55 protein-coding genes (1 of these 55 running past the window's edge) are annotated in these 57,671 nt (G+C 43.2%); 39 read left to right on the plus strand and 16 right to left on the minus strand.

The features are described from left to right. Window positions 1-246 (plus strand): Na+/H+ antiporter NhaC family protein (locus tag QO189_RS05005; RefSeq protein ID WP_371531795.1); only part of this gene is annotated, 246 nt, incomplete at its 5' end. A gap of 335 nt (window positions 247-581) precedes the next feature. Here QO189_RS05005 and QO189_RS05010 read toward each other — a convergent pair. Then, window positions 582-1,013 (minus strand): hypothetical protein, encoded by a 432-nt coding sequence (locus tag QO189_RS05010; protein WP_371531796.1) that lies wholly within the window; start codon window positions 1,011-1,013, stop codon window positions 582-584. Between the two features lie 15 nt (window positions 1,014-1,028). Beyond that, a complete protein-coding gene (locus QO189_RS05015) occupies window positions 1,029-1,823 on the minus strand; it encodes a hypothetical protein (RefSeq protein WP_371531797.1) in 795 nt (264 codons plus the stop codon). A gap of 428 nt (window positions 1,824-2,251) precedes the next feature. Between QO189_RS05015 and QO189_RS05020 the strand changes: the two genes are divergently transcribed. The 4 genes from QO189_RS05020 (at window position 2,252) to QO189_RS05035 (ending at window position 4,475) form a co-directional block, all read left to right on the plus strand. Next, window positions 2,252-2,611, plus strand: coding sequence for a hypothetical protein (locus QO189_RS05020; protein ID WP_201597971.1), 360 nt, complete (start codon window positions 2,252-2,254; stop codon window positions 2,609-2,611). 157 nt (window positions 2,612-2,768) lie between these two features. After that, window positions 2,769-3,524: a BLUF domain-containing protein gene (locus QO189_RS05025; protein WP_371531798.1), complete on the plus strand. Its 756-nt coding sequence runs from the start codon at window positions 2,769-2,771 to the stop codon at window positions 3,522-3,524. A 4-nt stretch (window positions 3,525-3,528) separates the two neighbouring features. Next, complete coding sequence (locus QO189_RS05030) at window positions 3,529-4,062, plus strand: ATP/GTP-binding protein (RefSeq protein WP_371531799.1); 534 nt, start codon at window positions 3,529-3,531, stop codon at window positions 4,060-4,062. 8 nt (window positions 4,063-4,070) lie between these two features. Then, window positions 4,071-4,475, plus strand: coding sequence for a hypothetical protein (locus tag QO189_RS05035; protein ID WP_371531801.1), 405 nt, complete (start codon window positions 4,071-4,073; stop codon window positions 4,473-4,475). An 86-nt stretch (window positions 4,476-4,561) separates the two neighbouring features. On the opposite strand, the gene QO189_RS05040 is transcribed toward QO189_RS05035, so the two are convergent. Continuing rightward, the gene (locus tag QO189_RS05040) at window positions 4,562-5,467 is read right to left on the minus strand and encodes a LysR family transcriptional regulator (protein WP_371531802.1); all 906 of its coding nucleotides are present in this window, start codon (window positions 5,465-5,467) and stop codon (window positions 4,562-4,564) included. Window positions 5,468-5,626: 159 nt separating this feature from the next. On the opposite strand from QO189_RS05040, the gene QO189_RS05045 reads away from it, so the two are divergent. The 3 genes from QO189_RS05045 to QO189_RS05055 all read left to right on the plus strand — a co-directional run bounded on the left by QO189_RS05045 (window position 5,627) and on the right by QO189_RS05055 (window position 8,144). Continuing rightward, a complete protein-coding gene (locus tag QO189_RS05045) occupies window positions 5,627-6,340 on the plus strand; it encodes a pirin family protein (protein WP_371531803.1) in 714 nt (237 codons plus the stop codon). A gap of 30 nt (window positions 6,341-6,370) precedes the next feature. Continuing rightward, complete coding sequence (locus tag QO189_RS05050) at window positions 6,371-7,324, plus strand: pirin family protein (RefSeq protein ID WP_371531804.1); 954 nt, start codon at window positions 6,371-6,373, stop codon at window positions 7,322-7,324. Between the two features lie 208 nt (window positions 7,325-7,532). Beyond that, a complete protein-coding gene (locus QO189_RS05055; protein ID WP_371531805.1) occupies window positions 7,533-8,144 on the plus strand; it encodes a nitroreductase family protein in 612 nt (203 codons plus the stop codon). A gap of 162 nt (window positions 8,145-8,306) precedes the next feature. Here the strand turns inward: QO189_RS05055 and QO189_RS05060 are convergent, their stop codons facing one another. The 3 genes from QO189_RS05060 to nadR form a co-directional block, all read right to left on the minus strand. Then, window positions 8,307-8,741: a DUF962 domain-containing protein gene (locus tag QO189_RS05060; protein ID WP_371531806.1), complete on the minus strand. Its 435-nt coding sequence runs from the start codon at window positions 8,739-8,741 to the stop codon at window positions 8,307-8,309. A gap of 209 nt (window positions 8,742-8,950) precedes the next feature. Beyond that, window positions 8,951-9,685 carry a nicotinamide riboside transporter PnuC gene (pnuC, locus tag QO189_RS05065; RefSeq protein WP_371531807.1) on the minus strand — a complete coding sequence of 245 codons (735 nt, stop codon included), beginning with the start codon at window positions 9,683-9,685 and terminating at the stop codon, window positions 8,951-8,953. Window positions 9,686-9,786: 101 nt separating this feature from the next. Next, window positions 9,787-10,845 (minus strand): multifunctional transcriptional regulator/nicotinamide-nucleotide adenylyltransferase/ribosylnicotinamide kinase NadR, encoded by a 1,059-nt coding sequence (gene nadR / locus QO189_RS05070; RefSeq protein ID WP_371531808.1) that lies wholly within the window; start codon window positions 10,843-10,845, stop codon window positions 9,787-9,789. A gap of 582 nt (window positions 10,846-11,427) precedes the next feature. Between nadR and QO189_RS05075 the strand changes: the two genes are divergently transcribed. From QO189_RS05075 to QO189_RS05090, 4 genes are all read left to right on the plus strand, one after another. Next, window positions 11,428-11,640, plus strand: a complete 213-nt coding sequence (locus tag QO189_RS05075) for a PspC domain-containing protein (RefSeq protein WP_201597988.1) — start codon at window positions 11,428-11,430, stop codon at window positions 11,638-11,640. A 451-nt stretch (window positions 11,641-12,091) separates the two neighbouring features. Beyond that, a complete protein-coding gene (gene glyQ, locus QO189_RS05080) occupies window positions 12,092-13,078 on the plus strand; it encodes a glycine--tRNA ligase subunit alpha (protein WP_371532046.1) in 987 nt (328 codons plus the stop codon). Between the two features lie 9 nt (window positions 13,079-13,087). Next, the gene (glyS, locus tag QO189_RS05085) at window positions 13,088-15,181 is read left to right on the plus strand and encodes a glycine--tRNA ligase subunit beta (RefSeq protein ID WP_371531809.1); all 2,094 of its coding nucleotides are present in this window, start codon (window positions 13,088-13,090) and stop codon (window positions 15,179-15,181) included. Between the two features lie 247 nt (window positions 15,182-15,428). After that, window positions 15,429-15,725 (plus strand): hypothetical protein, encoded by a 297-nt coding sequence (locus tag QO189_RS05090; protein WP_227675646.1) that lies wholly within the window; start codon window positions 15,429-15,431, stop codon window positions 15,723-15,725. Window positions 15,726-15,872: 147 nt separating this feature from the next. On the opposite strand, the gene QO189_RS05095 is transcribed toward QO189_RS05090, so the two are convergent. Then, window positions 15,873-16,319: a cell division protein ZapA gene (locus QO189_RS05095; RefSeq protein WP_371531810.1), complete on the minus strand. Its 447-nt coding sequence runs from the start codon at window positions 16,317-16,319 to the stop codon at window positions 15,873-15,875. 107 nt (window positions 16,320-16,426) lie between these two features. After that, window positions 16,427-16,867 (minus strand): hypothetical protein, encoded by a 441-nt coding sequence (locus tag QO189_RS05100; RefSeq protein WP_371531811.1) that lies wholly within the window; start codon window positions 16,865-16,867, stop codon window positions 16,427-16,429. A gap of 210 nt (window positions 16,868-17,077) precedes the next feature. On the opposite strand from QO189_RS05100, the gene QO189_RS05105 reads away from it, so the two are divergent. From QO189_RS05105 to QO189_RS05130, 6 genes are all read left to right on the plus strand, one after another. After that, window positions 17,078-17,731: a UPF0149 family protein gene (locus tag QO189_RS05105; protein WP_371531812.1), complete on the plus strand. Its 654-nt coding sequence runs from the start codon at window positions 17,078-17,080 to the stop codon at window positions 17,729-17,731. A 77-nt stretch (window positions 17,732-17,808) separates the two neighbouring features. After that, complete coding sequence (gene argE / locus QO189_RS05110) at window positions 17,809-19,080, plus strand: acetylornithine deacetylase (protein ID WP_371531813.1); 1,272 nt, start codon at window positions 17,809-17,811, stop codon at window positions 19,078-19,080. Between the two features lie 136 nt (window positions 19,081-19,216). Next, a complete protein-coding gene (locus tag QO189_RS05115) occupies window positions 19,217-19,945 on the plus strand; it encodes a LysE family translocator (protein ID WP_371531814.1) in 729 nt (242 codons plus the stop codon). A gap of 768 nt (window positions 19,946-20,713) precedes the next feature. Next, entirely contained in the window at window positions 20,714-21,928 is a 1,215-nt protein-coding gene (locus QO189_RS05120; RefSeq protein WP_371531815.1) for an RtcB family protein, read from the plus strand. Window positions 21,929-22,000: 72 nt separating this feature from the next. Then, window positions 22,001-22,552: a DUF6756 family protein gene (locus QO189_RS05125; protein ID WP_371531816.1), complete on the plus strand. Its 552-nt coding sequence runs from the start codon at window positions 22,001-22,003 to the stop codon at window positions 22,550-22,552. A 4-nt stretch (window positions 22,553-22,556) separates the two neighbouring features. After that, the gene (locus QO189_RS05130; protein ID WP_167669384.1) at window positions 22,557-22,793 is read left to right on the plus strand and encodes a hypothetical protein; all 237 of its coding nucleotides are present in this window, start codon (window positions 22,557-22,559) and stop codon (window positions 22,791-22,793) included. Window positions 22,794-22,894: 101 nt separating this feature from the next. Here QO189_RS05130 and miaB read toward each other — a convergent pair whose 3' ends face one another. Further along, window positions 22,895-24,388, minus strand: coding sequence for a tRNA (N6-isopentenyl adenosine(37)-C2)-methylthiotransferase MiaB (gene miaB / locus QO189_RS05135; RefSeq protein WP_371531817.1), 1,494 nt, complete (start codon window positions 24,386-24,388; stop codon window positions 22,895-22,897). Window positions 24,389-24,735: 347 nt separating this feature from the next. On the opposite strand from miaB, the gene QO189_RS05140 reads away from it, so the two are divergent. The 4 genes from QO189_RS05140 to QO189_RS05155 all read left to right on the plus strand — a co-directional run bounded on the left by QO189_RS05140 (window position 24,736) and on the right by QO189_RS05155 (window position 29,916). After that, on the plus strand, window positions 24,736-26,868 hold the full coding sequence (locus QO189_RS05140) for a transglycosylase SLT domain-containing protein (protein ID WP_371531818.1): 2,133 nt from the start codon (window positions 24,736-24,738) through the stop codon (window positions 26,866-26,868). Between the two features lie 479 nt (window positions 26,869-27,347). Then, the gene (locus tag QO189_RS05145; RefSeq protein ID WP_371531819.1) at window positions 27,348-27,989 is read left to right on the plus strand and encodes a hypothetical protein; all 642 of its coding nucleotides are present in this window, start codon (window positions 27,348-27,350) and stop codon (window positions 27,987-27,989) included. A 408-nt stretch (window positions 27,990-28,397) separates the two neighbouring features. Then, window positions 28,398-29,387, plus strand: a complete 990-nt coding sequence (locus QO189_RS05150) for a malate dehydrogenase (protein ID WP_371531820.1) — start codon at window positions 28,398-28,400, stop codon at window positions 29,385-29,387. 289 nt (window positions 29,388-29,676) lie between these two features. Beyond that, complete coding sequence (locus QO189_RS05155) at window positions 29,677-29,916, plus strand: DUF2789 family protein (protein WP_238037890.1); 240 nt, start codon at window positions 29,677-29,679, stop codon at window positions 29,914-29,916. 84 nt (window positions 29,917-30,000) lie between these two features. On the opposite strand, the gene ribF is transcribed toward QO189_RS05155, so the two are convergent. Then, complete coding sequence (gene ribF, locus QO189_RS05160) at window positions 30,001-31,068, minus strand: riboflavin biosynthesis protein RibF (RefSeq protein ID WP_371531821.1); 1,068 nt, start codon at window positions 31,066-31,068, stop codon at window positions 30,001-30,003. A 246-nt stretch (window positions 31,069-31,314) separates the two neighbouring features. Here ribF and QO189_RS05165 point away from each other — a divergent pair, with 246 nt between their 5' ends. Beyond that, a complete protein-coding gene (locus QO189_RS05165; RefSeq protein ID WP_371531822.1) occupies window positions 31,315-31,926 on the plus strand; it encodes an N-acetyltransferase family protein in 612 nt (203 codons plus the stop codon). Window positions 31,927-31,937: 11 nt separating this feature from the next. Here QO189_RS05165 and QO189_RS05170 read toward each other — a convergent pair whose 3' ends face one another. The 3 genes from QO189_RS05170 to ampD form a co-directional block, all read right to left on the minus strand. Then, window positions 31,938-32,552, minus strand: coding sequence for a hypothetical protein (locus QO189_RS05170; RefSeq protein ID WP_371531823.1), 615 nt, complete (start codon window positions 32,550-32,552; stop codon window positions 31,938-31,940). 129 nt (window positions 32,553-32,681) lie between these two features. Next, window positions 32,682-34,232, minus strand: a complete 1,551-nt coding sequence (murJ, locus tag QO189_RS05175) for a murein biosynthesis integral membrane protein MurJ (RefSeq protein WP_238037899.1) — start codon at window positions 34,230-34,232, stop codon at window positions 32,682-32,684. Between the two features lie 145 nt (window positions 34,233-34,377). Further along, window positions 34,378-34,992, minus strand: a complete 615-nt coding sequence (gene ampD / locus QO189_RS05180) for a 1,6-anhydro-N-acetylmuramyl-L-alanine amidase AmpD (protein ID WP_371531824.1) — start codon at window positions 34,990-34,992, stop codon at window positions 34,378-34,380. 212 nt (window positions 34,993-35,204) lie between these two features. Here ampD and QO189_RS05185 point away from each other — a divergent pair, with 212 nt between their 5' ends. The 12 genes from QO189_RS05185 (at window position 35,205) to lpxC (ending at window position 50,607) form a co-directional block, all read left to right on the plus strand. Beyond that, on the plus strand, window positions 35,205-37,322 hold the full coding sequence (locus QO189_RS05185) for a DUF4105 domain-containing protein (protein ID WP_371531825.1): 2,118 nt from the start codon (window positions 35,205-35,207) through the stop codon (window positions 37,320-37,322). 60 nt (window positions 37,323-37,382) lie between these two features. After that, on the plus strand, window positions 37,383-38,222 hold the full coding sequence (locus QO189_RS05190; protein WP_371531826.1) for an SDR family oxidoreductase: 840 nt from the start codon (window positions 37,383-37,385) through the stop codon (window positions 38,220-38,222). Window positions 38,223-38,324: 102 nt separating this feature from the next. Beyond that, the gene (locus QO189_RS05195; protein WP_371531827.1) at window positions 38,325-39,323 is read left to right on the plus strand and encodes a hypothetical protein; all 999 of its coding nucleotides are present in this window, start codon (window positions 38,325-38,327) and stop codon (window positions 39,321-39,323) included. 61 nt (window positions 39,324-39,384) lie between these two features. Then, window positions 39,385-40,089: an orotate phosphoribosyltransferase gene (gene pyrE, locus QO189_RS05200; RefSeq protein ID WP_371531828.1), complete on the plus strand. Its 705-nt coding sequence runs from the start codon at window positions 39,385-39,387 to the stop codon at window positions 40,087-40,089. A 64-nt stretch (window positions 40,090-40,153) separates the two neighbouring features. Next, entirely contained in the window at window positions 40,154-41,125 is a 972-nt protein-coding gene (gene gshB, locus QO189_RS05205) for a glutathione synthase (RefSeq protein WP_371531829.1), read from the plus strand. A 277-nt stretch (window positions 41,126-41,402) separates the two neighbouring features. Then, window positions 41,403-42,488, plus strand: a complete 1,086-nt coding sequence (murG, locus tag QO189_RS05210) for an undecaprenyldiphospho-muramoylpentapeptide beta-N-acetylglucosaminyltransferase (protein WP_371531830.1) — start codon at window positions 41,403-41,405, stop codon at window positions 42,486-42,488. Between the two features lie 86 nt (window positions 42,489-42,574). Beyond that, window positions 42,575-44,014, plus strand: a complete 1,440-nt coding sequence (gene murC / locus QO189_RS05215) for a UDP-N-acetylmuramate--L-alanine ligase (protein ID WP_371531831.1) — start codon at window positions 42,575-42,577, stop codon at window positions 44,012-44,014. A gap of 23 nt (window positions 44,015-44,037) precedes the next feature. After that, window positions 44,038-45,138, plus strand: a complete 1,101-nt coding sequence (locus QO189_RS05220) for a D-alanine--D-alanine ligase (RefSeq protein ID WP_371531832.1) — start codon at window positions 44,038-44,040, stop codon at window positions 45,136-45,138. A 513-nt stretch (window positions 45,139-45,651) separates the two neighbouring features. Then, a complete protein-coding gene (locus tag QO189_RS05225) occupies window positions 45,652-46,446 on the plus strand; it encodes a cell division protein FtsQ/DivIB (RefSeq protein ID WP_371531833.1) in 795 nt (264 codons plus the stop codon). A 112-nt stretch (window positions 46,447-46,558) separates the two neighbouring features. After that, the gene (ftsA, locus tag QO189_RS05230) at window positions 46,559-47,896 is read left to right on the plus strand and encodes a cell division protein FtsA (RefSeq protein WP_371531834.1); all 1,338 of its coding nucleotides are present in this window, start codon (window positions 46,559-46,561) and stop codon (window positions 47,894-47,896) included. 270 nt (window positions 47,897-48,166) lie between these two features. After that, window positions 48,167-49,372, plus strand: a complete 1,206-nt coding sequence (gene ftsZ, locus QO189_RS05235; RefSeq protein ID WP_058024577.1) for a cell division protein FtsZ — start codon at window positions 48,167-48,169, stop codon at window positions 49,370-49,372. 317 nt (window positions 49,373-49,689) lie between these two features. Then, complete coding sequence (gene lpxC, locus QO189_RS05240) at window positions 49,690-50,607, plus strand: UDP-3-O-acyl-N-acetylglucosamine deacetylase (protein WP_201598041.1); 918 nt, start codon at window positions 49,690-49,692, stop codon at window positions 50,605-50,607. A gap of 298 nt (window positions 50,608-50,905) precedes the next feature. On the opposite strand, the gene QO189_RS05245 is transcribed toward lpxC, so the two are convergent. After that, on the minus strand, window positions 50,906-51,421 hold the full coding sequence (locus QO189_RS05245) for a hypothetical protein (RefSeq protein WP_371531835.1): 516 nt from the start codon (window positions 51,419-51,421) through the stop codon (window positions 50,906-50,908). Between the two features lie 245 nt (window positions 51,422-51,666). Here QO189_RS05245 and QO189_RS05250 point away from each other — a divergent pair, with 245 nt between their 5' ends. Beyond that, window positions 51,667-52,395, plus strand: coding sequence for a CHAP domain-containing protein (locus QO189_RS05250; protein ID WP_201598047.1), 729 nt, complete (start codon window positions 51,667-51,669; stop codon window positions 52,393-52,395). A gap of 135 nt (window positions 52,396-52,530) precedes the next feature. Here QO189_RS05250 and QO189_RS05255 read toward each other — a convergent pair whose 3' ends face one another. Further along, window positions 52,531-53,256: a hypothetical protein gene (locus QO189_RS05255; protein WP_371531836.1), complete on the minus strand. Its 726-nt coding sequence runs from the start codon at window positions 53,254-53,256 to the stop codon at window positions 52,531-52,533. Window positions 53,257-53,463: 207 nt separating this feature from the next. Continuing rightward, complete coding sequence (locus tag QO189_RS05260) at window positions 53,464-53,775, minus strand: YhbY family RNA-binding protein (RefSeq protein WP_058024582.1); 312 nt, start codon at window positions 53,773-53,775, stop codon at window positions 53,464-53,466. 334 nt (window positions 53,776-54,109) lie between these two features. Here QO189_RS05260 and QO189_RS05265 point away from each other — a divergent pair, with 334 nt between their 5' ends. The 3 genes from QO189_RS05265 to folP form a co-directional block, all read left to right on the plus strand. Beyond that, a complete protein-coding gene (locus QO189_RS05265) occupies window positions 54,110-54,742 on the plus strand; it encodes an RlmE family RNA methyltransferase (protein WP_371531837.1) in 633 nt (210 codons plus the stop codon). Window positions 54,743-55,142: 400 nt separating this feature from the next. After that, entirely contained in the window at window positions 55,143-57,038 is a 1,896-nt protein-coding gene (gene ftsH / locus QO189_RS05270; RefSeq protein ID WP_201598060.1) for an ATP-dependent zinc metalloprotease FtsH, read from the plus strand. A 164-nt stretch (window positions 57,039-57,202) separates the two neighbouring features. Beyond that, window positions 57,203-57,671, plus strand: partial view of a dihydropteroate synthase gene (gene folP / locus QO189_RS05275; RefSeq protein ID WP_371531838.1) — the 5' portion only. It continues 452 nt past the right edge of the window; only the first 469 of its 921 coding nucleotides appear in the window; its start codon is at window positions 57,203-57,205; its stop codon lies beyond the right edge, outside the window.

Here is a 57,671-nt window from a genome sequence, read left to right on the forward strand (position 1 = left end):
GCCTTTCGGTCGACGTTTGAGCGCTTGCACCTGCATCCGAAGAATTTGTCTCGTACGATTGAGGATGCAGGAACGGTAATTAATCCGCTGGTGCCTTGGAGTGTGTGCGGGGTGTTTATCAGTCAGGCGTTAGGGGTGCCGGTATTAGAGTATTTGCCCTATGCGTTCTTTTGTTATTTGTCATTGCTATTAACACTGCTGTTTGGCTTTACGGGGGTGACGATTAGTAAGAGGGTGAGTAGGTAGGGATTTTAATAAGGATATTTTATAAATAATGCTATTTTTATAATAGTTAACTTATTTCTTATCTTAAGATCCGAAGCATTATATGAGTGCAGTTATTCGTGGTGAGACACGTATTGCTTTATTTGAGAGTGTAGATATCTAAGCGTGATAGTAAAGTAGGCGTATATAAGCCGCAAAAAGCATCATCCAATGAGTAGTCGGATGATGCTTTTATGATTTTAGTCATGATACTTTTTGATAATAACTTTTAAATTAATAAAAATTTTTAGACATATGGCGCTTTGATAGATTCAGTCGTTCAATTAATTGAATATCCCCAAGTGATATCGTTTATATCATTCAAAACAAATACGAGCGGCGTCATTACAGAATGTTTGCTTACCATTTTTAAAGCCTGCTAATGCTTGAGCGTTGGTTCTAATCGTCTCTACCGCATCTTTTGCTTCTAGTATCACGAACGTCGCTGGTGCTCCTAATGCTATCTCTGTCTGCTTTGAGAGTAGCTGAGCTGCATTCTTGGTAATCATGTTGAACACATCTGCTATCTGCTTATCTTTTGCCAACTGTGCGATATTGGCGTACATATTCGCCATTCTGACCAATGAGGCATCGCTATAAGGTGTGAAAGCATTCAAAATATTATTACTAGAGAGGGTCGTATTGATACCCATCTCTAAAAGCTCATTAGCATTCACCATGCCTCTAGGAATTAGCAAATCATAATCCCGTCCATTCAAAAACATATCGGTAGCAGGTAAAACAGTCAAAGTAATATCAGCGAGTTACAATAACGCTGCCATCTCTGTGCGCTTGTCTTTGTCCATTGCAGACAGTTTGGTCACATGGCCGATAGATACACGGCCTTGGTAATGGCGCTTGATGGTTTCTTCAACCAGTTTTGGAATGCTGGAGTTTTTTGGATCCAAATCAAAATCGAGATGAAAATCAACATCGACGTTAAATTGTTCTGCCAAATCAAACACCATCTCGATATGTTTGTTAGGGTTATCATCTTTATAAGGACAACCGCCAACTAAATCAGCGCCTTGCGACAATGCGAGTTTTAATAGCTCATAGGTATGTGGCGCATTGGTTAATCCTGATTGGGCAAAAGCACAAATCTCTATATCGATGGCAAATGCGTACTTATCCCGCGCTTTTTTTATGGCATTAAACGCCCGCATTTCCGTCTTTAAATCGGTTTTAACAAAACTACGTAGACCAACCGTGCCTTTTTTGATGGCCATTTCAATAACTTTTGATGCGCGCTCAAAGACATCTGCTTCCGTAAAATCTGCCTTTGCCTTGCTGGTTTCTTCAACGGCTTCGTCTAAATCGCCTTGTGCTATCGTGCAACGATTTAGGATGCAGGCTTTGTCAAGATGAATGTGGCTCTCAAAAAATCCTGAGCAGACAAAATTGCCTTTAGCATCAAAAATAGCGGTTGGCTCATTGTCATTATTTTTAAATGCCTCCGAGATGTTGTCAATGCTCTCAATATGAGAGCCATTTATACTGATATTGACCAAGTTGTCTCGGTTGGCCAATCGGGCATTTTTTATGAGTAAATCCGACATTATGTTTCTCTTGTTGTTTGATGAAGTCAGGGGAAAGATCTATTAAATTAAAAATCAAAAATGCTATTTTGCGCTTTAAAGTAGAATGATTATTGATTGGTAAGGTTTTTCCTACTCAGCGGTCGTTATTTGTTCTTGAGTGGTTAGGTACAGATGTACTCTGAGTTGCGATATAGAATATAATGGCTGTCACTACGGGATGCTGGCTTTGTTTACGAGCACGCTATAGTTCCTGTACCTAAAAATACACTTAAATATCTGTATTGAATTATCATTACTTTCTTCAATATAAACTAAATAATTTAAGTTTAGCTAATGATTAGGTAAGTAGTGAATAAGTATAATGCAGTTTATTACGATTGAATTGCACAAGCGTTTTCAAGAGAAATTATCTCATCTACACACAAACAAATGGATAGGAAAAAAGTATGTCAAATATTAATGAGTCTTTGAAAGAATTAATGGATCTTGATGGTGCGATGGGTGCCTGTATCGTTGATTACATGTCAGGTATGGTATTAGGTATGATTGGCGGTGGTGTTGACCTAGAGTTGGCTGCTGCTGGTAACTCGCAAGTCGTAAAAGCAAAAGTAGCAACGATGAAATCGCTCGACATCAAAGGTGAAATCGAAGATATGTTGATCACACTAGAGTCTCAGCTGCACATCATTCGTCCGACAGCCAGTCATGAAGATTTATTCATCTACCTAGTACTTGATAAATCAAAAGCGAACCTTGCATTGGCACGCCGTAAAGTACAATCAATTGAAAGCAAATTAGAAATATAATTTGGCTAACATCAATCAAGCCGTCGTCGGTTTGTTGAGTCCTGCTTATTGCTGATAGCGTGTTGAACATTATCAGCAATAGAGCCAAATTCGTTATATGCGTACGGTGTATAACGAATTATTATTTTATACATGGTTATAAAGAATTCATTGAGTTTTGGATGTTCTATCAAATGGTGGCAAAATGAAATGTGTTGCATATGTCAGCAGAGCGCCTATCAAAGATCGCAGTGTTCGTATGCCTGCTGGATTATCAGATATTGTCAGAGTCTCTAGCAAGCATAATCCAGAGTTACAAATCACTGGTATCATATCTTATCGCGAAGGGCAGTACCTTCAGGTGCTTGAAGGCCCTTATGCTGCAGTAGATAAGTTGATGGCCAAGATAGCATCTGATCCTAGACATGAAGATATTTGGGTTTTTCTCGAAAAAAATGTGACAGAGCGTAGCTTTAATAATTGGGGCGTCAGCGTATTTGACTTTGTAGATAAAGGCACTTTTTTTGATACTTTTATTGAAAATAATAGTGCGGTTTTAAATAGTTTCGATGAATTACAAACCAAGCGTATTCAGCCTTTCTTTGACACAAAAAAATCTAATAACGCGTCAAAAAAGGACTATGAAGGCAAAAGTCTTAAGTTATTGGCTTGGCCTGACTTAAATCATGAAAGTAACCCTCAAATGATTATGGATTTGTGTGTTAAATTGACTAAAAAACCTTATCCATTTGATGCGTTAGTGGATAGTGGTGAGTTTGGCTCACTTGATCAAGTCACAAAAATGATAGTGGGATTTGAGCAATCAGGTATACTAAATGTGACAGATGCACAGCCATTAGATGAGCAAAAGGTTAGTGAAAGAAAGCCTAACAAATTTTACGGTGCGATCAAAAAATTCTTAGGAATGAGGTAAAAAATTGAATTATCAAAAGCTAGCTATCATTGGTGAAGTGGGCGCCGGAAAAACTCGAATGGTTAAGACGTTGAGTGAGATAAGTCCTTTCGAGACAGAAGCAAAATCTAGTATCGATATTGGTAAAGAGTACACCACCGTCGGTATTGACTATGGAAGAATTACCCTGTCTGATGATATGGCATTAGGTATTTATGGGGTTCCAGGTCAAGAGCGTTTTTCGTTTTTGTGGGAATTCGTCAATCACTCCTTGTGGGGTTTGCTGATCTTGATCAAGCATGGCGAGACGCCTGATTATGCTAACTTAGATAAACTGCTACATTTTTTTGCACCAGCAGAAAAGCAGACGACTTGTATTATTGGTATTACACATTGCGAAGATGCTGATAAGCAAAGCTTGGCAGCGCTCGGACAAGAAGTCAGAGTCATGCTGATGGAGCACGATATAGTTGCTCCAGTAATCAATACAGATCCTAGAAATAAAGAGTCCGCCGTGTCTCTATTATCATTATTTAATACCCTGAACAATCAAGGTTGATGTTAGATATGACTACACAAAACGAAAAATCACCAGCGAAAATAGAACTCTTAAAGCACATGAAAGCCTTGTGTGAAGCTAATAGAGAAATCATATTGGTCAGCCTATGCACCACAGATGGTTTTCCTATCAGCTGCTTCTCGATCAAAGAGTTGAGTAATCAATCCGACAAGTTTGCGGCGATGAGCAGTACGCTATCAGCGCTCAGCGACTCATCAGCTACCCAGATGAAACAAGGAAAGTGCGATATCACGATCGTTGAAGCCACATCTGGCAACATGCTATTTGTCAAAACGGATTATATCGGCAAGCCATGTGTATTGACCGTTGTAGCACAAGACAAGATGGCATTAGCAGAAGCAAGATATAAGACTAAGAAGCTGATTGGTGAAATCTCAGCGATTACTGAGTAGAGTCAAATTATTGATAGTAGAGCGCTTCGTAGAGTAACTGCGACGCTATACTTTGTAAAAGACTAACCTTGCCCAAACAACTCCTATCAAAAATCATCCCAATAGGGATGATCACCAAAGCGCTCGGCAATGAAGTCAATCAAATAGCGACAACGCTGCGATAAAAATCGATTTTTTGGATAGACGGCATACGCGTTTAGTATTGGCAATTGATACTGCTGCAAAATCGGTACAAGCTCGCCACGCGCCAGTTTTTTATAAGCGATGAAAGTTGGAATGACGGTAATGCCATGTCCTTTTACTGCCAAATCCGTTAAAAACTCACCATTGGTGGCTTTAATTTTGGCGTTCATGGCGTGATAATGCTTTTTTCCTTGGGCGTCAATCAGCTCTATGCTGTTTGTTTGACCAAGGCTATATTGCAAAAACTCATGCCCCTCCAAATCTTCTAATGTATCAGGTGTGCCCATTCTTTTTAGATAGTTGGGACTGGCGCAAATGACGCAACGAATTCGTGCCAGCGGCTTTGCTTGATAACTAGAATCTCGTAGCTCTCTGATTCGAATAGCCAGCTCATATCCTTCTTCAATCAAATCAACATGCCGATCAGAAAAATCCAACTCAAACTTTAGGTTTGGGTGCTGATTGGCGTATTCATCAATCACATCAGTCAGATGCATAAGACCAAACGACAATGGCGCTGTCATCTTTAGCGTACCCCCAATGCGCGTTGGCGTGTCACTGGTAGTCTCGTTCAAGGCATCAACCGCGTTTAAGATACTGTTGACCTGCTGATAATACTGCTCACCTGCTTGTGTCAAGTGAGAGTGGCGCGTCGTACGGCTGATCAGCTGAGTGCCTAGGCGCGTCTCCAAGTCTTTTAGGCGGCGGCTGACGGCTGACTTTGCAATATTTAATTGCTCGGCAGCTTTAGTGATACTGCCTGCCTCGACAATACGTACAAACATCGCCATGTCTTCTAGTTGTCCCATTATCGATGCCTCATGATTGTTCTAATAAAAAGAATAGTTATTTGCATTTATGTCAGTTTATCTATGTATAGTCAACAATTATAATAGATACATTGTTCAATCACGTGAATTAATAACAAATATATAGATGATAAACGTGTTGATAATTAAGGATAAATAATGAAAACGATCTATCATGCAGCAGAATCCCGCGGTAATGCCAACCATGGCTGGCTCAAAAGCCGTCATACCTTTAGCTTTGCCAATTACTATAATCCTGAGCGTATGGGCTTTGGGGTGTTACGTGTCATCAATGATGATTTTGTCATTGGTGGTCAAGGGTTTGGCAACCACTCGCACCGTGATATGGAAATTATCAGCATTCCTTTAGCTGGCAAACTTGCGCATGGCGATAGCATCGGTAATGAAGGCATGATTGAGACGGGTGAGATCCAAGTTATGTCAGCGGGCACAGGCATCACTCATAGTGAAATGAATGGTAGTCGTGAAGAAGCCGTAAGGTTTTTACAAATCTGGATCATGCCAAATAAAATGAACGTTGCCCCTCGCTATCAGCAAGTGCATATGGGGACAATCATGACAGCCAACCAGTTTAATCAAGTGTTATCGCCAAATGTGGATGATGCAGGAGTTTGGATTCATCAAGATGCTTGGTTTAGCATGGGAGAGTTTGATGAAGGTGTGACGCAGACCTATCAGCTAAACAATCCTAATAACGGTGTTTATATTTTTGTTATCAGTGGCAAAGTCGTTGTAAATGGTAACATTTTGGCTACTCGAGATGGTCTTGGGGTTTGGGATACTAAGCACTTCACTATGGAAGCGAAAGAGGCTGCAAAAGTATTGCTGATGGAAGTACCGCTATCTTTGTAAATAAATAGGACATATACCAAGAGGTGTCACATGACAATTAGAACTCTAGAGTCACGATTGACTGATGTTGGCGGTGTGCCTATTGCTCGATTACTACCTAACAAAGGCAAACAGCCCATTGGTGCATGGTGTTTTTTGGATCATGCAGGGCCAGCTGAGTTTGCTCAAGATGATTCAGGGGTTCAAGTTGGGCGCCATCCGCATACCAATCTACAGACATTTAGTTGGATGATTGATGGTGAGATTTTACACAAAGACAGCTTGGGTAGCGCGCAAGTCATTGCCAAAAACCAAGTCAACCTCATGACAGCAGGGACTGGGCTGACACAAGGTATCAGCCATACAGAGCAAAGCGTCTTTTTGGACAGTACTGACTCAGACAATACTGATTCAAGCGCTGCTGCACGTAGTATCAATATGATACAGCTGTGGATCGCTTTACCCACTGACCAGCAGATTGAACGCAGTTTTCACCATTATCCGGAGCTGCCAACATGGACTGAGGGCAACGTCGAGCTGATTCTGACCACGGGAAGTTATAAATCAGCGTCTGGTGAGCACCATCAAGCGCCAACGTTGCAGTACTCAAAGATGGTTGGGATTGATGTGCATTTTTTAGAAGACGGAGACGTCACGCTGAATTTGGAGGCGAGCTTTGAGTACGGTATTTTAGTGGTTGTTGGTACGCTAGAGTCTGAAGGTCAGATGTATAAAAAAGACCAATTATTGCGTTTTCATCGTATTGACGTGACTAACGATACAACGATAACGCTGGTCGCCAAGAAGGGTACACGTTTGATGTTCATTGGTGGTGAGCCTCTAAGCAACCAAGTACTACTGTGGTGGAATTTTGTCGCTGACAATAAAGAAGAGCTCAAGCAATCGGTCATTGATTGGAACAATGGTCATGAGCGTTTTGGCGAGGTTGATTCTGATATGCAGCGTCTGATGGCACCAGAACTACCAAAAGGCTTCAAAGGCTAATTATCAACACGCAAAAATTATGAACATATTTTTCAAAGACAACCCCTATCGTTAAGTTTTTTTTACAAAAATTACATGGGGTTTCAGGTAAATTGTTCCAATAATAGCCCACATAAATAAACTATTTTATAACGACTTGTTGATCACAAGATCGACAATGTCTATCAACCCAGAGCAAATCATACATACAGTAATATGGAGAAGTACTATGTCAGAACTAAAAGACTTACAGCAATTAGCAGAAAAACGCCGTACTATTTATGCACTAAGCGACCATTTACCAGTGTCTAACGATGAAGTGGTAAAAGTAGTTGAGCATGCTGTCTTGCATACCCCATCATCATTTAACTCACAGTCAACGCGTGTCGTTGTGTTATTCGGTGACGATCATCACAAACTATGGGATATGACTGAAGACGCACTACGTGCAATCGTTGGTGATGAAGAAGCATTTAAGTCTACCAAAGACAAAATTGCTGGTTTTAGAGCGGGTGCTGGTACGGTATTGTTCTTTGAAGACAAAGCAGTGGTGAGAGGCATGCAAGAAGCGGCGCCTTTATATGCAGACAACTTCCCAATCTGGGCAACTCAGACCAACGCGATGCATCAGTACGTCATTTGGACGGCGCTAGCAAGCATTGATGTCGGTGCAAACTTGCAGCACTATAATCCAGTAATCGATCAGAAAGTCGCGAGCACTTGGAACATCGATGCAGACTGGGAACTAAAAGCGCAAATGGTATTTGGTAAGATTGAGCAGCCAGCAGGCGACAAAGAATTCAAGCCACTTGATGAGCGTATGAAAGTGTTTGGTGCTTAAGATAAGCAGCCTATTACTTTATTTTAGGAAGTATCCTAAATAAAATATATGCCACATAAAAAACGCCACTCAATCATTGGGTGGCGTTTTTTATGAATAATAAAAATTAAAGACAGCACAGCTATACTGTATATTTGCAGAACTGATGCGACAATTTAATGATTATTTGCGTTGCATTAAACTGTTGGCGACCCATGCTGGACCGATTAATAAAAACTGTAAATCTTCAAAAAACGAGGGTTTTTTTCCTTCGATTTTATGACCAATAAACTGACCAATCCAAGCAACGACAAACACTGCCGCCCATGCTTTAAACCCCCATGGCATTGCTGCCATGACCGACAGACAAATCAGAATAAATAGTCCCATTGCCAAAAATAGCGGCGTAGATAAGCGTACGTAAAACAGTAATACCAACGCGCTCAGTACGAGAGTAAACCACACAGACAGCGACATTCCCATACCCAGCAGGCTAACAAAAATCGTTGGGACACATAGCCAATGGATCTTTTTGTTGATTAAATTTTGGTGACTGACCGCGTACTCGCTGAGCCACTGCTCGAGCGTGCGTTTGGACATTTTGGGTTGACGAGACATACTAACCTCCTTGTTAGTAAATGAAATAAGACACTGACTTGCGCTATCAATTTAAATATCAACACGCGCAATTAGTACCAGTTGTAGCACTAATTGCGCGTGTCTACCATTTTATCTGATAGACGGCACAGTCAATTTCGCTCGTATTGCTAATGCGACATTAGTAAGACTTATCTCAGTATCTCAAACGCTTTTTTCTACAGATGTTTCTATGAACCTTGCTCGCTGCGGTGCCACTCATAGAGACCGACAAATGCGTTTACTTGATAAACCATGGTTTGAATCGCAAAAATATAGTTACCAGACATGAGATTGACGATCAGCCACACGAAGTTGACGATGATCCATAACCACCAGTTAAAGGAATAACGTAGAATCATGGCGGCTTGCGCGGTAATAGACAGCACAAAGGCAATGACATTGATCCAAAAGAAAGAGATGAATCCCAAAAACAGACTATTATCATCTTCTACGACTGCATAACCGTAGCTCGCCAGTAAATCATTGACGGTTGGGAAAAGGGCAAGACCAATGATGATAAATGCGGCAGTGATTAACCAAACGGCTTTGCTCGCTGATTTTGGTATCATGTCGCCATCAGGGTCGGTGTGTTTTGACCAGTAAAAGATGCCATACACATGAGTGAAAAAGTTAAATAGGGGTGCGAGCATCAGACCCACTGCGCCAGATGTTGCTTGTACAATGACTTCCCCTGCGGTTGCGCCCATACCAAAGCCATTGCCCATGACGTTTTTGCGAAATGACAGCGAGACCACACAAACCAAGCCAATAAATGAGACAGCCAAGTAAAACCAATCAAGCGTAGTGTGGTCTGTGGTGAGCCAAAAACCTGCGGATAGAGCAATGACTCCACAAATAAACCAAATGATAATCCATTGCATCGACCATTTTCCGGTGATGTTGTCCAGTAGCTGAATACGCATAAATTTTTCCTCTAAAATTGACACTGATTTCAATATGAGGCTAACGGCACTGCGTTAGCTGAATAAATTATTATTATAGATAGGGTACTTATTGGTATAGCTTATGGTTTTTTACCATAGATATGCTGATCGATAAATAACAACGCTTGCTGATAGCGAGCATCGTAATCCGGCTGGTCAATCATGTGCGGCGCGATATCGTGACGCGCAAAAATGTCTAGTAGGCGCTGCTCGAACCGTCCACGTGCTTCAGGCGTACCTAAAGAGCGCATGCCGTCATCAACCCATGGCGTATTGTTATCGAGCATGATGGTGTGGTCTAACCGAAACTCATCAACGCAAGCAGTGACAAAAGGATGGGTGCGACCTTCGTATTCTTCACAAAACGCTTGCGTGGTCACAAAATCCGTATCAACGATCGTGATCGGTGCAGTCGCATTGGCTTTAGCCTCGCGTATCGCTTGCGCATGATCCAGACAAATAGGGCCGTAATCGCTGTACTGTAGCCCAACCTCGCTACCGCCCAAATCTGTGCCCACATATATACGCCCCATCTCCAGCGCAAAGCTCGCGCCATAATAATTAGCCAGTTTATGCACCAGTGTGGTTTTGCCAGAGCTTTCGCCGCCGACGATCGCGACAGTCTTGGTATAGTTGGCGCGGGCCTCTGGATGAAGTGCTGGCCAGTGGGTGACTGGGTCGCGAGCAATGGCGTACGAGTCAAACTCAGGCTGTAGTGCTGTCGTGACCACTTGTAGGATAAGTTGCTCTTGTACATCACTCTGCGTTAGCGGGTGGTTCTCCGCCATAAACAATGCTGTCTCTGCAGGGAGTGCAAGTGCCTCTATCAACCGCTGCAACTTAGCATTGCTAGTCGCCACATCGATCCTGACATCCTCACTGCTATTATAAAGATGCTCGTGAAGCGGTAACTCGATCTCATCGGTGGTATGAATATGAATAAATGGCAAATTCGCACAGGCCATCTGTAGCCAACGCGCTTTGTCTTGCAAGGTGATCGTAAAATCTGGATGCGGTGATGGATGCGCCATAATGACGATATGCAGGGTCTTTGCTTGTCCTGCTGCTTCTAATATGCTGCGCATTTGCCCCAAATGTAAGGGCTCAAAGTGTCCAATCATCAATCCGTTGTCGTACATAGCCATCCTTATTTTATTTTAGGCTTATATTTGTTTCAGATTTAAGGGCAAACCCTCTAAAACCTGAGTTACTTATCAGCATGGTATAAAGGTTTTGGAGGATTTACAGGTAGGTTATTGTAAATCTGACTTCTATTTGACTCTTACGCAGATTATTAACTTTTTCATCATCGGTTTTTATGTGAATCTAAAAATAAAAAGCGAGTGATGATTTTTTGACAATTGAAGGTTTGAGTGGTCATTATTACTATCAAATCTTTAGAAAAATGCCACTTATCTCTTTGATTCATTTAAAAAATAATGAACTGTGTAACTAGCTAAAGCAAGGTTTTAGCAACAAAGTGGATTCTGAAACATTTTGAAATAACTATTTAAAATCAGGGGCTTGCGTGGTGGTATGACAGGTTAGGGCAAGCTTACGTATCATAAACTCACAAAGTACGTCTATACCTTCAACAGATAAATTTTCAAGAATTGATATACTTATTTGTAAGTTGGCGAGGCAAGGTAACCTTGAGACTAAAAAAGTAAGACAAGAAGAAAAAATACATTATAAAAATAGACAATAGAGAGGTATTTAGTTTGGCTAAGTTAGCAAAATTACATCGCTCACAAAATAATCGCATGATAGCGGGTGTGATGGGCGGTATTGCAGAATATGTCGGTTGGTCACCTACGTGGGTCAGATTACTATTTGTAATTGTCTCGTCGCTAAGTGCTGCTGTACCGGGTATTTTGATCTATATCGTGTTATGGATAATCATGCCAAAAGCCAATAGCGATTCCTATCAATAACCAAGCTTAATATTCAGACATTAAGACCCGTTAAAAGAAGTAAGTGTGTACCACAAGCAGTTGTCCAAAAAGTAGTCCCAAAAAATAAAAAGCCTGAATAATCAGGATGCCCAAGATACAATTTTCCTCCTGCCCGAATGCTCACGCATTTGGGTATTTTTTTGTTTTTAGGATTAGTCGCTGGTCATATGTTTTTTACGATGATTTGGTCGTAAATCAGGGATATAGCCGCGTGTTTTTATCGACAATGCAAATTTAGTTAACGTAAATATGGATAAAATAGTCAATTTTTAGTAAGGTGAGCAGGCAAATAGCGTCGTTGCCAAATAGGTGACGAATGCTATCAGAGATTTATTTAATCATACCCATTTCACAGTGACTTACTATGAAAACCCAAACTATGACATCCGAAGCGACAACCCCGATGACAAAAGACAAAGACTCTCAACCGATGACTTTTCAGGACTTAATCCTAACCCTACAGAATTATTGGGCTGACAAGGGCTGCGTGGTATTGCAACCTTACGATATGGAAGTCGGCGCGGGCACGTTTCATACCGCCACTTTTTTGCGCTCATTAGGGCCTGAGCGTTGGAACGCCGCCTACGTGCAGCCATCACGCCGTCCAACCGATGGCCGCTACGGTGACAACCCCAACCGCTTGCAGCATTATTATCAGTTCCAAGTGGTGCTAAAGCCCAATCCACCCAATATTCAAGAGCTGTATTTGGACTCACTACGCGCGATTGGTATCGATCCATTGGTGCATGATGTGCGCTTTGTCGAAGACAACTGGGAGTCACCAACGCTGGGCGCGTGGGGACTTGGCTGGGAGATTTGGCTCAACGGTATGGAAGTGACGCAGTTTACCTACTTCCAGCAAGTCGGCGGTATCGAGTGCTTCCCAGTAACAGGCGAGATTACTTACGGCCTTGAGCGTCTGGCAATGTATGTGCAAGGCGTTGATAGCGTCTATGACTTGGTCTGGGCAGATGGCGAGTTCGGCCGCGTCACTTATGGCGATGTGTTCCATCAAAACGAAGTTGAGCAGTCGACCTATAACTTTGAGCACGCCGATGTGCCAATGATGGGTGAGATGTTCGATTTTTATGAGCAGCAAGCGGATAAGCTGGTTGAAGCAGGATTGCCATTGCCAGCCTATGAGATGGTCTTAAAAGCCTCTCATGCGTTTAACTTACTCGATGCTCGCGGTGCCATTTCAGTCACGGAGCGTCAGCGTTTTATTTTGCGTGTACGCACACTGGCACGTAAGGTTGCCTTTGGCTATGTTGAAGCACGTGCCAAATTGGGCTTCCCATTGGCTGATGAGGCACATCGCGCCGAGGCACTGGAGAAGTATTTGCCCAAAGAAGATACAGCAACAGACAGCTTAGCAAAAGAAACCACTGACAACAATCAACCGACGAACAAGCAATAGGAGCATCCCATGAGTACTATTCTATTTGAACTGGGGTGTGAAGAGCTACCTCCAAAGAGCCTAAAACCATTACGCGATGCGCTGCAAGCCAGTGTCACTGAGCAGTTGTCTGCAGCTGAGATTACCTTTAATAGCATCAAAGCCTTCGCCGCGCCGCGTCGCTTGGCGATTCAAATTGAAGGCATTAGCGATAAGCAACCTGACCGCACTGAGCAAAAACGCGGGCCCGCTATCAAAGCGGCATTTGATAGCGATGGCAATCCAACGCGTGCTGCGATGGGCTTTGCTAAAGGCTTAGGCATTGAAGCGAGCGATCTTACGACCATTAACACCGATAAAGGTGACTATGTCGGCTATGAGCAAACGATCAGTGGTCAAGCGACTACCGAGCTACTGCCAGCTATTTTTCAAACGGCGCTAGATAGCCTACCAATTGCCAAACGTATGCGTTCAGGTGCCAGTCGTAATGAGTTTGTCCGTCCAGTCCAGTGGGTAGTATTGATGCAGGATGACGCTGTCATTGACGCAACTATTCAAGGGCATCAAACAGGCTCCCAAACTCGTGGCCACCGTTTCCACAGTCCTGACTATCATAATATCAATCATGCCAATGACTATGAGCAGCTACTAGATGGTCTAAAAGTCGTGGCAGATTTTGATAAGCGTCAAATGCTGATCAAAAACCAAGTTAAAGCATTGGCAGATGAAGTCAATTCTGATGCCATCGTACCGCAAGAGTTGTTGGACGAAGTCACCGCATTGGTTGATTTCCCCATTGCGCTACGAGCAAGCTTTGAGGCGCGCTTTTTACAAGTGCCGCAAGAAGCGCTTATCTCGACCATGCAAGCGGATCAAAAGTATTTTTGCTTAACTGATAAAGCGGGTAAGTTGCAACCTTACTTTATCTTTATTACCAATATTGAGTCTAAAGACCCCAATCAGATTATCGAAGGCAACGAGAAAGTCGTGCGTCCGCGTTTGGCTGATGCCGAGTTTTTCTTTTTACAAGATCAAAAACAGCCTCTGTTTGCGCTCACAGAGAGCTTAAAAACTCGTGTATTCCAAGACAAACTGGGTACGATTTGGGAGAAGTCTGAGCGTATTGCTAAGCTTGCTGCGTTTATCGCCACATTGATGCGGCAGCAGGGTCACGATATCAATGTCGATGACACCGTACGTGCGGGTATTTTATCCAAAGCAGATTTGGCAAGCTCGCTCGTTGGTGAATATCCTGAATTGCAAGGTATCGCGGGCACGTATTATGCGCGTCTAAATGATGAGCCTGAGGCAGTTGCGGCAAGCTTAGAAGAGCAATACCTGCCGAAATTCAGTGGTGATGTATTACCGCAAACACCGATTGGCATCTGCTTAGCCTTAGCTGATCGTTTGGATACATTGGTTGGTATTTTTGCCATTGACCAAGCACCGACGGGGTCAAAAGATCCGTTTAGCTTACGTCGTTCTGCCATTGGGATTTTGCGTATTTTGATTGAGAAGCAGTTACCGATTAATCTTGTCGCATTGGTTGAGCAAGCGATTAAAGGCTATAGCGATGCTGAAGGTAGCAAGATTGCCAAAATGGGCGATACCTTTACCCAAGTCATGGCGTTCCTAAACTCGCGCTATCGTGCGATGTATACCGAGCAAGGCGTCAGTGTTGATACGATTCAGGCCGTGCAAGCGATTAACCCGCATATGCCGCTTGATTTTGATCAGCGTATTCGCGCGGTGCAAGCATTTAGCGAGCTGTCACAAGCGTCGATGTTGGCTGATTCAAACAAACGTGTTGCCAATATATTGGCCAAATCAGAAGTGAGCGTTGCTGATACAGTTGATGAGACGCTACTGTCTGAACCTGCTGAGCAAAATTTATATGCAAATGTGAAACAAGCACAGACAAGGGTACAGCCATTGCTGGAGCAAGCGGACTATACGCAAGTATTGCAAACGCTGGCGAGCTTAGATGAGCCGTTGACACAGTTCTTTGATAACGTGATGGTTAATAGCGACGATGATGCGTTAAAAAATAACCGCTTGGCATTGCTCAAGCAGGTTCGCGCCTTATTCTTGACTGTGGCAGATATCAGCGAGTTACAGCTATAACTGCTAGCCTTTAATCTTAGGTTTTGATACAAAAACTGGCTCACTGTGGCCAGTTTTTTGTTGCTATAGCACTTGGTTATTCGTCAGTGCCATGAATGACAATCAAGCATCATCGACAATTAACTGTAAAGGCATTGTGCCATGACCATTATTGACGGTAAAATTTAGGCATTCGAGCGTATTGGATCATGGGTTGTCATCACTTTTGTTATTCATTACGTTTATTTGTCATTGAAGGAGCGCTGCCGTGTTTGCCGTTATTATTGTGATTCTTATTATCTGGGCTTCCATGTGGGCTTTTTACAAGTTTATGTACCCACGTCCACCCAAAAGCATGATGCCAAAAGAGGGTGATGTCACCACACCGCGTCAGTGCAATTTTTGTGGTAACAGTTTGGCGGAGTATCGCGGTGTCCTTGAAACTAAGCCTAGCTTAGCGACAACCAGTGATGGTAATACTGAATCAGCCCAAGAATTATTCTTTTGCAATTATGAGCATCAGGCAGACTTTCACGCAGGCAAGACTTACAAACCTTATGCGTAAGCAGATAGATAAAAACGATTGACCATAAAAAAGCGCTTAGCTTTAGTAAGCTAAGCGCTAATAGATTTGATGCTTTTTCATCATATAGCACACTATTAGATCATGCATGTTTTGAACGATCTGTCTGCTGATACAACGCCGCGACTATTACAAAATAGAGTGGGCGTCTTTCATGATCTTATTTAACAATGCCTGTGATTGCTTATCTTTTTGTACACGGTCTTCATCACTTCTTTGATTGGCATGAATTTTTTCGTATAAATTCAAGCAGCACAGTACCAGTATGCTTTCTTGACTGAGGCTTGGTGCATCTCGCTTTAGATCAAGCGCATAGTTATTGATATAAGAGACCGCCGATAGTAGCTCTTCTTGCTCATGTACTGGGCAAAAAATTGGATAAGTCACACCAGCAATCGCGATATCTACTTTTTTGATTTGTGGTTCTGGTGCTTTAGGTGTCTTGGTATTCGATTGTGCCATGGCGCTTGATATATTTGATCCTGCGGCTGTCGTTTTTTGCGCTGCTGATGGTGCATTTGGCGCTTGAGTGTTTTTTGGTTGGTTGTCTATCGATTTGCTTTGGTCATCGGTCATGATACATCCTACAATGTCTGGTCAGTGAAATGAGTAATATCAGGTTTTACAAATAGCGTTGGGCGGTTTAATAAGTAGCATATTTTGCTATCTATTATAGGAACGCGTTAGTCTTCTGCTTGATCGATAAGGGTCAGTCGTTGCAAGACAACTTGCGTGCGCTCAGCGGCTAATTGGTTTTTCTTTTGCAGTTCACTGTTTTGTTGTTTGATATCGCTATATTGCTGCTTCAATTCATTATTGTGCTTTTGCAGCTCGCTATTTTGTTGTTGTAATTGGCTGATTTTTTTTTGCAATTTGTCTTGTTCTTCACCGATCATATGATGCGCTTCTGCAAGACTCTGATAGCGCTTGTCGAGATCGTTTAGTTGCTTTTTGGCACCGTCACGTTCGCTATGACTGTTATCGAGCTTGGTTTTTAGGTCGGCAAATTCTTTAGAGTCGGTGACAGGATGTTGTTTGAGGCTGCTAAGTTCAGCACTGACAAGCTGATACTGTTTTTTGATGTCGAGTACCATTTTTTCTAATATTCTAAGTTGATCATACATAGTCAGTTTTTATCCTTAACAAGTAAGCGTGAATGAATTTTGTTCGCTGCATTTAATAATGCCATAGGTGACCGCATAATATCTATATCAACAAAGTAATTACAAGCACAAGGCTTTGTATTTTTACTTTTATTTATCGATGATTTGTTCCTGACATTTTATCGCGATTTTTTATTTTATAAGTAACACTTAATCACTAGGACATCTGTTATGAATGATAATATCTCTGGCTGGAATACTTGGCTGACTGCGTTTGACGACTGGACTGACGTGTCTATCAGTGAAGTGCATGGCCTGATGACAGGGCTCATGACGGCCTGTAATGCGCCTGATGAAGCAACATGGGCAAAGGTGTTTGAAGAGCTGAGCTTTGCGCCACTACCAGAGGCTGCATTGACCTTGCTGACAGAGGAAGCAGAAGACACCGTGTTTCAGTTAAAAGATAAAGATGATGCCTACGCCTATATGCCGCTCATCCCTGATGATGAACATGATTTATACGAGCGTGTGATGGCATTGAAACAGTGGTCAAACGGCTTTATGACAGGTTTTGGTATTACTGATTGCGGTTTGACCAGTGAAGAGAATGAGATGTTATCTGATTTGGCTAAGATTGGTGCGATTCGTTTAGAGGAAGATGAAGATTTTGAAGGTGGTGAAGAATCCTATCTTTATATCTATGAATTTGCTCGTATGGTGCCAGTGAGCTTTGCGACGCGTAAACGCAAGCCTGTGAAAGACATTGCGCTGATTGCTGGACTCTCTATCAATGCCAAAACCACCAAAGAGCTGCAAGCCGAAGGCAAACGACCAAAACCTATGCCGCCAGTGCTTGACGTGATGAATCAGAATAATCCATCATAAGACAAGTCTGATAACTCATGGTTTTTAAGAAATGGCTTTTAAGAAATAACTCTTAAAAATCATAATAGGGATATTTTATGATCCAAGATACTAATGATACAGCTAATGGTAATAACGTTAGCAATAACAACGATAGCCAGTTCAATAATACTGAGCATCCAACACAAAGCCTTGACTGGCTAACGCGTCTGATCGCCTTTGACACGGTCAGTCGACATTCAAATCTAGCACTGATTGAAGACGTGCAAGCGTACTGTGAGCAGTTGGGTCTGACGGTGGATTTGACCTTTAACGAGGCAAAAACCAAGGCCAACTTGTTTGCGACCGTACCCGCTGGCGAAGATGCTGACCAAGTCAACAACGGTTTGGTACTCTCGGGTCATACGGATGTAGTGCCAGTCGATGGCCAAGACTGGACGTCAGAGCCGTTCACCGCGACGATACGTAGTGACAAGCTATACGGACGCGGCGCTTGTGATATGAAAGGTTTTATCGCGTGTGCGTTAACGATGTTGCCACAAGCTGTACAGCTATCCAATAACGGTCAACTGCGTCGTCCCTTGCATTTGGCACTGTCGTTCGATGAAGAGGTGGGCTGCTTGGGTGCGCCATTGATTTTGGCAGACCTCAAAGCGCGCGGTATCACCCCTGATTACTGTATCGTCGGTGAACCGACCAACATGGCGATGGTGGTCGCGCACAAAGGTATCGCAGTATATCGTTGCCGTGTCCATGGCAAATCAGCACATTCTTCATTGATTGCTCAAGGGGTCAATGCGATCAGCTACGCTAGCAGATTGATTGGCTATGTTGATACGCTTGCCGAAGAGCTGAGCGCCCGTGATGACGCTTTAGAAGACGGGGATGCATTATTTACAGTGCCTTATTCAACATTGTCAGTAGGTACGATACACGGCGGCACAGCCACCAATATCGTCCCCAATCTGTGCGAGTTCACCTTTGACTATCGTAACCTGCCGCACATGACGCAAGACGATATACTCGAACCCATTCAAGCAAAAGTCGCTGAATTAAATGCTCAAATGCAAGCGCGTGCGCCTGAGACGGGCATCGAGCTGATGCAAGAAGAAAGCGTCCCAGCAATGACGGACGACGATAGCGCTGAGCTACAGTCATTGATAGCGGCGCTGACAGGGGACGATGAGCGTCATAAAGTCGCTTATGCGACGGAAGGTGGTCAGTTTACCAATGCAGGTATCCCAACGATCATCTGCGGTCCTGGTAGTATTGAGCAGGCGCACAAAGCGGATGAATATGTTGAGTTGATCGAAATCGAACGTTGTGACGGCTTTTTGCAAAAACTATTAGACAGTTGTACCGTCAAGTAGTCTATAAAACTGCCAAACATATGTATATAATATAAGTAAGTATAAAAAATACCGTCTCAATGGCGGTATTTCTTTTTTTGGCGATATGGCTGTCTGTATAAGAATCATTTATATATAACAAAGTAGGGGTTAGCTGATGTCTTGGCATCTGTTTGCAGTGTTTTTCGCAAGTACGTTTTTGATTTCCGCGACCCCAGGTCCCAACATGCTGTTGGCATTCCAGTATGGTATGAACTATGGCGTGAAGCGGACATTATGGACGCTGGCAGGTTTGAGCCTTGGGCTATTTGTGTTGCTGCTATCGACTTTACTTGGGCTGGATGTGATCAGCCGTCAATCGCCTTGGCTACTCACAATTATCAAAGCGGTGGGCGCGGCATACTTGGTGTATTTGGGGATTAGTTCATGGCGCGATGCGGGCGATGGTAGCTTGATGAGCGATGCTAAAGAGTTAAGTGCGGAGGTTGAAGCCGACTACGATGTTTTTGATGGTAAAGCCGATAAACCACAGCCACGCTCGCTGTCGAGTGCAGCGGTCAAGGCAAGTCCTAGTAATCTTATTCTGTTTCGTACGGGTGTTTGGGTGTCCTTATCCAATCCAAAAGCGATCTTGTTCTTCGCGGCCTTTTTTCCTAAGTTTATTAATTTTAGTGCGCCGCTATGGCCGCAATATATCTTATTGACCATTGGGCTATTCATGAGCGAAACCATTTGGCAGATCGTATATACCTTGGGTGGTAAAAAGCTGGCAAGCTGGCTTGATGTCGGTAATCGCTTAGCGTGGCTCAATCGTGGTTGCGGCATTATCTTTATCATAATCGCAGCGGCTTTGTTTGCTGAAGTAATTAATAGTTTTATGGTATAAAAAGCTATTAGTTATTATCTGAAATAATTACTCTATTAAATTAGTAGTCTCGGGAATTGCGTTTTTTAAGTTATTTAAAAATTAATAGTTGACAATATTTTTTAAATCGTTATTATTATCTCACTGATTTATAGTCTTGCTATAAATTTTAATAGATCTGCTACTGTCGCCCTGACATTAGCCACAACCTATGGAGGAATCATCGTGTCCTATATAACTGTTAAGACGTTTTTAAAGATTGAATGTATGAAAAGTATGACAACAATGAAGACTTCGAAAAGGTTTGGCTAAATTTATGTATAGCTATTGAGTGATATTCTATCTATTCATATCAATGAATAGCCTTCTATATGTACTCGCTCCATCCTTCTTCTATATCTACTTTGTTAAAATATCGATGCGATAGTGCTAAGTAGTTTCGTGCTTGCCGTTATCTGTTTATCCAACATTCTGCTGTATCTTTATTACCAAAAAATTATTCACGCTAACACTTAGCGATTGTCTACCTGTGCGCATAATTTTTACGCCCTTATTTTTGGTATGAAAGATTCTTCTTTAAAATGTCCATAATAAAGCAGCCATGAATTTTTATTGATTTTTAATTAATAAAAATACGGTTTTTTATTGCCTATTATTTCTTAATTGACGGTTTTATTTCTTGTTAAACATTATGTTTAATCGAGACAGATAAGTAATGTCTAAAAAATATAAATAGGCGAATTAAAAAAGCATATGGCTTTAAAAATAAAAAATTGGAAAAAATAAATAATGAGCATTCAATTAGTATTAAATAAAAATAGTAAACATGGCGTACCTGTCAAGATTTACACCTCTGATATCGAGCAAGGCGCGATGCAGCAATTACGTAACTTGGCTCAGCTAGAGTTTGTACACTCGCACATTGCGGTTATGCCTGATGTACACGTTGGCAAAGGCGCAACCGTTGGCAGCGTGATTCCGACCAAGTCTGCCATCATTCCTGCGGCGGTCGGTGTGGATATCGGCTGTGGTATGAACGCCGTGCGCTTATCCCTAACCGCAAGTGATCTGCCTGATAGCTTAAGGTCATTACGCTTGGTAGTCGAACAGCAAGTGCCTGTGGGTTTTAACATGCACAAGCAAATTCAAGCGAAAAACTCCACACTTGATCCATTAGGCAAACGCCTAAAGCCAATTACCGACAAGCATCCGGGCTTGCTTAAAATGCTTAAAGGTTTTGAGCGTACGTGGGCCAAGCAGCTGGGTACACTTGGCGGTGGCAATCATTTCATCGAGCTGTGCTTGGATGAAAATCAAGATGTCTGGGTGATGCTGCATTCTGGTAGTCGCGGTATTGGTAATTGTATCGGGCGCTATTTTATCAATCTGGCCAAAAAAGAGCGTCAATCACGCTTTGGTCATGTGCCTGATCGTGATTTGTCTTACTTTGTCGAAGGGTCTGACAGCTTTACTGATTATGTTGAGGCAGTCGGCTGGGCGCAGGATTACGCACTAGAGAATCGCCGCGAGATGATGCGATTGGTGATTAAGGCGCTGCAATCGCCGCAAGCAGGATTGCCACGATTTGCCCTGACCAAAGAAGCCATCAATTGCCATCACAACTATATCAATGAAGAGGTGCATTTTGGCGAGCAGGTCTATGTGACGCGTAAAGGCGCGATCAGTGCTTATGCAGGCGAGCTTGGCATTATCCCCGGTTCCATGGGTGCAAAATCCTTTATCGTCCGTGGTCTGGGCGCAGCGGAGTCGTTTTGTTCTTGCTCACACGGCGCAGGGCGGCAAATGAGCCGCGGCAAAGCGATGCGCGCGTTCACCATTGATGAGCTAAAAGCGCAAACCGATGGTGTCGAATGTCGCAAAGACAAAGGCGTCATCGATGAAATCCCCGGCGCGTATAAAGACATTGATGAAGTGATGGCCAATCAAAAAGACTTGGTTGAAGTGGTGCATACGCTGAAGCAAGTCATGTGTATTAAGGGCTAGCTTTTTCATGAAACTTGATCTTGTTTTAACTGTCAGCATCTTATAGCGCAAGATCAAATTGAGGAGACAATTATGAGAGATTATCCTTATATCAACAAAAATGGTAAAAAAAGACCCCAATCAAAAGAATGGGCTGATATACGAGCAGAGATTATGCGCTTGAAAACTGAGCTGAATCTAACGGATAAATCTTTTCGAGTTCTAACCCCTTACGATGATTACAAAGGCATAGAAGAGCAGATTTATCAAACCTTTTGCAAAATTGAAAATGGTAAAAGCCGTCCAGTTTGGTTATGGCAAAATCTGATACAAGAAACGTATTCAATAGAAATCAAAGACTCTCTTGAGAATTACTTGTTACGCTTAATTCAGCCCAATGAAAGCATTTGGTTTGGTGTCACAGGAACATTCAAGGAGCGTTCAAAAAACTGGTTTTACGAGGGTGAAATTGAGGCAATAATAAAAATACTCGATGAAATCTGCTTCTTTGACGAGTGCTATTTTGTTTCTAAAAATTATGATTGGCTCATCTGTAGCAATCACCATGACATCTTGATGGCCACAGGTAAAGATATGCCACAAAAATTAAAGGCTATAGAAAATGTAGCAAAGAATAAAGGATAAGATAATGAGCTTAAAACAAACGTTAAAAAAGGCTAAACAAATTGAGAGACAGCTAGACAAGCAGACTGAATCAGGTGCACAGCACTCGCTAGGCGCAGTGAAACCGCGTAATTATTTGGCGCTTGATCCACTGTTAAGAAAGGGTGGTATTCATGAAAAAGAAGATATCGATATCGTCCGCAAGAAACGTCGCCGTGAGACTAAGCAACAATTACGGAAGACAGATTGGTTATCAGAATAGTGATGATTAACATTCACCCACAAAAAAGCCGTTCTCTATTATAGTGAACGGCTTTTTTATTCTTACTCAAACTTATAATTTAACCATTGTTACCTTAACTACTATGCCAATACTTCGATTAGCTCGCCTTTTACCATGTGCGGGCTGACAAAGTCAGTAATGCGCACGCTGACGAGTTTACCAAGTAACTCATCCATTTTATCTTCGTCATAAGGGAACATGACCGTACGCGTATTATCCGCTGTACCGATTAGGCAATCAGGGTGACGATTGGCAATTTGTTCAACCAAGACGCGAGTCGTGGTGCCGACCATCTCATGGGTTTTGGCAAGCGTTGAGTCGATAATAACTTTTTGGAACTCAGCCAAACGCGCTTTTTTAGTCGTAAAGCTGACATCATCTGGCAGCTCTGCCGCTGGCGTGCCCGGACGCTTGGAGTAAATAAAGCTGTACGAGTGATCGAAGTTCAACTCTTTCGCTAAGTTCAACGTATCTTGGAAGTCTTGTTCCGTCTCACCTGGGAAGCCAATGATAAAGTCGCTCGACAAGTGAATATCTGGACGAATGGCTTTAAGCTTATTGATCTGATTGATATAAACATCAATGGTATGGTTGCGCTTCATCGCTGCCAAGATAGCATTTGAGCCACTTTGTACTGGTAGATGCAAGTGTGATACTAGCTCTGGTAATTGTGCATACGCATCAATGATGTCATCAGTGAACTCTAGCGGATGGCTAGTCGTATAGCGAATACGCTCGACACCATCGACATGCGATACATAGTGCAATAGCTCAGCGAAACGGCAAATGCTGCCATCATCCTTTTCACCGCGATAGCCGTTGACGTTTTGACCCAAGAGATTGATTTCACGGATACCTTGAGCGGCAAGGCTGTCAATCTCAGCCAATACGTCATCAAGTGGGCGTGATAGTTCTTCACCGCGGGTATAAGGCACCACACAGAATGAGCAATACTTGGAGCAACCTTCCATAATAGAGACAAAAGCTTTATAACCTTCTACTCTTGGCTCTGGCAAAAAGTCAAACTTTTCGATACTAGGGAATGACACATCAATCGTACCAATACGGTTTTTAGGTGCGATTTCGCGTTGCTCATTTGATTGATCATAAAGCTCTGGCAGACGATGCAAGGTTTGCGGACCAAATACCATATCGACATAAGGCGCGCGTTTTTGAATGTTATCGCCTTCTTGTGAAGCCACACAGCCACCGACGCCAATGACGAGGTCAGGGCGTTTTTCTTTTAGTTTGCGCCAACGGCCCAATTCTGAAAAGACTTTTTCTTGCGCTTTTTCGCGGATAGAGCAGGTGTTCATCAGTAGTACGTCGGCCTCATCGATATCATGAGTCACTTCCATACCATGGGAGTCGCCTAGCACGTCTAGCATTTTGCCAGAGTCATAGACATTCATCTGACAGCCTTGAGTGGTGACGAAGACCTTTTTTGTCGCTGCTTTTTCGACGGGTGCTTGGGCTGAACTTGCTTCTTTGAGTGCAGTGACAGCACGTGCGGTGACAGTCGTCTCAGCAACAGCATCGTCATCGATGCGGGGATTGAATACAGTAACACTCATAAGGATAAGTCCATGATTGACCAAAAATATAGCGGAGTAGCCGATTAACAGGTGGCGTATTTTATCACAACCCTGTGCCAATGTGAAAAATTAGCACGAGCGATGGGGTATCAATATGATAAATAATTCATAGCAGTATCAATTATTTACTGTCGTTCATATTACTATTCATAAAAACTGCGGCTCGTTATCACTTCTATGTTACACCGTGCTGTCCTATTTATTAACAAAAGGTAAAGGAGATAGTTGAAAGCACAATGAGTATAGTATGATGATTGCTATACCCTTGGCGGTACTTAGCGAACCGTTATTCACATATTTGTAGATATATCATAAAGAGAGTCAGTATGACAAAGTTGCGTGTTGCGCATAGCATCAAGGATGAAGAGTCTATCAGTCAAAAACACGCGTCAAAGCGAATCACAGTAGGTACGCTACGGCTGAGCGCGTTGAGTGTGGCAACAGCGGTCAGTGCACTTGGTGTGTCACAAGTCGCTTGTGCCGAGTTGACGTGGGGCGATGAGGAAAGCTACCAACAAGAAAGTAACTATCAACAAGATTATCAGCAAGACAGTAGTATTGACTCATTTATGGCAGCCGCTATCGCCGCAGATCGCGGTGATGTGAGCGCACTCTATAACTATGAGCAAGTCATGAGTGGCGGCTTGTTTGCGATGTATCCGACTTATTGGCGCATGAATCTAGATCTTAATTCACAGAGTTCAGCAGCGGTCTCGCAGTTTGTGCGTCAGTATCCAGATACGGTTATGGCTGAGAAATTAGTGGCTGACTTTGCGGAGACCAAGGCAGGATCGAATGATTATGCATCAGTACGTCAAGTCGCGAATTTAATTACCAATGCGGATGCCAGTGAGCGCTGTGCCGTTGCGCTTGGGTTTAATAATGGCGGTGATACTATGCGTGCTATGGCAGCCAAATCTGATGTTTGGCTAACCACCAAAAAGCAGCCAGCATTGTGCGATCAGCTAGCGATGGAGATGAACAACAACGCGCTAATTAGTAACCAAGATCGTGCGGCTCGTCTGAAACGTATGCTGCGTAAAGGCAAGACTGGCGATATTATGGCATTGTCCTCACGCCTTGGTACGCCAATTGCTTATTCTGCGCTCAGTGAAATTCAGCTAAATCCCTCGTCGTTTTTTAGCCGCTTCGACCGCGAGCCCGCCAGCCAAACCAATCAATACCTATACCTATATGCTATTGGCCGTGTCGCAGATAAATCCTATCGAGAAGCAGCACTACAATTAGATTTTGATATCAAGCAAGACAATCAGCGCGCTATCAAACTATTGAATGATGAAACACGTCGTTACGCCTATCGTACGCTTGGCGTTAAGCGTATGAACCACAATACAGATGACGGCTTTAATGTTGAGGCTGTTGATTGGTTCCGCAATAGTTTAGATGATGACTTCAACTTTGAAGAAGCAGAAGACTACGCCATGGCAGCGATTCGCTTTGGCCGCTGGGATGATGTGGTTGAAGCTATCTCAAAAATGGATGGTGAAATTCAAAAGGATGGTCAGTGGCAATATTGGCTGGCTCGTGCTTATGAGCAATCGAGCAATAGTAGCAAACGCAATACTGCCAAAAAGATGTATCAAAATCTAGCGAAAAGTAACGACTACTATGGCTTGATGGCAAAAGACAGAATCGGTCAGCGATTTGATGCCAGCCGCTTAGGTGGTAGTAATTTACCTAATGTGAGTACCGCTGACCGCGCTCGCGTCATGCAAGATGGCAACTTTGCTCGCGCATTTGCCTTATACAATTCTGACGCTAGCCGAGGGTATGCCAACCGCGAGTGGAACTGGGCTGTGAAGCAAGCACGCGATAATCGTGATGACAATCTGATCATTGCGGCGGCGCGTCAAGCCTACGATATGGGCTGGCTCGATCGGGCGATTTATGCCGTTGATAATACTAATAGAGTTGATAGCTTGGCACTTTCGCATCCAATGCCGCACCAAGATTCAGTGGTGCGCTATAGCCAGTCAGCAGGCATTGATCCAGCGTGGGCTTATGGCATCATGCGTCAAGAGAGTCGTTTTGTGTCTTCAGCGCGCTCAAATGTGGGCGCCAGTGGGTTAATGCAAGTCATGCCTGATACGGCAAAATATATCGCTCGAAATTTAGGTGAGACTTATAGTGCGAGCCGTGCCAACAGCGGTGATACCAATATCCGTTATGGTACATGGTATATGGGCGATATCTTAAGTAAACTGAACTATCAGCCTGTATTGGCAACCGCAGGCTATAATGCTGGACCTAATAATGCCAAACGCTGGCAGCCAACCTATGGCGCAATCGCCGCAGATCAATATGTCGAATCGATTGCCTTTCCTGAAACGCGTAACTATGTCAAACACGTGATGGAAAACGCTACTATCTATAGCAGTCTGTTGGGTCGTAGCCAGCCAATCAGTCAACGTATGGGTACAGTACCTGCTGCTTTTTAATCAGTGAATTGATATTTAATAGACCACTAGCTTTTATAGTTAATGGTCTATTTTTTATGGGCTGAATGACAGCAAGTTTTCGTATTCTGCATAATAAATACTGCACTTAGTTTTGTAATTGTTGACGAATCCGACAACGTTTACGTTTTTGCTATAGATTAAAGAAGACATTTTGTTACCATTGCTTTAATTAATGTTTAAGTTCTTTAATCTTGTTCTTAGATCGCTATGTGTTTAATGCTGTTAGCACAATGATTTAAGTGATAGTCCATGTTTTATCATTGTTAATTGCTCCCAGCCCTATGATCAAAAAATACTTCAAACTGTCTGTATTATCGAAAACTCGGCAACCGTTACTGATTCGGGTGCCCCCGTTATCTAATACAAAAGCAGAAACAAGCTCAAAATTTAAGATATCCAGTTTCTTGGTGCAGTTCCGTGTAAGTTTGATAAGTGGAAGTCTGATAAATAGGCATCATATGGGTAAAGTTAATAAAACGACGAGTTTTGGTGCTTTGTTAATCATACAAGGTCTTATGCTTACGCCAGCAAATGCGGCGAGCACGGCCAAAGCTGGCCAGCGCGTATTGATGGTTGAGATGACTCCTGCTTTATGTAGCATGCAGCCGACAAGAGCCCGCATGCGTCAATGTCTAGAAGGCTATTCATTGACAGTTTCAGGTCTAGACATGGGCTATGGCGAACGCTGTGGTCGTGGTAGTGAGCCACGTCTGACGCCACTACAACTAAAGGTTGTCAATCGGATCATGCCTGATACGACAGTACGTAGCCAGACGTGGCAGCGCTATGGTGCTTGTAGTCCGTTGAGTGCCAGTAGTTACTTTCGACAAATCACTAACTATGCCGGTGAACTAAAGCTTCCTAATGAGCTGAATACGGGCAACAGTTATACAGTCTCTAAATCTCGATTTATTAGTCAAATGACGCGCCTAAATAGGGGTATGTCATCAAACAGCGTCGATCTCATTTGCCAAGAAGGCAGTCGTCGTCAATCGATACTGACGGATATTCATGTGTGCTATGAGGGCAGCAGTTTTGGTACTTGTCACAATGTTGTAGATAACTGTGGTAGCCAATTCATCATTTCAGGTGGTAGATAGCCTTTATTCAACTATTTTTTAGATACTCTACCTTTCTTTTTCTACATCCTTTTCAGTCCTATTTCTAATGAAATCTGAGTGAACTTGGCAGTATTACATTGTCATTTTTACGCTCTTATTTACTCGTCTCATAGCGATAAAACACATTATGGACTGTATCTAAAAATTCCACAGCCCTTTATACATAGGCTTTGAGCCTATAAATATTCTTCCTGTATAAAATGTAACAATATAGTCCCTGATGGGTCTATGACTGTATCTAGACGGTCGCTGTGATGAAGTGCTACACTAGCTCTTGGTTTATGTATGCTGCAATGCGGCAGACAAGTCGATATCTATGTCGATATCTATAATGATAATCATCAATTAAAACTATGCATTATCCAATCATCAATTAGGGAGTATTCAATGTCAATGAAACAGCCTTTACGTGTTGCCGTCACTGGTGCCGCTGGTAATATCAGCTACGCGATGCTATTTCGTATTGCATCTGGCGAGATGCTAGGTAAAGATCAGCCAGTTATTTTGCAATTACTTGAAATTACGCCAGCGCTTGACGCCCTAAAGGGTGTGGTCATGGAATTAGAAGACTGTGCATTCCCATTATTGGCGGGTATTGTCCAAACTGATGATGCTAATGTTGCATTCAAAGATATCGATTATGCTTTGCTAGTTGGCGCACGTCCTCGTGGCCCAGGCATGGAGCGTAAGGACTTGCTAGAAGCCAATGCTGCGATCTTCTCAGCACAAGGTAAAGCATTGAACGAAGTCGCTAGCCGTGACGTAAAAGTATTGGTCGTTGGTAACCCTGCCAACACCAATGCGCTTATCGCTCAGCGTAACGCACCAGATCTTGATCCACGTAACTTCACTGCCATGACTCGTCTAGATCACAACCGTGCTATGGCGCAGTTGGCTGACAAGACTGACAGCACTGTTAATGACATCAAAAACATGACTATCTGGGGCAACCATTCGTCAACTCAGTATCCAGACCTAACCGCTTGCACAGTAAATGGCAAGCCTGCACTAGATCTAGTTGATCGTGACTGGTACGAAAACACCTATATCCCAGAAGTACAACAACGCGGTGCTGCAATCATCAAAGCTCGCGGTGCGTCATCTGCTGCTTCTGCTGCCAACGCTGCTATCGCACATATGCGTACGTGGGCACTAGGTACTGACGAGAACGATTGGGTCTCTATGGGTGTTTACTCAAACGGCGAATACGGTATCGCTGAAGGTTTGATCTATTCATTCCCATGCACATGTACTAACGGCGACTGGTCTATCGTAGACGGCGTTGATGTCTCATCAGACTTCTCTAAAGAGAAAATGGCTGCCACTGAGCAAGAGCTTAGCGAAGAGCGTGATGCGGTATCGCACCTATTACCATAAGCTAAGCAGTTATATAACTGCCTTAACTTAAGTAATGCGTGAAAAAGAAAAGCCCTCTTAATATAGGAGGGCTTTTTTGTGTCTATAAGATTTTTTGTATCTAAAATATACGATGAAATAAAAAGTAATTCATTTCATCTTTTTAAATGGCAATACCTGTTTGCTGTCAATACAATTGATAACGTTAGATAAACGTTGATTAACAGCTATTAGCATAAAGCTTGCTACAATAAATGGGTTAATTTGAATAATAAGCACAATTACCTCTACACCATTTAAGGAGAAAAGTATGTTGGGTGAGCCAGAATATAATATGAATGAGTTGTTTGCTCAGTTAGGTCTAGATAGCTCTGATGAAGCGATTGATAAGTTTATCGCAGACAACCAGTTATCAAGTGAAGAAAAATTGATAGAAGCTGATGTCTGGACCGATAGCCAGCGTATGTTCTTACAAGAAGAATGGCAAAAAGATGCCGCATGGGTAGAAGTGATTGATGATCTAAATGTGCGCATGCATCCTGATGCTTAACAGCACATAAAAGTATAATAAGAAAAACCCCACGACAATATTCATATCGTGGGGTTTTTTATTTATGTAAGATACGCCTGACTACTAAACTTGATTATCACGCCAAGCCAGTAGGTCAGTGACATCTTGATGAATACCGGCTTTCAAAGCGTCCAAACCATCGTAGCGACGTTCACCATGCAAAAAGTGCAAGAAGCGCACTTCTAGATTCAACCCGTATAAATCTGCTTTTAGTTTGGGAAAGTGTACTTCCAATCGCCAGTCATCACCTTTATCAACAGAGGGTCTTTTGCCAATGTTAGCGGTACCGAACAAACTATGTGGACGCAAACCTGCGACGCCTATATTGTTATCAGTAGCCAGCTTTGTTAAACCATCAGGTATGACCTCTCCATTCTCATCTAAGCTGACGACATCAACAGCAAAAATGCCGTGCAAAGCGGGTTTTATTCGCTGCAAATCAATATTGGCAGTAGGAAAGTCCATGGTGCGACCAATTTGATCGCCACGGACGACTGACCCCGTAATGGCGTAGTCGCGGTCTAGAAGTATGTTGGCAGCATGAATATCACCTGCCAATAGCAAGTCACGGATACGAGTAGAGCTAATACGTGCAGCCTCATTATTGACATCATTCAAATGGTCATTATCGATATTGCTATCAGTGACGGTATGTAGGTTAGTCACATCCAAACCATAATCGCGCAAAAACTGACTGTCGCCAGTACGATCATGACCGAAGCGAAAGTCGTCACCTAATACCAGCGCTTTTACATTTAAGCGCGTGGCTAATATATCTGCAAAGGCTTGTGCTGATAACGAGCGAAAGTCCTCATCAAAACCTGCCACCACTAAGGTTTTAACCCCATATTGTGCTAGGAGTGCCTGCTTTTCTGCTAGATTGGTCAAGCGAGCAGGGGCTTTAGCTGGCGCAAAAAACTCACGTGGTTGTGGCTCAAATATCATGACCGCAGCGTCCAAGTTTTGGGTATGCGCAATATCACGAACTTGGGCTAGCATTGCCTGATGACCAAGGTGTACGCCATCAAAATTGCCAATAGTGAGCACACAAGGCGCTAACTCTACTGGGTTATTAGTAGTAGACGCGGCATTTGATGATGCAATCAGTTGCTCAAGAAAATAGGTTTTCATAAGTTTTCAGCTATGATGAGACCAGATAAAAAACGAAAAAACACATCTATGGTCAAAATTGATGTGTCGAAAATTAGCCATTATAAAGTAAAATAGCCACACTAACATCCTATAGTCTACGGATAATGCAAGTATGAATGACGCTCTATGAATTTCATGGTTTGTACATACGTCTATTATCAGTAATGACGATTTTTTACTATCATCATGAGTACCAATAATAATGCCAATCAATATGGAGACTCTATGTCCGATGTTGCCTTAAATGTCATAACAACTGACCTGTCGACACATCAACTGACCCAGCAGTTTATGGTGCAACGTGCCAGTAAAGAAGACTTAGCAGAAGTCTTGGCGATTTATAATCAAAGTATTCCTGGCAAACAAGCAACGGCAAATTTGGCATTAGTAACGCTCGAAGAACGTACGGCTTGGTTCGATGAGCATTTGGATAGTCCAACGAGGCCTATTTATGTAGTTAAAGCATTACCAGAAGGTGATGCCGATAGAGAAAGTACAAAACTGCCGATTGTTGCATGGGGCAGTTTTAGTGATTTATATGCGCGTACCGCTTATCATATCAGCACTGAAATCAGCATCTATCTGAACCAAGATTATCAGAGTAAAGGGCTGGGCAGTCTGTTGACACGCTGGATGTTGACGCAAGCGCCCAGCTTAGGAATCAGAAATATCGTTGCCCTTATCTTTGCTCACAATCAGCCAAGTTTGGGACTGTTCCGTAAACTTGGCTTTGAGCAGTGGGGATATATGCCAGAAGTTTGCGATATGGACGGGTTTATCGCTGATGTTGTGATGCTTGGTAAAGCCGTGACATCGGACAACGTTGCAGATAGTTAGAACAAAGTACCTTAACCCAAGATTTTCCATTGACCGTCGATTTTCTGTAGTTGATAGGTCAATGGTGCAGGGTCGCTTTGTCCTTTGAGCATCAACTCGCCAGTAATGGTGGCACGCGTTTTGTCATCATTGTACGTTGTATCAGTAATAGTCACGCCATCGACCGTTTGTTGAAATGCGGATTGAGTGTTGGCAAGCTCTTGCTCAAAATTTGCCATATCTACTTGATAGTAGCCTGCCGCATCCTTCACATCGCCATAATACAAACTATTTAGTGCTTTTTTGACCGTGTCCTCTGGTGTACCAGCTTGGGTCGGATTAGTCACTAGGCTTTTTTGGTTGGTCGGGGCGGTGACTGGATTGATACTGTCATTATCAATGGTCGTTTTATTCTCAATATCATCTGTGACTTGAGTCGCTTCGCTTGTGCTATCTGCTGTCTCTTTTTGCTCAGCTGTGCCTTCTTCTGAAGTATCAACGACAGCTGCAACCTCTTCATTGTTGGTAGCAGTTTCGGTATCTGCAGACTCATTGTTGCTGCAACCGCTCAGTAGTAATCCAGTACCGAGTACACCTGTTGCAAGTAGAAGCGGTAAGCGCTGGAAGAGTGGCTGTTTCGTTGTCATATCAAACCTCAAATGTCAGTTATTCATTAGTAGGTCATTATGACAACGATTGGTGGCAAGCATTGTCAATTCTGATGATAGGCTTGTTTTGGTTTCGTAAGCCAAGCTCATACCTATATCTACGTTGGCTTATCCGTGTTTGAGCTGGCGAGGACGGAAACCTGTCGCTAGCAACACCACGCCATAGACGAGCGCTCCCACGACGCACATAATCACGAGTGCGATGATGCGTTGCCACTGGGCTTCATCAGTAGGGAAGTAGGGCAACATGAGATAAAGTACGCCGATCATGGAGCCAGTCGAAATGGCAAACTGTGTGAATAGCTTGTTCCAATGGGGGCCAAAACGGAAAATATCACGCTTGTGTAAGAAGTAATAGAGCAAGCCTGCGTTTACGAACGCTGCGCCCGTCGTTGCCAAGGCTAGGCCACCATGTAGTGGTATCTCTAAGAAGTAGAATATCCCAATAAAGATGACACTAAATACCATATTGGCAATAACAGAGATGATGCCGATTTTGACAGGTGTTCTGGTGTCTTGACGCGCAAAAAATGCAGGGGCAAAGATTTTGATCAGCATGAATCCTAAGATACCACCTGCCATACTACGTAGCGCCAGCGAGCTCATCTGTGCATCACGAAGGGTAAACTCACCGCGTAAGAACAGGGCTTGCATCAGCACATCTGCGAGTACAAAGAGTGCAGCCGAGGCAGGTACACCGACCAAAATGATAAGGCGCGCGGCCCAATCGATGGTCTTTTTGAAACTAACATCGTCTTTTTGCGCTTCACTTTTTGACAGACTTGGTAATATGACCGTACCAATCGCTACACCAATCAGCCCTAGTGGTAACTCGCTCATACGCTCAGCCGCGTAGAGCCAAGAAACTGAACCACCGATCATCAACGAGGCAAAAACGGTGTTCAGCAATAAGTTGATCTGAGTGACAGACACACCAAAGATAGCCGGTAGCATTAATTTTAGAATGCGGCGAACACCCTCGTGCTGAAAGTCAATTTTGGGCGCGACCAGTAGTTTTTGTTGCCATAGCTGCGGCAATTGTATTAAGAATTGCAATAGTCCTGCGATCGCTACGGAATAGCCAAGCGCCATGATAGGGGTATCAAACATCGGCGCAAAAATCAGCGCACCACCAATCATACATAAATTCAATAGGACTGGGGCAAAGGCGGGCGCAGCAAAACGGCCATAACTTTGCAAAATGCCACTGGCAAAAGCCGTCATAGAAATAAACAGCAAATAGGGGAAGGTAAGGCGGAGTAACTCAGCGGTAATGGCGAATTTGTCAGGTTGATCGGCAAACCCAGGGGCAAACAACGTCACCACCCAAGGCGCGATTAAGATGACAACCACTGTCAGCATCGACAACACCAGCAAGAGTGCGCCCGAGGTACGACTGACTAAAATCTGTACTTGCTGTAAGCTGTATTTTTCCTTGTACTCAGACAGCACAGGAACGAATGCTTGGCTAAACGCCCCTTCGGCAAACAGTCGTCGCAAAAAATTTGGGATTTTGAAGGCGACCAAAAAGGCATCCATCAAACCACCAGCCCCAAAAACCCCTAGCAACACGACATCACGTACCAAACCTAAAATACGCGATAACATGGTCATACTGCTGACCACCATGGTTGAACGAAATAACCGACTTTTTGCCATGAGAACCTATCTTGCTAAGTTGTGTACAGGGTTGTGTAAGAGGTGGTGTGCTGATTTGCTGTTGCAAAAAAACTGACGAATTATAGCACTTTCATCACTGAGATAAATGGATTGGATGTGGAAATTATTGGTGCGGTGATAATGCTCAGGCTTGTAATTTTTCGGTGACCATCTGCCGTATTTTGACCCATTCAAAATAATCACCAGGATCCGTCTTACGCCCTGGCGCAATATCACTGTGCCCTGTCAAATGACGATGCGTTTTCGGATACGCTTCATAAATAGCTACAATTACCGCTGCGAGCTTCTCATATTGAGCAGAAGTGAAGGACACAAAATCTGACCCTTCAAGCTCAATGCCAATGCTATAATCATTACATTCAGGTCGGCCCAAGTAGCTAGACCGTCCAGCGTGCCAAGCGCGTTCGTTAAAATTGACAAACTGTGTAATAGCGCCGTCACGCTCGATAAACAGGTGCGCTGACACTTCTGCGCCTTTGATTGTCTGAAAGTAAGGGTGCGCATCCCAATCTAATTGATTGGTGAATAATGCCTTTACATAATGTGTGCCACTAGAGTCGCACGCACCAAACTCATTGGGTGGTAGGCTAATATTATGAATAATGATGGCATCAATACTTAGACCTTTTGGCCTGATATTGTAGTTTGGTGAGGCCAGCCAAGTAGCGGCTGACAGCAAACCATCTGTAATTGTCATTGGCAATGTAGATGATGATGAATTTGAGGATGAATCGGGCATAAAGCTCTCTTTTTATAATAGTATTGGTGATGTTGTAATAGAAAGTCTATCAAAGTAGCTAGGGCGCGTCCCTAAATAGTCACAGCCTGTTTATGTCATTTGAGTCTCTAGCATAATAAACCTTAACAGCGCGAATAGCGTATAAATAATAACGTGTGAGAGCCACCCTCATGTCTATAAAACTGATGTCTATATCTAGAGGTTATACGCTGATGATGCTTAGCCCGCGAGCACGACTACCCTTAGCGATAGCGGCGCTATTATTCTCTGCGCAAGCGCAAGCATTTTTACCGACGCCTTTATCGATCATTGACGAAGGGGTACTGTCATCTGAATTGTCAGATAGTATGCCATCTAGTGACGCTAAAGCTACTGTTAGTATTGAGACATCTAACATCAGTGATACTGGAAACAGTAGTCGAAATAATAATGCGTCTGGATCAAATATGACGACTGAGCAGCTACTTTCAACATGGCGCAAGCAGGTAAAAACTGACAACCTAGCACAGCATACAACATGGCGACGCTTATTGTATTTTTACGGTGATCAAAACAGTACGTTATCTAAAAAGAAAACGGAGAATGTGGTCGACGACCCAAGCTTTTTTTTGAGTGCGCGCGGTCAGCAGGATTCAGCAGCAGAATTAGACGCGACACTGACAGCACTGGCAAAAGAACTAACATCGTCGACGATTGACAATAACCAAGCAAACATTTATAAAAAACCCCAAGCGGATAACAGTTCCGTTTTGTGCCGTTTCCCAGCACGAGTGGCATGGCTAAAAGAGAAGTTAGCCATCGATGACGCAAGTCTTTCGGCTGAGTGTCCAGAGCTGGATGACTGGATGTCGACATTGGCGCCTGAGCAGTTATCTATCGTGTTTGCCGAAGAGTATCTGGACAATCCACTCTCTGCCTTCGGTCATACGTTATTGCGTATCGACTCAAAATCGAGCGTAGCAGACCCCAATCAAATCAGTCAGGCGTATGCGCTTAATTATACGGTGGATGGTGATCCAGATGATAGCTTTCCAATCTATGCGACCAAATCTATGATTGGTCGTTATGATAGCGCCATCGAAATTGATCCTTATCCAGAAAAGCTCGCAAAATATTTACAAGACGATGAGCGTGATACGTGGACGTATCAGTTGAATCTGACACCTAGTGAAGTACAGCAGATTATGCGCCATGTTTGGGAGACCAAAGAGCTAAAAATGCCTTACTACTTCACCACGGATAATTGTGCTTCTGAGATCCTACGTCTGATTGATGTGGTTCGTCCTCAGCAAAGTCTACTGAAGCAACTGGCTTATGTGGTCGTGCCCTCTGATGTCATTCAGTTATTGAACAGTCAAAACCTTTTGGCAAATACCACTTATACACCTGCCGATAATACGTTGCGTCAAGCTCAGCTTAATGATGTTAAGCAACAACGCACGCAGCTAGGCTATCATAATAGCGCCAAACAAACCTTAAATGAGATAAAGTCGGCACAGTTCAATCCTGTATCAAGCCTATCAGATGATGGACAACGGTTGCGCGAACGTCAAATTGACGTATTGGATAATAACCCAATAGACAGACATTCGCTACAGCTGGGGACGATAGGCATCGGTCAGCGCGGTGACAATGACTATATCGATATTGGGTTTAGAGCAGGGTTTCATGATACGCTTGACCACGCGTCAGGGTATCCACAGTTTTTTAATTTAGAAGGGTTGGCTGCGACCTTACGCCTGTATGACACAGATGATGATAAGCCCAATCAACCAGACAGTGTGGTCTTGCAAAATGCGACTTTGATTCGTGGGCGCTCTTTTAATCCTATCAATGCAGGCAAAAAAGGCAAAACGTGGGGCGCAAGTATCGAGGCGAGGCGAGTGAATGATGGCTCACAAGAGGGCGGGCGTGATCATTTGGTTGGGAGTTTGGGTTATGAGACAGGGTGGTCTTGGGCATTTGGTACGCCAAGCACAGGTACGGGTGAGATGCCGCCGCAACTATGCTATACGTTTTTGGCTGGGACAGCACAAGCAGGGCGCGGTATTAATAAAGGCTTTCGGGTAGGTGCAGGCGTCAATGCCGGCTGTCGTTATCAGATTAACAATCAGTTACGTGCGCAAGCTGAATTGCAATTGCCATATTGGTATCATGGCAGCAGCGATGAGTCTAACGTTCGTGGTCATTATTGGCAACCGATCTCAAGCCTCGGTCTACAATACGATATTGATAAAAAACAAGCACTACGTATCAATGCCAGCTATGACTGGCAAGAGCGCGTCGATGCTAACGAGGATATACAGCTGTCATACAGACGGTATTTTTAAGTAGAGTTATCTTTTAGCGCTGTAATCGTTGTATAAGTTGTATAAAAGGAAAGATGCTTTATGAATACACCAAATATACTCATCATCGGGCAAGGTGATATTGGTTTGCCAGTCACCAATAAGCTGGCACAAGATGGCTTTTCGGTGACAGGGCTGGCTCGTAGTGAACGTGATCATTATGCATTAGTGGATAATGCTAAATTTTTGCAGGCTGATGCGCTGACTCTGACGACCGAGCAGCTGCAATCATTTACCCATATTGCGATTATCGTCACACCTGATGAGTATTCGACCAGCGGTTATCATGACAGCTACTTGGCGATTAGCCAGCATTTGGCAACGCTTGCTGCTAATCTGGCGAACCTGCAGCGCGTCGTGTTTATTTCTTCTACTGGTGTCTATGGTCAAGATAATGGCGAATGGATCGACGAGCATACTGAACCTATGACGCCTGAGCGTGACGCATCAAAGGTCATACTGCAAGCAGAACAAGCACTGCAACAAAGCTTTGGTGATAAAGCCATCATTATTCGTCCTAGCGGTATTTATGGACGTGAGCGACTCATGCGCTTACGCAAAGCTCGCGAGCCACAAAAAGAACCAGTAGCCGCCGAGCATTGGAGCAATCGCATTATGGATCGCGACTTGGTCACTATCATCGCTAATGTATTGGCGACAGCCGCACCAAAGCCACTCTACCTCGCGACAGACTACAGGCCTGTGACTACCTTTGAGCTTGGCGTTTGGTTGAGTGAACAAATCGGTGAAGCCGCGCCTACTATCGATGAAAAAAAGACGTCAGTGACAGGAAAGCGCTTGCACAGCAATATTCCGTTAGCTTGGCTTGATTATGCTGACTGGCAAACAGGCTATCGTGATATTTTAGATCACCAAGAGTAAGCCCTTTGGTGTAAGTACTTAAGTATAAGCTCTTAAGCTTAAGACCGTCTCTTAGTTCGATCGTTTTTATTGGTTTTATATTTTATTGTGTATGGAGATTTCATGACCCAGCCTTCTACTTCTGATGACCGTTTGTCTCATACTAGTCTGGCAGCAGAAGATAGCAAGCTCACAAAAAGCGATGCTGGGCAGTCCTCTATGCTAGCTGATTCACAGCAACCTGCGATCGTACATCCTAATTTTGATCCCAAACGATCACCCCTTGATCCTGCCAGACCGCTGAGTGATATACCTGAGCCTGCCCGCCGCTTAAATGGTCAATTGCGCCGGCTTTATGGTAATTCGACGCGGTTTTATCAGCCTAATGCAGATAGCTTGTCAAAATGGTCGCTGATTGCTTCAGAACCCTTGGCGGAGCATCTATCGTTACTCAAGGCGGCACAGCTTGTCGAGTTGCCTGATAGCTTTTATCAGAACCACAGTGATCAGCCCTTATTATCGCCATTATCAGAGATGATATTATTAGATATGTCAGATATTCAGCAGGCGATTCGTACCTATCCAAAACTCAATCGTTATGGGTTTGGCTCTACTGATAGTGACGAGATGGCTGAGCCAAATAACAATAGCGAAATTAACGAGTCTTCAGCCTCTCTGCGCGCATTGATCAAACGCTATAATCCTGATGAGCTGCTGAGTAGCCTGTATGCCGATGATTGGCAAGTGATTTTGCAACCGCAGCAATTTGAAACAGGTGAGGGTAGTTTGGTAACGGACATTATGGCATGCAGCGCCGCTGTCCATGCTCTCAAGCAATGTAGTACCCGTAAGAGTATCAATCATAGCTATAGTGCCGCGCAAATTTGCCAGCACGTACGTAGTTATTTGCTGAGTCAAATTATCTGTGAGCCTACGCAGCGTCACGCATATCGTCAGATCCGGATATTTGCTGGTCACATTATTGTTGCTGCGTATCATTTAGGCTGGGAGATACAAGTGCGAGCAGATGGCCAGAGTTATTTTAATATCTCGTCGCGTAGTGGTTTGTTGACTCGCTATGCCAATATGCAGGATTACGAAATCAACGGTTGGTCAAGCTGATCAATAATGCGTACAATAATGCAAATTTTTTGCCCCTCTTTTTGCCCATAGGAATGTCATCATGTCTCACGTATCACGCACGCAAGACCCAACGTTTTCATCTCATCAATTTATTCAACTGGCTTTAGATAACCAAGTACTTAAATTCGGCGAGTTTGTCCTCAAGTCTGGTCGTATCAGTCCATATTTTTTTAATGCAGGTCTACTTGCAACGGGTGAGATGTTATCACTGCTAGCACGTGGTTATGCTGATGCCTTGGCTGAACAAATGAGCACGGCAACTAATGGCGCTGATGCGCAAGAGCTGGTCATCTTTGGTGCGGCTTATAAAGGCATACCTTTTGTGGCAGCAACCGCGCAAGCATTATGGTTACATCATGGTATCAATGCAAAATGGGGTTATAACCGTAAAGAAGCCAAAACTCACGGTGAAGGGGGCAATTTGGTCGGTGCTGACGTAAGTGGCAATGCTGTTTGGGTGCTTGACGATGTGATCACAGCGGGTACAGCGATGCGCGAAGTGGTGGAGATTTTAGAGCAAGCAGGGGCAAGCGTTGCAGGTATTATCGTCGCGCTTGACCGCAAAGAAAAAGGCCAAGCTGAGCACTCTGCTATTCAAGAGCTTGCCGCCACACTAGCAGTGCCAGTGCGTGCATTGGTTGATATTGACGATTTAATCAGTTATCTGGCAGATGAAAATAGCCAATATAAAGACGCGACCCAGTTAGCCAAAATGCAACATTACCGTGAGCAGTACGGCGTATAGTTAGGCACTGAGCCTGTTTTATACTAATGATATAACGTAAGTGAGCCCTACTATGAGTCAAACAATGAGCCAACACAACCAAGAAAAATCGCTAAAAATACTCGTTATCATGGATCCTATCGAGCGGGTCAATTATAAAAAAGACACCAGTCTTGCTATGATGTGGGCCGCTCAAGACCGTGGCCATCAGCTTGGTTACTGTCAGATTCATGACTTGTGGTTGGATCGTGGACAATTAATGGTCGATACTCAGCCGCTTACGGTGAAGCGTGATCCTGCAGATTTTTATACACTGGGTGATAAAATGACAGGCTCGGTTACTGACTATGACGTGATTTTGATGCGCAAAGACCCACCGTTTGATATGCGCTTTATTTATGCCACTTATATGTTAGATCATGCCAAAGCAGCAGGCGTGCTCGTGGTCAATGATCCGCAAGCCATCCGTGATTGTAATGAGAAATTGTTTGCGACGTGGTTTAGTGAGTATATGAGTCCAACGATTGTGACCAGCAAACAGGCTCACATTCGTCAGTTTATCGCTGAGCATCAAGATGTCATCGTTAAGCCGCTAGATGGTATGGGCGGTACGGGTATCTTTCGTCTGACTGCTGATAGTCCAAATATTGGCGTGACGATTGAGGTACTGACTGAGCTTGAGACTTTACCAATCATGGCGCAGCGTTATTTGCCAGAGATCAAAGAAGGTGATAAACGCGTACTTATCGTTGATGGCGTCGTGGTCGACTATAGCTTGGCGCGTATCCCAAGCAAAGGCGAGACCCGTGGCAATCTTGCCGCAGGTGGTAGCGGTGTGGCGATGCCATTAACCGATATTGAGCGTCAAGTGGCAGAAGTTGTGGCGCCGATTGTCAAAGAAAAAGGTCTGATGTTTGTAGGTTTGGACTTGATCGGTGGACGTATCACTGAGATTAATGTCACCAGTCCAACGTGCGTACGTGAGATTGATGACCAGTGCGGTACCGATATCGCGACCGACTTTATCATGGCAATCGAAAATAAATTTACGGTATAGTTTTAGACAGTCTAAGACACATGTCCATTAGAGAAGGTACGTTTTAACACCTCGTTTATCATTGCCTTTTAGGGTCGTGTGTCAGTAGTACATGACGCCAAGTCGTGCCAGCTCATGGCTTGGTTTTTTTGTTATTTCTACTGCATAAAGTACTGTATATAAGATAATGATTTCCTCTATACTATGCGGGCTTTTACCGTGTCATTTTTTTAGTAAATGGCATCATAGTAGTAGGACAAATCCTTCATATAAGTAAAGTAAAGATAGGCAGATATTCATGAAAACACCGCACATATTGATGATGGCAGCTGGGACGGGCGGACATGTTTTTCCCGCGCTTGCAGTGAGCGACGAGCTGACCGGTCGCGGTGCGGTTATTCATTGGTTGGGAACGCCAAATGGTATGGAAAACGGCTTGGTTGAACCGACGGGCTATCCTTTTCATGCCATCAATATGCAAGGGCTGCGTGGTAAGGGCGTGGGTCGTTTAGTCAAGCTGCCAGTAACGTTATTGTCAGCGACGATGGCTGCGGTGAAAGTGATTCGCAGCAATCAGATTGACGTAGTCGTTGGTTTTGGTGGCTATGTAAGTGCGCCTGGTGGACTTGCTGCACGTCTGACCAATACACCGCTAATTATCCATGAACAAAATGCCATCGCTGGTATGAGCAATCGTTATCTGTCTAAGCTGTCTACCAAAGTATTACAAGCATTCGAGAACACCTTTGCCAATAGTGAGCAAGATGCCAAGCTTGTAACAGTTGGCAATCCTGTGCGTAACGCCATCACTGGTGTCGCAGAGCCAAAGGTGCGTTATGACGTCAATGATAGCTCACCGCTTAAACTGCTGGTCGTGGGTGGTTCGCTTGGTGCTCAGGTATTGAATGATACCGTGCCAAAAGCACTAGCGTTACTCAACCAGCCATTTGAAGTCCTCCATCAATGCGGACGCAATAACGAAGCAGCCACTCAGGCGGCTTATAGCGAGCAAGATTTGAGCAAGCATCAGTTCACAGTGCAGCCCTTTATCGATGATATGGCGGCGGCCTACAACTGGGCAGACATTATCGTTTGCCGTGCTGGTGCATTGACAGTGACTGAAATCCAAAATGTCGGTATTGCTGCTATTTTTGTACCGCTACCACATGCGGTTGATGACCATCAAACCGCCAATGCGCGCACATTGACCTCACATGCTGCTGCGATTTTATTGCCACAGTCAGAGCTAACGGCCCAACGTTTAAGTGATGAGCTTAGCGTACTCAATCGAGAGAAATGCCTTGAGATGGCCAAAAAAGGTCATGCGCTTGCCAATCGTAGTGCGAGTAAGCAAGTGGCTGATATCATTTGGCAAGCTTTATAATCTAAATTTTTGTTACTTGTTATTTTTTATTGATCATATTTTACTGTCCTTTAATTTTTATTATCCCTTAATAAAGAGAAAATTTTATGTCTACCTCTGCCAAAGCCCTTCCTAAGCGTTTGATTGAAATACCAGAAATGCGCCGCATTCAGCATTTGCATTTTATTGGTATTGGTGGCTCAGGCATGTGCGGTATCGCTGAGGTAATGAACAATCAAGGCTATCAAGTCAGTGGTTCTGACATTGCAGAAAGCTTGGTGACGAAGCGTTTACAGCAGATTGGCATCAAGATATCAATTGGTCATGATTCCAAAAATATTGCCAATGCTGACGTGATCGTCGTGTCATCAGCGATTGATCGTAGCAACCCTGAGGTAAAAGCTGCGCTTGAAGCTCGCCTGCCAGTCGTACGCCGCGCCGATATGCTTGGCGAGTTGATGCGCTATCGTCATGGTATTGCCGTTGCTGGTGCGCATGGTAAAACGACGACGACCAGTTTGCTCACCACGATGATGGCAGAAGGGCAGCTAGATCCCACCTATGTGATTGGTGGTAAGCTAAATGCCTCAGGTAAAAATGCAGCACTAGGCAACAGCCGTTTCTTGGTAGCAGAAGCGGACGAGTCCGATGCGTCTTTTTTATCACTGCGCCCAATGGCAGCAATTGTGACCAATATCGATCAAGATCACATGGAAACCTATGGCAACAGCTTTGATAAATTAAAAGCCGCGTACATTCAATTTCTACACAATATGCCGTTTTATGGTTTGGCCGTGGTATGCGGTGATGACCCTGAGCTGTATGCAATGATTGATGATATTGGTCGTCCAGTGTTGACCTTTGGCCTTGAGCCCTTTAATGACGTACAAGCTGTCGATTTGGTGACAGAAGGTACCAAGACTCACTTTACTGTATTGCGCCGTGACCGTGAACCATTGCGTCTGACATTAAACATTCCTGGTACACACAATGTCTATAACGCGCTGGCCGCTATCACCATGGCAACCGATGAAGGTGTCGATGATGCCGCGATTGAACGTGCCTTGCAGAAATTTGAAGGGGTAGGCCGCCGATTTGAGCAGCATGCCTCGGTCGATATCGATGATGGTAATGTCCTATTGATTGATGATTATGGTCATCATCCAAAAGAAGTTGACGCAACCATCAAAGCCGCTCGTCAAAGTTTTCCTGATCGCCGTTTAGTGATGTTATTTCAACCGCATCGTTATAGTCGTACCCGTGATTGCTATGACGATTTTGTTGAAGTGCTATCAAGTGTTGATGAGCTGCTACTATTGGATGTATATTCAGCAGGTGAAAGCCCGATTATAGGCGCTGATACCAAGTCATTAGCACGTAGTATCCGTCTGCGCGGTGAAGTTGAACCGACGATTATTGACAAAGACAATCTTGCCCCTGTGATGCAGCGTTTATTAAAAGCCAATGACATGCTTATCACGCAAGGCGCGGGTAATGTGGGGCAGATCGCTGTTGATTTGGCTGCCAATAATCTTTACATCAAGTAAGCTAAAATTTAGGAACCATCTTCATGACGACTAATAATAAAGAAAACATAAGTACTCAGAATCTCGCTATCGATGATACCGAAGATAAGTCAGCCATTACCAATCCAGAACCAGCATTGGCGGCGGCTGCACAAGCAGGACAAAGCGACGCGCGCATTTCACCAAATGAAAAAGAGAATGAAAAGTCTATCAGTACGATGACTGGTCATGTAAAAGATGCCGCTCAGTTTGGTAAAGTCGCTGTGATCTATGGTGGTAGCAGCAATGAGCGCAGCGTGTCTTTGGATAGCGGTGCGGCCGTATTGCAAGCACTGCAAAACCAAGGTGTCGATGCCACTCATTTTGACCCCAAGCATCAAGACATCACAGAATTGCGTGAGTACGATCGCGTGTTTAATGTCTTGCACGGTCGCGGCGGCGAAGATGGCCTATTACAAGGTGTATTACAGTGGTTTGATATACCGCAAACGGGATCTGGCATTTTGGCATCAGCATTAGGTATGGACAAAGTGCGTACCAAACAACTATGGCAAGGTTGCGGCTTATCCACAGCGCCGTTTTCATTATTGACGGCTGATACTGACTGGCAACAAGTAGTCAATATGCTAGGACTGCCACTTATTATTAAACCCGTTCATGAAGGCTCAAGCATTGGTATGACCAAGGTCAATCATCTTGATGAGCTACCTGCTGCCTATGCTACAGCAGTACAGTGTGGTGATGCCGTGATGGCTGAGCGCTGGATCACAGGTCGTGAGTTTACGATTGTGATTATCGATGACGAAGCTTATCCTGTCATTCGCCTTGAGCCTGCTGATATCACAAACTTCTATGACTTTGAAGCCAAGTACAATCGTAACGATACCAGCTACTATATTCCTTGCGGATTGAGCGCTGCTGATGAGAAGCATCTGCAAGATTTAAGTCTGGCGGCATTCCGTGCAGTAGATGCAAAAGGTTGGGGACGTATCGATGCCATGCAAGATGAAGCAGGGAATTTTTGGTTGCTTGAGATCAATACCGTGCCCGGTATGACCAGCCATAGTTTGGTACCAATGGCAGCCAAAGCTAGAGGTATGGATTTTGATACATTGTGCTGGCACATATTATCGCAGACAGTCTAATTTTTTAATGTGGCGCTCATCATATTTATCACGATTTTTTAACAATGAGTATGATGACAACCATATTGAGTAAATGAGCTACGTTAAAAAATGGGCAATGATAAGTTATATAGATATTTATAATTGCTCAGCTTTATCACTTTTGTAGCATGGCGATTTTAGTCAAAAAAGCCGTTAATGTGTCACTAGAGCTGCTATAACACAGCTTCATGTAAACTTGTGTAAATTCAAGGCTGCTAGCGAGCGTTACGCTATTGTTTGCCTATAAAATACGTTAATATTGTAAGAATAGCTTTGTTTTAGTAATATTTACGTTTTTTGTAGGGATAACCTATAAGTTATTCATAACCTAAGAAAAATGTTACGTTTAAATAAGAATAATCGCTGACTATCAGTCTTTTTATTGACAGTCTTTGATAATATATTGCCTTAATAAGCTTCTGCAAAAACTTGCAGGTTTACATCAATAATTAGCATGATCAGTTTTATGCAAATATAGGGACAAAGGTCGTTATGGCTCAAACTGTCAACGAGGTAACTGACTTGATGAGTGATAAAGCCGGTCGCCCAGCATCTAAGATCCAATTACCAGCCTCGGCCCGATATCTTTTTATGATATTGGTATTAGGCTTATTGGTACTAATATTGATAATGGGTGGTAAAGCGTTACGTGATGCACCGCCTGCTGAGATTCATGTCAGCAATCAAGGGCTCTCTACCGCTCAATATAACTCATTACAGACAGTGATGGACCAGCAAAAGGTCAGCAGTTTTTTTACTTCTGATTTGCAAGCATTAAGAGATATTACGACAAGCCTTGCATGGGTTGATCAAGTGAGTATCTCTCGTGATTGGCAACGCGGCATTGTAGTTACCGCTTTACCTAAGCAAGCAGTCGCTAATTTTGGGACAGAGCGATTGGTTGATGCAAAAGGGTCTGTGTTCGTTCCTGCTGATAGTAGCGACTTGACGCAAGAGCGCTTTGCTACTCTGCAAGGTGAAATGGCTCAAGCGCCCGTTATTATGCAGCAAATGCAGCAAGTCAATGATTGGTATGCGCCACTTGATATGCAGGTTGAAGACATTATTTTGTCACCAAGAATGACTTGGCTCATTCGTTTTGATAATGGCTTGCGCGTCATCGTCGATAATGAGAACACCGCACAAAAATTACTGAATCTAAGCCAGTTACTTGGTAATCAGTTAAGCGGACGCCGAGATGAGATGCAATCTGTAGATTTACGCTACAAGAACGGTTTTACCATCGCTTGGGATATGTCAGCGCCGCCAGTTGATGAGGCCAAATAATCAAAGTAATACTGATGAGTGATTACTTGAGTCGAAATTTTTTGCCCAAAATGAATAATATATGTACAACATCATAGCGTATTAACAGCGCTTTTTTTAATGATTCAATAGGATGGCGTTATTTGCGCTCCTATTTAGTAATAATTTGTCTGGTACCATGAAATATAACGAAAATTTGGTTGTTGTCCATCTAAGTGCCACGGCAGTGTATGTCGTAATTGGCAATGTTGTCTCTGCAAAAGACATTCGTATCTTAGGCGTAGGGCAAGTTAAAAATAGCGATTTTTATCAAGGCCAAATCAAGCATCGTGAACGCCTACAAGGTGCTATCAAGCAAGCCATCCAAGAAGCAGAAGATACTGCCAATTGCCGCGTACATAGCGTATGGTTGACGCTCGCAACGCCTGAGCTATCTAGTAAAAATAGTGCTGGAGAAGTGAGGGTTGAGGACGAATTTGTACGTGCCAAAGATATGGTACAGGCCTTGTCTAATGCCAAGTCGCGTGATCTGCCATCCGATTACTATCTCATGCATTGTTGTCAGCAAGGTATATATGTTGATGATCAAGACTTCATGGTCGACGATGTGATTGAGATGATGGCACATAATATCACTGTGATGTACCACATGATGATGATGCCTGTCGCTAGTCGCCAAAATATTCAAAAACTACTACAAAGCTGCGATGTTGGTATTGATCACATCGTGTTTGATGCAGTGACCAGTGCTGAATATAGTTTGATGACTGAAGAGCGTCAGCAAGGGGTTTGCTTGGTAGATATCGGTGCTAGTACGACCAGTATTTGTGTCTACAAAGAAAACAAATTGATTTTTACCCATTGCATTGCCACAGGTAGCCATGAAGTGACGATGGATATTTCAGCTGATTTTGGTATATCGATGATTGAAGCTGAGAAACTGAAAAAATCTCATGGTACCGCTGATGCCAATAGTGTTGATCCAAGCTCATTCTTTTTGTTTAAACCGCAAGGATCGAGCGATGAAATCAATATCGGTATCTATAATTTAGCACGCATTATTGAAGCGCGTTATGTGCAGATATTCACTGAAGTCGCTCGTCAACTGCATGAAGCAGGTTTGATAGGCTATATTGACAAAGGTATCGTGCTGACAGGCGGCGGTAGTACGATTAAAGGTATGATACCGTTTGCTAAACGGCTGCTCAAAATGCCAGTGGTATTGACCAATACACATCCTGCTATTAGTGCTTACAATCATTTTGATAACGACGAGTCATTTAAACAGCTTAATAGTCAGGTCAATGACCGGGCTTACCAGACAGCTTTTGGCACACTCTTATATAGTCAAAGTGAGCAGTTTCGCCGTAGTGAAAAAAGTGAACCTGATACGATTCAAAAAAATCGAGTCACAGGGGTCTTTCAAAGCGCAGGCAAACGTTTTGCTGATGTGTTGAAAAAAATACTATAGACCTACTGACCAAACATGTAGAGCATAAACGCTTTTGTAAGATGCTCTTAAATGAAGTAAGCAAAAATTGAAGTCATATTGAAAGCAATGCGCTAAGCAGTAACAGTAATACCTTAAGCGATGATGACATATTATGGTCCGCGCTGAACTATTTGATCCATAGCCCTGTTTTATTTAAATACATTTATATATAGTATGTCGATAGCGCGCCATATGAGTGCGTTACTACGTATCGACCTACACGCTATCTGCAACTGGAGAATCTTTTTTATGTCAAAATACACCATGCCAGATGATAACCAGCTTCAAAATAACGGCCAAGCGAGCTTCACTGTATTCGGTGTTGGGGGCGGCGGCGGTAATGCGGTTGAACATATGGTACAACAAGGGATTAGAGGTGTAACGTTCGTCTGTGCTAATACAGATAAGCAAGCGCTAGATCGTCTGACTGCACCGCACAAACTACAACTTGGTGCAAAAACGAACCGTGGTCTAGGTGCAGGTGCAAATCCAGAAGTTGGTCGTGAAGCAGCAGAAAGCGAAGAAGAAGCTATCCGTGCATTGCTTGAACACTCAGATATGGTATTTATCACTGCTGGTATGGGTGGCGGTACAGGTACAGGCGCAGCACCAGTGGTTGCACGTATTGCCAAAGAAATGGAAGTATTGACGGTTGCGGTTGTGACTACGCCATTTAAATTTGAAGGTGGCAAACGTATCAAAGCTGCGAAAGCAGGTATCGAGCAGTTGACCAATTTCGTTGATTCGATTATCACGATTCCAAATGATAAGTTGATGAGCGTATACGGCAACATCTCTATGCAAGACGCTTTCAAAAAAGCGGACGATGTTTTGCTACATGCGGTTCAAGGTATTGCAGAAACTATCGCTAGCGAAGGTATGATCAATATCGACTTTAACGATATTCGTACGGCAATGACGGCTAAAGGTCATGCAATGATGGGTATTGGCCGTGCAAGCGGTGATGATCGTGCGCGTCAAGCCACTGAAAAAGCCATCAGATCACCACTACTTGATGATTTACGTCTAGAGAATGCCAAAGGTCTATTGGTCAACGTGATTTCTTCTGAGTCATTATCACTTGATGAGATGAGCAAAATCAGCATTATCGTTGAAGAAATCACTGATATCGACGATGCTCATATTTTCTACGGTTCTGTAATCGACGAAAAAATGGGTGATGACTTGCATGTGACAGTTATTGCAACGGGTCTGACCTTAGATGAAAACGCAGGGCAAGAGCCAGAAGTGGTTGAGCAACCTGTTCCTTCTGTGAATAGTACACAACCTGTCGATCCTAATGTACATACCAGTGCATTAAATAGTCAGAAGAAATCACAAGCTCAACTGCATCAAGATAACGTTAATACTGCACGCCCAAGCGCGCCTCAAGAGCAGACAAAAACCAAAACCAACAGCATCCAAGACTATCTGAAGCGTCAACAGAACAAATAGTTTTTTAGTATTAAGTTAAAAAAAGCCAGCGCTCAAACGCTGGCTTTTTTGTGTCCACATAGAAAAGATTGACTTATAAAAGAAGAACGACAAAATCAGGAATATCGCAAAATGTTTCTGATCGAAAAAATATGTCCAGAATCTAGTGTTTTAAAGCGTCTAACAGAGCGTAAAACTGTGAAAACATATGGTGAGATAATGACGATAAGTGTTATCAATCAAAGAGATAAGGAAATTAACGCTTTTTATTTGTAGCGAATATGGGGGAGGTAGTGGTACACTATGTCAATTGTAACAAAATATGTGAGAAGACAGCCATGAACCAAAGAACCATAAAGACAGCGATAGCCGTTACAGGTACTGGTCTCCATAGTGGTCAGCCTGTTGACTTGGAGTTTCATCCACAGCCGGTTGATACTGGTATTGTTTTCGAGCGCTCTGATATTGTAGGCAGCGAGCCTATTCCAGCAAGTGCTTTTTTGGTGCAAGACACGATGATGTCATCAAACTTAGTATTTGGTGGTACGCGCGTAGGTACGGTTGAGCACTTGTTAAGTGCGATCGCTGGGCTTGGCGTAGATAATCTATTGATTCGTGTTTCTGCTTCAGAAATACCGATTATGGATGGTAGTGCCGCTCCTTTTGTTGCTTTGCTACTTGATGCAGGATTCTGTGAACAAGATGCTTTAAAGAAATTCATTAAGATTGTACGACCAGTACGAGTCAAAGTAGATGATAAATGGGCAGAGCTACGTCCTTATGACGGGTTTGAATTGAACTTTGAGATTGACTTTGATCACCCTGCCATTGACAAAAATTTTCAACATGCTCAGTTGCAATTCTCCACCCAAAACTTTATTGAGCAGCTAAGCGAAGCACGTACTTTTGGCTTTTTGCGTGACATAGAACAATTGCGTCAGAATAATCTAGCCTTGGGCGGTAGTATGGAAAATGCCATCGTCATTGATGATGCCAATATTCTTAATGAAGAAGGCCTACGCTTTAATGATGAATTTGTTCGCCATAAAATTTTAGATGCGCTCGGAGATTTATATCTGATTGGTTATCCTATCGTCGGTCGTTTTAATGCCTACAAATCTGGTCATGCATTAAATAATTTGTTAGTGCGTGAAATACTCTCTGATGAAAATAACTTTGAAATTGTAACTTTTGATGACAATGTAACATGCCCAATCGAATATTCACCGCTAAATGGTTTAGCAGTTGAAGGATAAATACAGGAATATACACGAAGTATCGAAACATTTACGCAATATTACATAGCAACGCTATAATTACATTTATATAATATGCAATATTTTGAATATAAAGTCTATAGCATTTTGTGAATTTTATTCTAAGGCAGAGTGCGTAAAAGCTGTAGGTGATTTCCAAATCATCTATTGGTTCTATTCATAAATTGAATGGCACCAATAGATGATTTTTTTTGTTCACAACATTACAAAAAGGCAGCGTTAACAATCTTATTTCATGATTTTATTTACATAACTTTACATTGTAATATCTGTATTTTTAGTGATTTGCTAGGCGTAGGAGGGCTTTTTTTAGATTTTCATCAGTGGTGACATGCTCTGCAGCCTGTGATATAGTCCGTTTTGTGTTTTGGCTAAGAGCCTGATTTTCATTGGCTTTACCAGGTTTGGACAAGGTTGCTGATAACGCTGATGATTGTTTAGATGAATAATTATTGGCAGATGTTTTAGCTACTACAACGCGAATTTGCTTGAGTTGTTTAAATGTAATTGACTGCTCTGTTAATACTTGCAGATACGCGTTTTGTAAATAGCGGATATGATTAGCCGCTGTCATCGAACCCACACTGAGTATTAACTGCTCAGAGGTTAAGCCTACGACCCAACAGGTATTGAGGATTTCCTCAGGTAGACAGTCTACCAGCAGCTCTTTTACCTCATTGGTCGCTTCTATGTATAGCCGCATGTTGTTAGCAAGAGTTTGAGGTAGCGCACTACCAGCAAACGCTTGATGATCTATAAGCTGGGCAAGCCGATTAGGCTGTTTTTTTGACATCGTGATGACTCATCTATTAGGTGACAAACTCGATATGTAGAATAGACATGCTAAAAGCGATATATAGCAAAATTGTATGAGGTAGTTGACTAAACGGGCGATGATACTGGTGTTAGTCACTATAAAAGAACAAGCTGTTGTGATAAAGATTTTATCATGTTTGTTTAATGATTATATCTTCTAAATTAATTGATGTTTCGTCACGGATGACGAGCAGACTTGTATTAACAATAGGTAGTAAATTTATGAAACAAGCTTTATTAATTTTGTCAGTATTGGGAATGGGTATCGCACAGACGAGCGGTGCTGCTGAAACAACCTTTCAACCAAATAATACCTTGAGTCATACCATCACAAATATTTCTACTTCTGCGAACTATGGTTCTAGTCGCAACATCTACAGCACTAACAGTGGTGCTCATGTATATAGCAACGATGAGATCAGTCAAGCCATTGACAACCTAAGCGCTCATGCTAAACAAAAAGAATATCAGCTTGCGTCGCTCACTAGCCGTTTATCATACGAGCAGCGTCAACAGCAAGCAAGTCGCGTCCCTGATCGCAATTCTGCTCCTGCTATCGCAGCGGCAAATGCATCACGAGTCGCACTATCTAGAAGTTCTGGCTACTGTGCTCGCTATGTACGTAAAGCATTACAGTCAGCAGGTTACGAATTTACGCCTAATCCTTCAGCTTATCAATATGCCTCTCGTGGCACACTAGCCCAAGCAGGCTTTACCAAAATCAGTAACGATATGGAACCTCAAGTTGGTGACGTCGTTGTCTATAACCGCACATCAAGCCGTCCACATGGTCATATTCAGATTTTTGATGGCAATGACTGGGTATCTGATTTCCGTCAAAACAGCATTAGCCCATATAGCGGTAATTACAGCTATACGACATGGCGTGACTCGCAGTATGTTGATGATGCATCAGACCGTGGTATCTACCTTGCGATGGCTGACAAATAAGTATCAGTTAAACGAATTAAAAGTTTTCTCCAAACTCAGTAATGCTCTTTATGACATTGCTGGGTTTTTTTTGTGCTTTAGATAATGATATCTAAGAATAACTGTATCTAAATAAGCGCAGCTCATAGAAGGAAATCAAAGCACAAATTTTGGCCAATAGTCGCGATTATGGAAATCAGGCGGGGAGGCGTGGCTTGAGGCAAAATATAAAGTAGTCTCACCGAGCTGTAAAATAACACAAGGATGTATCTGCTCAATAATCGTATTTGCAATGACGTATTTTTGGTTAGGAAATTCGACTAGAGGAACGTTAAAGCCTCGCTCATAGCAATGAAGCGAATACGCTGCTGGTGATTTATCAAATAACGGTTTCTGTATTATGTCCTGTGTGTTTATATTATCCGTCCACTCAATAGAGGCACGTGTATGTCCATCAGCCTCGTATAAAGGTATTGGTGGTAATGTGGCAGGTTTGCGATAGCTTTTAAACTTATAGAGTGCATAGCGGCCATCAGGGTTGGCATTAATCTCAATGTAAGGTTCAGCGTCTTGAATCTCAGTAATGTCCTTATCACTTAGAGTGTCACCGGAAAAAAAGCATTCAAGGCAAGTCTCTTCCCACAGATAATCAGCAAATCCTACTCGGGTTTGCTGCCAAGTCGGCCAAACCAATTGATTGGCTAATATTTGACTGGTTAAAGCGATTTGATAGGTCAACTGTAATTGCAATGCTGGCTGTCGAACGATCTTGGCGTTCACCTTGACACAAATACGCTGTAAATCTTCTACTGTCACATCCAGTTGCTGTGCAGCACTTTCTATCGTCTCTGTGGCGATAATAAGATTAAAAAATTGGTTCATTGTTTATAAAACCCGATTGTAATCACAAAAAAGTAATAATAAGCAGCGCTATACCCTCTAACGGAACTAATATTACAGTCTAAGTAAATCCAAAATCAGCAGACAACATAAAAGCCGCGAGCAAGATGCGTCGCGGCTTTTATAGTTACCGTCATTATTTAAGCTGATGCGGCGTACTGTTACTCAAACAAAGCCTGTTATGACATATTACTGCGCGTGACGTGCTAGGTTAGACAGTTTAGGGTTGGCATTTGGGTTTTGACGTAGCAATAATGCCATACGTCCAATAGAATGAACCAAAGACGCATTAGCCGCTTTAGCAAGTTCAGCGCCAACGATGTCACGCTCTTCTTTAGTGCCAGCAGGCAGTTTTACTTTGATAAGCTCATGATCTGTTAGCGCGCGATCAATCTCTTCGGTAATGGTTGGGGTAATACCTTTGTTGCCGATCATAACGATAGGCTTTAGCTCATGACCGATGCCTTTTAGACGTTTGATGGTAGCGTTATCGAGTTGCATAGAATTCCTAGGTGTTGGTAAAAATAAAAATGGTACTGTCATAAACAGTTATTGATCATTATAGATAATCTGTGACCATCTTGCATGAGATCAGCAGGATTTTGCACGATTTTACGTGACGAAAATGTTAAACTGAATGTTTGGTACATTATAAACGCTACTGCCTTATAAAACAGTTATTTAACCAATAGAATTTGGTCAGTTTGCGACCAACCATGAATAAAAAATTTGATTAACACCGTATTTAGAATAATCCGCAACGGATTAGTATCAGTTTGTAAGTGATAGCGCAATTAAAGCAGCTAGATTTAGTCAAGTAATAGGAGCAGGTATTTTGGCCACGCGTATCGAAAACAAAAAACTATCAAAGAGCAGCAGTGCTTGGATGAAAGAGCATATTGACGATCATTATGTGCAAAAAGCTCAAAAAGATGGCTACCGTGCCCGTGCCGCCTATAAGTTATTAGAGATTAATGAAAAAACCAACCTGATTAAAAAAGGCATGACGGTTGTAGACTTGGGTAGTGCGCCTGGCAGTTGGTCTCAAGTAGCGGGACAGTTGGTTGGTGACGACGGTATCTTGATTGCCTCTGATATTCTGGCGATGGATGCTTTGCCTGATGTTACCTTTATTCAGGGTGACTTTCGTGAAGCTGAAGTGTTCGACGCCATTATGGCAGAAGTAGGCGATAGGCAAGTCGACGTGGTATTGTCTGATATGGCACCCAATACGGCGGGAAATAGCGCTATCGATCAGCCGCGTATGATGTACTTATGCGAGCTGGCAGTGGACTTTGCTTTATCAACCTTACCCAAAGGTGGCGCACTTATTATGAAAGTGTTTCAAGGCGAAGGCACACAAGAATTACGCAAGCAGATGCAGCAGGATTTTAGTAAGATTCGTAGTATAAAACCAGGTGCGTCACGTCCGCGCTCAAAAGAGATGTTTTGGGTGGCGATTAAATAGTTTTAACATCAATGAGTTGCTGCTATTGTAAGCGAGATAATGAATCACCATAAACTATTATTATCATAGTGTGAAAATCGCTACAATCGTTAACTGAATAATCGTGAAAGCTGCTTGAATTATACGGGTTAGCACCACATATCATGGTATATTACCTTTGTTTTTAGCATACGTTTTAGGCAAAGTCGTCTGATAATAAGCGTTTTATAAGCTCAATGATGATAAGTTTGCACTTATATTGTATTGATTACTTGTAAAAACAGCCTTTATGCTATTTATAGATCATACAAGTCTAAGTGAAGTTTTTTTGATATTAGGAAGTTTATCAAAAATGAGCAATACGTTTATAGACGTCACGTGTTTAGTAAACACACCAATAAGTAAGGGATGGGAATAACTAGTGAGCGACATGGTAAAAAATACCTTATTGTGGCTGGTGGTAATCGGCGTTTTGGTGCTGGTGTTTAGCGGCTTTGATCAATCATCTGAGCCAGATAACCTTAACTACTCTGAGTTTGTGACCGCTGTGTCAGAAAACCAAGTAGCCAGTGTCGAAATCGACGGCGAACAGATCACCGGCGAAAAGAAAAATGGCTCATCTTTTGAGACCATTAGACCAGCTGTGTCAGATGACCAGTTGATGCCAATGCTACGTGAGAACCAAGTCGAAGTCCAAGGGACCGCACCAAAGCGCCAAAGCGTATTGATGCAACTACTGATAGCCAGTTTCCCAATTTTACTGATTATTGGTCTGTTTTTATTCTTTATGCGTAATATGCAAGGCGGCGCAGGCGGTAAAGGCGGCGGCCCAATGAGCTTTGGTAAGTCAAAAGCGAAAATGCTGACGGAAGACCAAATCAAGGTGAACTTCGAAGATGTGGCTGGTTGCGAAGAAGCCAAAGAAGAAGTCGTTGAAGTGGTCGAGTTCTTACGTGATCCGGATAAATTTACCAAACTTGGTGCAACGATTCCTCGTGGTATCTTAATGGTAGGTCCACCGGGTACGGGTAAGACACTGCTAGCAAGAGCCATTGCTGGTGAAGCCAAAGTACCGTTCTTCTCAATTTCAGGTTCTGACTTTGTTGAGATGTTTGTTGGTGTTGGTGCATCACGTGTACGCGACATGTTTGAACAAGCAAAGAAAAGCGCCCCTTGTATCATCTTTATTGATGAGATTGATGCAGTCGGTCGTCATCGTGGCTCTGGTATGGGCGGCGGTAACGACGAGCGCGAGCAGACATTGAACCAGTTATTGGTTGAGATGGATGGTTTTGAAGGCAATGAAGGCGTTATCGTTATTGCCGCAACCAACCGCGCTGATGTGCTTGATAAAGCATTACTGCGTCCAGGTCGTTTTGACCGTCAGGTTCAAGTAGGTTTGCCAGATATCAAGGGTCGTGAGCAAATCTTGAAAGTACACTTAAGAAAGTTGCCAAACACCATCAGTGTCGATGCAGGTTCTCTTGCTCGTGGTACGCCTGGGTTCAGTGGTGCACAGCTTGCCAACCTTGTAAACGAAGCAGCCTTGTTTGCCGCGCGTCGTAACAAGACCAGTGTCGACATGAATGACTTTGAAGATGCAAAAGATAAGCTATACATGGGTCCTGAACGCAAATCTATGGTGATACGCGAAGAAGAGCGCCGTGCGACTGCGTATCACGAAGCAGGCCATGCGTTGGTAGCTGAGCTACTGCCAGGCACTGATCCTGTGCATAAGGTCACTATTATGCCTCGCGGTTTTGCGCTTGGTGTTACTTGGCAGCTGCCTGAGCACGATCAAACCAGCATGTATAAATCTAAGATGTTAAGCGACATTGCGATTTTGTTCGGTGGTCGTATTGCTGAAGAAGTCTTTATTAATCAGATGTCAACGGGTGCCTCAAACGACTTTGAACGTGCAACCAAAATGGCACGCGCAATGGTCACCAAGTACGGTATGTCTGATGCACTAGGTATCATGGTGTATGAAGATGATGACAGCTCGCAAGGATATTTTGGCGGCGGTGGTCGTACGATTTCAGAAGCCACGCAGCAAAAGGTCGATGAAGAAGTGCGCCGTATGCTAGAAGAGCAGTACGATATCGCTCGCGAATTGATTGAAGCCAATCAAGATAAAATGCATGCAATGGTTGAAGCGCTTATGAACTGGGAAACTATTGACCGTGACCAACTGCAAGATATTCTAGCAGGCGAAGAACCGCGTCCACCAAGAGTCTATCAGCATAACGAAGTCAATTTGTCAAAAAACGACATTAAAACGACTACTTCGACACCGCCACCATTACCAGCGATGTAGTACATATCTGATTTGCATTTGATAAAAAGCCCTTTATGAGAAAGGGCTTTTTTTATTGCTTTCATTTTATGAAGGCTTAGGACGGCATAGGATTTACTGGTATCATAAGCACAGATAACGAACCTTCGAGCTATTTTATACAATTTATTTATGATGGATCGGTCATGTCATTATTTCAGCCTTTGCCCAACCACAAAATATCGAGCCGTAATAAAACCTTGAATTTGTCTGAGCCGCATATTATGGGCATCTTGAATGTAACGCCAGATTCATTCTCAGATGGTGGACAGTTCAATGCGGTAGAAAGTGCCGTTGCTCATTGTCAGCAGATGATGGATAACGGTGCTACTATTATTGATATTGGCGGTGAATCTACTCGCCCCAATGCAGATGCTGTAGCGACTGCTGAGGAGCTACAACGGGTTGTGCCAATGGTACAAGCTATACGCCAGCATTGTGGAGACGATATTTGGTTATCTATTGATACCAGCAATCCAGAGGTCATGCAGGCAGCGTTTGATGCTGGTGCTGATATTTGGAATGATGTTAGGGCGTTAAAACGTACTGGCGCTGCAGAACTGGCCGCTAGCCTTGATATTCCTGTCATGCTGATGCATATGCGCGGTGAGCCGA

This window comes from Psychrobacter sp. Arc29 (genome assembly GCF_041431175.1).
Classification (GTDB): domain Bacteria; phylum Pseudomonadota; class Gammaproteobacteria; order Pseudomonadales; family Moraxellaceae; genus Psychrobacter.

Coding starts and splice junctions, on each gene's coding strand:
- QO189_RS05015 (WP_371531797.1), bottom strand. CDS start 1,823: ATGTCGGATTTACTCATAAAAAATGCCCGATTGGCCAACCGAGACAAC.
- QO189_RS05020 (WP_201597971.1), top strand. CDS start 2,252: ATGTCAAATATTAATGAGTCTTTGAAAGAATTAATGGATCTTGATGGT.
- QO189_RS05035 (WP_371531801.1), top strand. CDS start 4,071: ATGACTACACAAAACGAAAAATCACCAGCGAAAATAGAACTCTTAAAG.
- QO189_RS05040 (WP_371531802.1), bottom strand. CDS start 5,467: ATGGGACAACTAGAAGACATGGCGATGTTTGTACGTATTGTCGAGGCA.
- QO189_RS05045 (WP_371531803.1), top strand. CDS start 5,627: ATGAAAACGATCTATCATGCAGCAGAATCCCGCGGTAATGCCAACCAT.
- QO189_RS05050 (WP_371531804.1), top strand. CDS start 6,371: ATGACAATTAGAACTCTAGAGTCACGATTGACTGATGTTGGCGGTGTG.
- QO189_RS05055 (WP_371531805.1), top strand. CDS start 7,533: ATGTCAGAACTAAAAGACTTACAGCAATTAGCAGAAAAACGCCGTACT.
- QO189_RS05060 (WP_371531806.1), bottom strand. CDS start 8,741: ATGTCTCGTCAACCCAAAATGTCCAAACGCACGCTCGAGCAGTGGCTC.
- pnuC (WP_371531807.1), bottom strand. CDS start 9,685: ATGCGTATTCAGCTACTGGACAACATCACCGGAAAATGGTCGATGCAA.
- nadR (WP_371531808.1), bottom strand. CDS start 10,845: ATGTACGACAACGGATTGATGATTGGACACTTTGAGCCCTTACATTTG.
- glyQ (WP_371532046.1), top strand. CDS start 12,092: ATGACTTTTCAGGACTTAATCCTAACCCTACAGAATTATTGGGCTGAC.
- glyS (WP_371531809.1), top strand. CDS start 13,088: ATGAGTACTATTCTATTTGAACTGGGGTGTGAAGAGCTACCTCCAAAG.
- QO189_RS05095 (WP_371531810.1), bottom strand. CDS start 16,319: ATGACCGATGACCAAAGCAAATCGATAGACAACCAACCAAAAAACACT.
- QO189_RS05100 (WP_371531811.1), bottom strand. CDS start 16,867: ATGTATGATCAACTTAGAATATTAGAAAAAATGGTACTCGACATCAAA.
- QO189_RS05105 (WP_371531812.1), top strand. CDS start 17,078: ATGAATGATAATATCTCTGGCTGGAATACTTGGCTGACTGCGTTTGAC.
- argE (WP_371531813.1), top strand. CDS start 17,809: ATGATCCAAGATACTAATGATACAGCTAATGGTAATAACGTTAGCAAT.
- QO189_RS05115 (WP_371531814.1), top strand. CDS start 19,217: ATGTCTTGGCATCTGTTTGCAGTGTTTTTCGCAAGTACGTTTTTGATT.
- QO189_RS05120 (WP_371531815.1), top strand. CDS start 20,714: ATGAGCATTCAATTAGTATTAAATAAAAATAGTAAACATGGCGTACCT.
- QO189_RS05125 (WP_371531816.1), top strand. CDS start 22,001: ATGAGAGATTATCCTTATATCAACAAAAATGGTAAAAAAAGACCCCAA.
- QO189_RS05130 (WP_167669384.1), top strand. CDS start 22,557: ATGAGCTTAAAACAAACGTTAAAAAAGGCTAAACAAATTGAGAGACAG.
- miaB (WP_371531817.1), bottom strand. CDS start 24,388: ATGAGTGTTACTGTATTCAATCCCCGCATCGATGACGATGCTGTTGCT.
- QO189_RS05140 (WP_371531818.1), top strand. CDS start 24,736: ATGACAAAGTTGCGTGTTGCGCATAGCATCAAGGATGAAGAGTCTATC.
- QO189_RS05145 (WP_371531819.1), top strand. CDS start 27,348: ATGGGTAAAGTTAATAAAACGACGAGTTTTGGTGCTTTGTTAATCATA.
- QO189_RS05150 (WP_371531820.1), top strand. CDS start 28,398: ATGTCAATGAAACAGCCTTTACGTGTTGCCGTCACTGGTGCCGCTGGT.
- QO189_RS05155 (WP_238037890.1), top strand. CDS start 29,677: ATGTTGGGTGAGCCAGAATATAATATGAATGAGTTGTTTGCTCAGTTA.
- ribF (WP_371531821.1), bottom strand. CDS start 31,068: ATGAAAACCTATTTTCTTGAGCAACTGATTGCATCATCAAATGCCGCG.
- QO189_RS05165 (WP_371531822.1), top strand. CDS start 31,315: ATGTCCGATGTTGCCTTAAATGTCATAACAACTGACCTGTCGACACAT.
- QO189_RS05170 (WP_371531823.1), bottom strand. CDS start 32,552: ATGACAACGAAACAGCCACTCTTCCAGCGCTTACCGCTTCTACTTGCA.
- murJ (WP_238037899.1), bottom strand. CDS start 34,232: ATGGCAAAAAGTCGGTTATTTCGTTCAACCATGGTGGTCAGCAGTATG.
- ampD (WP_371531824.1), bottom strand. CDS start 34,992: ATGCCCGATTCATCCTCAAATTCATCATCATCTACATTGCCAATGACA.
- QO189_RS05185 (WP_371531825.1), top strand. CDS start 35,205: ATGATGCTTAGCCCGCGAGCACGACTACCCTTAGCGATAGCGGCGCTA.
- QO189_RS05190 (WP_371531826.1), top strand. CDS start 37,383: ATGAATACACCAAATATACTCATCATCGGGCAAGGTGATATTGGTTTG.
- QO189_RS05195 (WP_371531827.1), top strand. CDS start 38,325: ATGACCCAGCCTTCTACTTCTGATGACCGTTTGTCTCATACTAGTCTG.
- pyrE (WP_371531828.1), top strand. CDS start 39,385: ATGTCTCACGTATCACGCACGCAAGACCCAACGTTTTCATCTCATCAA.
- gshB (WP_371531829.1), top strand. CDS start 40,154: ATGAGCCAACACAACCAAGAAAAATCGCTAAAAATACTCGTTATCATG.
- murG (WP_371531830.1), top strand. CDS start 41,403: ATGAAAACACCGCACATATTGATGATGGCAGCTGGGACGGGCGGACAT.
- murC (WP_371531831.1), top strand. CDS start 42,575: ATGTCTACCTCTGCCAAAGCCCTTCCTAAGCGTTTGATTGAAATACCA.
- QO189_RS05220 (WP_371531832.1), top strand. CDS start 44,038: ATGACGACTAATAATAAAGAAAACATAAGTACTCAGAATCTCGCTATC.
- QO189_RS05225 (WP_371531833.1), top strand. CDS start 45,652: ATGGCTCAAACTGTCAACGAGGTAACTGACTTGATGAGTGATAAAGCC.
- ftsA (WP_371531834.1), top strand. CDS start 46,559: ATGGCGTTATTTGCGCTCCTATTTAGTAATAATTTGTCTGGTACCATG.
- ftsZ (WP_058024577.1), top strand. CDS start 48,167: ATGTCAAAATACACCATGCCAGATGATAACCAGCTTCAAAATAACGGC.
- lpxC (WP_201598041.1), top strand. CDS start 49,690: ATGAACCAAAGAACCATAAAGACAGCGATAGCCGTTACAGGTACTGGT.
- QO189_RS05245 (WP_371531835.1), bottom strand. CDS start 51,421: ATGTCAAAAAAACAGCCTAATCGGCTTGCCCAGCTTATAGATCATCAA.
- QO189_RS05250 (WP_201598047.1), top strand. CDS start 51,667: ATGAAACAAGCTTTATTAATTTTGTCAGTATTGGGAATGGGTATCGCA.
- QO189_RS05255 (WP_371531836.1), bottom strand. CDS start 53,256: ATGAACCAATTTTTTAATCTTATTATCGCCACAGAGACGATAGAAAGT.
- QO189_RS05260 (WP_058024582.1), bottom strand. CDS start 53,775: ATGCAACTCGATAACGCTACCATCAAACGTCTAAAAGGCATCGGTCAT.